Annotated in this window: 34 protein-coding genes (2 of these 34 only partly in view); 20 read left to right on the top strand and 14 right to left on the bottom strand. The window is 53.6% G+C overall.

Annotated elements, in window-relative coordinates:
* From DTL42_RS02695 to DTL42_RS02685, 3 genes are all read right to left on the bottom strand, one after another.
* Positions 1-451: the beginning of a DUF1559 domain-containing protein gene (locus DTL42_RS02695; protein ID WP_114367145.1), read on the bottom strand. 545 nt of this gene lie to the left of the window's left edge; only the first 451 of its 996 coding nucleotides appear in the window; its start codon is at positions 449-451; the stop codon falls past the left edge of the window.
* Between the two features lie 67 nt (positions 452-518).
* Entirely contained in the window at positions 519-1,937 is a 1,419-nt protein-coding gene (locus tag DTL42_RS02690; RefSeq protein WP_114367144.1) for a FecR domain-containing protein, read from the bottom strand.
* On the bottom strand, positions 1,934-2,497 hold the full coding sequence (locus tag DTL42_RS02685) for a sigma-70 family RNA polymerase sigma factor (RefSeq protein ID WP_147274138.1): 564 nt from the start codon (positions 2,495-2,497) through the stop codon (positions 1,934-1,936). The genes DTL42_RS02690 and DTL42_RS02685 overlap by 4 nt, the downstream gene beginning before the upstream one ends.
* Positions 2,498-3,553: 1,056 nt before the next feature.
* Here DTL42_RS02685 and DTL42_RS02680 point away from each other — a divergent pair.
* From DTL42_RS02680 to DTL42_RS02665, 4 genes are all read left to right on the top strand, one after another.
* Positions 3,554-4,963, top strand: coding sequence for an efflux RND transporter periplasmic adaptor subunit (locus DTL42_RS02680; RefSeq protein ID WP_114367142.1), 1,410 nt, complete (start codon positions 3,554-3,556; stop codon positions 4,961-4,963).
* Entirely contained in the window at positions 4,960-8,112 is a 3,153-nt protein-coding gene (locus tag DTL42_RS02675) for an efflux RND transporter permease subunit (protein WP_114367141.1), read from the top strand. The genes DTL42_RS02680 and DTL42_RS02675 overlap by 4 nt, the downstream gene beginning before the upstream one ends.
* A gap of 288 nt (positions 8,113-8,400) precedes the next feature.
* Positions 8,401-9,351 carry a DUF4132 domain-containing protein gene (locus DTL42_RS02670; protein ID WP_114367140.1) on the top strand — a complete coding sequence of 317 codons (951 nt, stop codon included), beginning with the start codon at positions 8,401-8,403 and terminating at the stop codon, positions 9,349-9,351.
* The gene (locus tag DTL42_RS02665; protein WP_114367139.1) at positions 9,348-14,435 is read left to right on the top strand and encodes a hypothetical protein; all 5,088 of its coding nucleotides are present in this window, start codon (positions 9,348-9,350) and stop codon (positions 14,433-14,435) included. Before DTL42_RS02670 ends, DTL42_RS02665 begins: the two co-directional genes overlap by 4 nt.
* Before the next feature lie 7 nt (positions 14,436-14,442).
* Here the strand turns inward: DTL42_RS02665 and DTL42_RS02660 are convergent, their stop codons facing one another.
* From DTL42_RS02660 to DTL42_RS02640, 5 genes are all read right to left on the bottom strand, one after another.
* Positions 14,443-16,215: a hypothetical protein gene (locus tag DTL42_RS02660; RefSeq protein ID WP_114367138.1), complete on the bottom strand. Its 1,773-nt coding sequence runs from the start codon at positions 16,213-16,215 to the stop codon at positions 14,443-14,445.
* Positions 16,212-19,787 (bottom strand): DUF5682 family protein, encoded by a 3,576-nt coding sequence (locus tag DTL42_RS02655; RefSeq protein ID WP_114367137.1) that lies wholly within the window; start codon positions 19,785-19,787, stop codon positions 16,212-16,214. The genes DTL42_RS02660 and DTL42_RS02655 overlap by 4 nt, the downstream gene beginning before the upstream one ends.
* A 2-nt stretch (positions 19,788-19,789) precedes the next feature.
* Positions 19,790-20,998, bottom strand: coding sequence for an ATP-binding protein (locus DTL42_RS02650; RefSeq protein ID WP_114367136.1), 1,209 nt, complete (start codon positions 20,996-20,998; stop codon positions 19,790-19,792).
* Between the two features lie 118 nt (positions 20,999-21,116).
* Positions 21,117-22,454, bottom strand: coding sequence for a DUF1552 domain-containing protein (locus DTL42_RS02645; RefSeq protein ID WP_234824049.1), 1,338 nt, complete (start codon positions 22,452-22,454; stop codon positions 21,117-21,119).
* Positions 22,455-22,468: 14 nt separating this feature from the next.
* Entirely contained in the window at positions 22,469-25,417 is a 2,949-nt protein-coding gene (locus DTL42_RS02640; RefSeq protein WP_114367135.1) for a DUF1592 domain-containing protein, read from the bottom strand.
* Positions 25,418-25,899: 482 nt separating this feature from the next.
* Between DTL42_RS02640 and DTL42_RS02635 the strand changes: the two genes are divergently transcribed.
* From DTL42_RS02635 to DTL42_RS02600, 8 genes are all read left to right on the top strand, one after another.
* Positions 25,900-28,365 carry a M14 family metallopeptidase gene (locus DTL42_RS02635; RefSeq protein ID WP_114367134.1) on the top strand — a complete coding sequence of 822 codons (2,466 nt, stop codon included), beginning with the start codon at positions 25,900-25,902 and terminating at the stop codon, positions 28,363-28,365.
* 311 nt (positions 28,366-28,676) lie between these two features.
* Positions 28,677-29,408, top strand: a complete 732-nt coding sequence (locus DTL42_RS02630; RefSeq protein WP_114367133.1) for a YebC/PmpR family DNA-binding transcriptional regulator — start codon at positions 28,677-28,679, stop codon at positions 29,406-29,408.
* Positions 29,409-29,765: 357 nt separating this feature from the next.
* Complete coding sequence (locus DTL42_RS02625; protein ID WP_114367132.1) at positions 29,766-31,139, top strand: sodium:calcium antiporter; 1,374 nt, start codon at positions 29,766-29,768, stop codon at positions 31,137-31,139.
* A gap of 60 nt (positions 31,140-31,199) precedes the next feature.
* Positions 31,200-32,246 (top strand): NAD-dependent epimerase/dehydratase family protein, encoded by a 1,047-nt coding sequence (locus DTL42_RS02620; RefSeq protein WP_114367131.1) that lies wholly within the window; start codon positions 31,200-31,202, stop codon positions 32,244-32,246.
* Positions 32,233-33,369, top strand: coding sequence for a dihydrodipicolinate synthase family protein (locus DTL42_RS02615; protein WP_234824048.1), 1,137 nt, complete (start codon positions 32,233-32,235; stop codon positions 33,367-33,369). The genes DTL42_RS02620 and DTL42_RS02615 overlap by 14 nt, the downstream gene beginning before the upstream one ends.
* A 205-nt stretch (positions 33,370-33,574) precedes the next feature.
* A complete protein-coding gene (locus DTL42_RS02610; protein WP_114367130.1) occupies positions 33,575-35,239 on the top strand; it encodes a GntP family permease in 1,665 nt (554 codons plus the stop codon).
* Between the two features lie 58 nt (positions 35,240-35,297).
* Positions 35,298-37,028: an L-arabinonate dehydratase gene (araD, locus tag DTL42_RS02605; RefSeq protein ID WP_114367973.1), complete on the top strand. Its 1,731-nt coding sequence runs from the start codon at positions 35,298-35,300 to the stop codon at positions 37,026-37,028.
* Between the two features lie 31 nt (positions 37,029-37,059).
* Complete coding sequence (locus DTL42_RS02600; RefSeq protein WP_234824047.1) at positions 37,060-37,971, top strand: dihydrodipicolinate synthase family protein; 912 nt, start codon at positions 37,060-37,062, stop codon at positions 37,969-37,971.
* A 35-nt stretch (positions 37,972-38,006) separates the two neighbouring features.
* Here the strand turns inward: DTL42_RS02600 and DTL42_RS02595 are convergent, their stop codons facing one another.
* Genes DTL42_RS02595 through coxB form a run of 6 tightly spaced genes read right to left on the bottom strand, consistent with a single transcriptional unit; the run spans position 38,007 to position 44,192 of the window.
* Entirely contained in the window at positions 38,007-39,419 is a 1,413-nt protein-coding gene (locus DTL42_RS02595) for a cytochrome b N-terminal domain-containing protein (RefSeq protein WP_114367129.1), read from the bottom strand.
* Positions 39,419-39,946: a ubiquinol-cytochrome c reductase iron-sulfur subunit gene (locus DTL42_RS02590; protein ID WP_114367128.1), complete on the bottom strand. Its 528-nt coding sequence runs from the start codon at positions 39,944-39,946 to the stop codon at positions 39,419-39,421. The genes DTL42_RS02595 and DTL42_RS02590 overlap by 1 nt, the downstream gene beginning before the upstream one ends.
* 13 nt (positions 39,947-39,959) lie before the next feature.
* A complete protein-coding gene (locus DTL42_RS02585) occupies positions 39,960-40,184 on the bottom strand; it encodes a hypothetical protein (protein WP_114367127.1) in 225 nt (74 codons plus the stop codon).
* Entirely contained in the window at positions 40,181-41,011 is an 831-nt protein-coding gene (locus DTL42_RS02580; RefSeq protein WP_158545201.1) for a cytochrome c oxidase assembly protein, read from the bottom strand. The genes DTL42_RS02585 and DTL42_RS02580 overlap by 4 nt, the downstream gene beginning before the upstream one ends.
* On the bottom strand, positions 41,008-43,233 hold the full coding sequence (gene ctaD, locus DTL42_RS02575) for a cytochrome c oxidase subunit I (RefSeq protein ID WP_114367125.1): 2,226 nt from the start codon (positions 43,231-43,233) through the stop codon (positions 41,008-41,010). The genes DTL42_RS02580 and ctaD overlap by 4 nt, the downstream gene beginning before the upstream one ends.
* A 2-nt stretch (positions 43,234-43,235) precedes the next feature.
* The gene (coxB, locus tag DTL42_RS02570) at positions 43,236-44,192 is read right to left on the bottom strand and encodes a cytochrome c oxidase subunit II (RefSeq protein WP_114367124.1); all 957 of its coding nucleotides are present in this window, start codon (positions 44,190-44,192) and stop codon (positions 43,236-43,238) included.
* 478 nt (positions 44,193-44,670) lie between these two features.
* Here coxB and DTL42_RS02565 point away from each other — a divergent pair, with 478 nt between their 5' ends.
* From DTL42_RS02565 to DTL42_RS02530, 8 genes are all read left to right on the top strand, one after another.
* Positions 44,671-46,056: a tetratricopeptide repeat protein gene (locus DTL42_RS02565; RefSeq protein WP_114367971.1), complete on the top strand. Its 1,386-nt coding sequence runs from the start codon at positions 44,671-44,673 to the stop codon at positions 46,054-46,056.
* Positions 46,056-47,900: a CRTAC1 family protein gene (locus DTL42_RS02560; protein ID WP_114367123.1), complete on the top strand. Its 1,845-nt coding sequence runs from the start codon at positions 46,056-46,058 to the stop codon at positions 47,898-47,900. The genes DTL42_RS02565 and DTL42_RS02560 overlap by 1 nt, the downstream gene beginning before the upstream one ends.
* A gap of 103 nt (positions 47,901-48,003) precedes the next feature.
* Positions 48,004-49,113, top strand: coding sequence for a DUF1559 domain-containing protein (locus DTL42_RS02555; RefSeq protein WP_114367122.1), 1,110 nt, complete (start codon positions 48,004-48,006; stop codon positions 49,111-49,113).
* A 60-nt stretch (positions 49,114-49,173) separates the two neighbouring features.
* Entirely contained in the window at positions 49,174-49,659 is a 486-nt protein-coding gene (locus tag DTL42_RS02550; RefSeq protein WP_114367121.1) for a carboxypeptidase-like regulatory domain-containing protein, read from the top strand.
* Between the two features lie 101 nt (positions 49,660-49,760).
* A complete protein-coding gene (locus tag DTL42_RS02545; protein ID WP_147274137.1) occupies positions 49,761-51,137 on the top strand; it encodes a tetratricopeptide repeat protein in 1,377 nt (458 codons plus the stop codon).
* A 10-nt stretch (positions 51,138-51,147) separates the two neighbouring features.
* The gene (locus tag DTL42_RS02540; protein WP_114367119.1) at positions 51,148-52,956 is read left to right on the top strand and encodes a CRTAC1 family protein; all 1,809 of its coding nucleotides are present in this window, start codon (positions 51,148-51,150) and stop codon (positions 52,954-52,956) included.
* Positions 52,957-52,992: 36 nt separating this feature from the next.
* A complete protein-coding gene (locus tag DTL42_RS02535) occupies positions 52,993-55,872 on the top strand; it encodes a multiheme c-type cytochrome (protein ID WP_114367118.1) in 2,880 nt (959 codons plus the stop codon).
* Positions 55,869-57,671: the 5' portion of a CRTAC1 family protein gene (locus tag DTL42_RS02530; RefSeq protein ID WP_114367117.1), read on the top strand. Its footprint extends 57 nt past the window's final position; only the first 1,803 of its 1,860 coding nucleotides appear in the window; it begins with the start codon at positions 55,869-55,871; its stop codon lies beyond the right edge, outside the window. Before DTL42_RS02535 ends, DTL42_RS02530 begins: the two co-directional genes overlap by 4 nt.

Raw genomic sequence — 57,671 nt, 5'->3', positions numbered from 1 at the left:
CGTTGTTGATCGTTAGATGGGTGTTAAGTGTCGGGCCAGTATCTGAGGGGCAACGCCAAATTGTAATCGGAGTTTGTAGAACGGCCAGCTTCGCAGGTTTGTTGACCGCTTCATGCAACCGATCCGGTTGGCTGGGGGCCAAAATGTCGTAGGCAGCTCCTTGTTCCATTTGAGGCAGAATCAAGGTGCCCCAACTCCAACTGGCATGTTTTCTTTCGTCACCGCCGTTGACTTCATGGTCGTAGCTGATCGCTGGAAAGGCGCCGAAGGTATCGTGATAGTTGTGTAGGGACAAGCCAATTTGTTTCAAGTGGTTGGTACATTGCATGCGTCGAGCGGCTTCACGAGCTTGTTGAACTGCCGGAAGAAGCAGGGCAATTAACACGCCAATAATGGCAATGACTACCAACAATTCGACAAGGGTAAAACCTGCACGTGGTGTTGTTTTCATGAAAGGTAACGAGCCTCTAGCTAAGAGTGGGGTTGATGCAGCAGAACGGGGAACAATTGAAAATGAATTAAATAGGACGTGCGACTAAGCACGGGACCTCCCAGTCGGTCGAGCGGCTCCCAATAGGGCCAATCGTTAGGTCTCCGCCTTCTGGTAAAACCGCTTTCCAGACTCGCAGGATGACATCGATTGATTTACCAGGGCCTTCTTCTTGGGAGAGTTTGTAATTTGCTAGGGAGCGGGAGTCTTGGTGAGAGCCTTTATCCATGCCGACGGAAATGCCCGTGTCACTAAAGTGTTGGGTGAGCCAGCTTGGTGTCGGCAAGCGTTCGTCGACCAACAGATAGGCAACAGTGGGGCGGTTGAAGACAACGGTTAGTTCAAGGTCCGAACGCTTTTGCCATTTCGCGTTGTACTTCCAGTCGCCTACCATTTGGACGTAATCTAAGTCGATCAACGAAGAGGGGAGGCTATCGCTTATTCCGCTCCATTGGTGAACTCGGTCGACATAGGCTAAAGCTCCCTCACGAAATCCGCCGCGAACAATCTGATAAGGCTTTTCGTTGTGGGGACTGTTGCTACGAACTTCGCTGATGACCGAGGGGGGAATCTCGCCAGGTTTCAAGAAAGTGGCAACGTTGTTTGCCGCGATCTTCACGAGCTTTCCACCAATGGGAACCTCGAAAGCATCTCCTTGCACCATCCGTTGGAGCGTGCTACCGGTTCTGAGTTCAACGCTGCCTTGGTAGACGACGACTTCGGTAAAGTTATTGGCGTCGACGGCTACCCCGAACTTTGTGCCTAAGTCGACAACCGAGGCGTTATGCGTGTTGACCGTAAAACCATGGGACGTTGGTGGAACATCGGCGACAACCTTGCCGTAAAATAGTCGCCACGACATCGGCTTATTGATGCGAATCCGGACAGGACCTGCCAATTCTACTTTCACGCCAGAGGAGGTAACTCCCTGGTAGATTCCTTTCGGCAGATTGATTATCTCTTGACCAAAATAGGCACGTGCTTCACTTTCGCCCGGGATGCCTGAAATCAAAACGGCAGGCGGAACAGGTCCGCTGGAAGCGACCGCTGGCCCAGGTGTGGTATAACTTTGATACCACACGGAAATTGCGAGCCCACCAAACAACAGCAACGCAGCCGCCGTAACCAAGCTAACTGCTGCGACGACGCGCCGTACTTGCAGCACGGGCGGAGCAGCGAGGGAAGCCGGTTCTAATAGGTCGTCCTGTTCGATTCGTTTTAGTAGTTCGCGTTCTTGATCGGCGTCGAACTTGCTCACCATGGCCAAGCGAGCGTTGATCAATGCTTGAGCAGCGAAGTATTGTGATACATCCTTGCGCTGCACGATCAAGTCGCTAAGCGTCTGCCATTGCTCCGGGGTTGCTCGGTCGGTGATGCAGAGGTCGACCAGTTTCAGGATCTCAGGATCTTCGATCTGTTTACCTACCACGTCCTGCTGTTCACTCATTGTCCGTCTCCGTAGGCAGCCACCCGAACATCAATGCAGCGATGCAGCATTTCACGAATCTTTCGCAACCGCTTATACACAGCGTTGGCTGATAGCCCGAACATTTCACCGACGTTTTCAATCGAATTCGCTTGGTTGTAGGAAGCCCAAAGAATGGAACGTTGTTGTGCGGGTAGTTTTTTGACACAGTGTTCCAAAGCGGCTAGTCGTTCGTCTAACGCGTTGCCATTTTCGACAATCACGGCATCTAAGGCCTCCATCGCGGAATCGCTAAGCATCTTTAGTTGCCTGCCGCGTTCCGAATGGAATCGCTTCGCTTCAATACGGGCGAAACCAAACGCCCACGGAAGGAACTCGCGTTGCTCGTCAAACTGTTCCCACTTTCGCCAAAGCAGAAGGCTCGTCCTCTGGAACACTTCCTCAGCGTCACTCCAGTTTGCAACCAAGGAGTAGACATACCCTTTGAGCTGCTCTTGATGGGTGATGTAGAACTCGGCGAAACGGGATTGCTTGTCCGTGTCGTTTTCTATTGGGACCATATCTGAAAGGGACCGCGTCACCCTAAAATTTTTCTACCGCGAATCATCTTGTTCGCCTTATAGGCACTCGTGCGATAGGGCCATATTTTGGCCCGAAAAATGACCCGATTTTCAAAAAAACGATCAGATTGTGGAAAAAGCTAGTTCCGTAGTGGGGAGGAAAGCCGTGTAAGCAAGCCTAATTGCTTCTTTTGTGCTAGTTAAGAGAGCATTAAATGAAACGTCAGATTAATGGACGTGATTGTAGCTGAAACGGCGGTTCGAGCGGCACGCGCAGAACGACCGAACTAACACCAACCGTTCATTATGGTTGGCCAGATGGCTTTTCCTATGACTAAGCTACGCACGAAATCTAAACGTGATCCAAGGTTTTGTTCGCGAATACGGAGGCTTTCGTCGGTCGCCCCGATTCAATTGGCGGTACAACCTTCAATCGTCTTAGACGGATTAGCTTAGGAAGACAGCGACAGCGAGCCTATCGATAACCTCGCGAGCAGGGACGAGTATTCTGGCAAACGCTGAGTGTGTCGTTAAATGTCAGCGATACCGAATCGATGAGGAAAAAGCCATTCGTCCGAGGTGGCAATCTCATGTAAAAGGTCGATGTCGCATTTCGAGGGGGATTCCCGAAATACCGTTTATAATCGCGGTCGAAGTGCAAGCCAGGCTGAACCTCTAGGCGACCATCGTGTCTCATCTGGTTGCATGATTCGCTCGGCCAGTTCTCCTTGGTCGGCCTCCATTCTCAGCGCATGCAAATTGTTTTTCACGGTTGCCAGTCGATTCTAAATGGTGGCAAGGCTTCGGTTCTGAGGCCACAGAAATGAGTGATTAGAGGATTGAACAAGGATCTTCGAGGATCGTCCTATCGACGAAAATGATTTGGCAACTAATATTATCTATGTGGACTAGTCCACGGTCTTCGCAAAATCGGGCAGTAATGCCCGATTTTGAATTGCCCCTCATTTGGTGGTGCAACTATCTGCATCACCTATCGCCCGCCTTCGGTTGCGTTTTCTGCAACCCGAAAAAGCAACAGATACAATCGAATAATTCTTTACGTACGTACTAACCGCCATGCCATTGCATCGAGTAACTCTACCGCATTTCGCGGCCATTTTGGGTGGTCTTCTTATTTGCGGGATGTTGGGCTGCGGCCAAACACCCCACAAACAGCCAGCCCCGCCTCCACCTACAATGACAGTCGCTCAGCCTATTCGCAAAGAGATTGTCGAATGGGATGCTTACACAGGGCGCTTGGAACCGATTGAATTTGTCGAAGTACGAGCGAGGGTAAGTGGCTATTTGCAGTCAATTCACTTCGATGAAGGGCAGGTCGTTCACGAAGGTGATCTGCTTTTTATTATCGATCCCCGTCCCTTTGAGGCGACGTTAACCGAGGCCAAAGCACAGCTTCGTCAGGCCCAATCCCAACTGTCCCAAGCAAAAGCGCAGATGTCGGAAGCAATTGCGCAACAAAAACAAGCCAACGCTCAGCTGCAGTTGGCGGAAGTGCGTGTCCAACGAGCGAGACGACTTCGTGAGAGCAATGCGGTTGCCCAGGATGAACTCGACCAGCGGGAAACAGATATCGTACAAAGTCAAGCCGATGTCGCTTCCGCTGAGGCGAGTATCCAACTGGCGGAAGCTGCTGGCGACACCGCCAATGCTGCGATCGAAGCCGCCAATGCTCGGATCGCCTCGGCCCAGCTTGATTTGAATTATACGCGGGTTTACGCACCGGTGTCGGGGCGGATTAGTCGCGAGTATGTCACCGAAGGGAACCTCATCAGCGGAGGGACAGCGACCTCGACGTTGCTGACAACAATTACTTCGGTCGAACCAATCTACTGCGCCTTCGATGTCAACGAACACCAAGCCCTGAAGTACATTCGCTTGGCTCAACAAGGAAAGCGAAAGAGTTCGCGCGATGCGAAGAACCCTGTCTATCTAGGATTGTCCGACGAAAAGAACTTCCCTCATTTGGGTCACATGGAGTTCGTCGATAATCGCTTCGATACCAATACGGCCAGCATGCGAGTTCGTTGTATTTTCCGCAATGAAGATCAAGTGCTTGTCCCCGGGATGTTTGCCCGTGTTCGCCTGCCTGGAAGTGCGGCGTATGAAGCGGTACTTATTCCGGACTCTGCCATTGGGACGGATCAGTCTTCGCAATACGTTTACATTGTGGAAGGCAATAAGATCGAACGTCGCGCTGTGGTTCCCGGCCCTTTGGTCGATGGCCTGCGAGTGATTCGCGAAGGACTCACTGGGACAGAGCAATTAGTCACCGAGGGGCTGCTGTTGGGCCGCCCGGGGATGGAAGTGCAAACCAAATCGGGTGACATTCAAGTGATCGAAGATGGCCTGCCCAACACCTATGTTCCTTTGCCACCGGAGCAATGGATTTCGTCAGGGCTAACTTCAATTCATAACAACAATCAGGATGTGCCGACTTCCGCGAACCGAACGGAAGGTGGCCAATGAAGTTTCCCCATTTCTTTATCGAACGACCGATCTTTGCCTCGGTGTTGTCCTTTCTGATCGTTTTGATTGGGGGCATCGTTTATTACACGCTTCCGGTATCGCAATATCCCGACGTGGTTCCTCCGACGATTGTCGTGCGGGCCAGTTATCCGGGGGCTACTCCTCAGGTGATTGCTGATACGGTTGCCACGCCCATCGAACAAGAGATGAACGGCGTCGACGACATGATGTATATGGAGTCGTCTTCCAGCGCCGACGGCACGATGCAGCTTACGGTCACGTTTAAGCTGGGAACCGACCTAGACGATGCCCAGGTGTTGGTACAAAACCGGGTTGCGATTGCCGAGCCACGCTTACCGGAAGCGGTACGGCAAATTGGTGTGACCACCAGCAAACAAATTCCCGACATGCTGATGGTGGTTCACTTGAACTCTCCTGACCGCAGTCGAGACCAGTTGTACATCAGTAATTTCGCCTTTCTGCGTGTTCGCGATGCCATGATGCGTCTCGATGGCGTGGGGGATGTGCGAATTGCTGGGGGTAACGAATACGCCATGCGGGTCTGGCTCGATATCGAACGCATGACCCATCTCGATCTCATGCCAGAGGACGTGATTGCCGCGATTCGGGGACAGAACGTGCAAGTCGCCGCAGGGGTGATTGGTCAACCTCCGACCGACGAGACCGGCGCCTTTCAGTTGAATGTCACGACGCAAGGCCGTTTAAAGGATACCGAAGAGTTCGGCAAGATCATCATTAAACGTGGCGAAGATGGGCGTGTTACGCGCTTGAGTGACGTCGCCAGAGTAGAGCTTGGCGCGCAAGACTATTCGCGGCTTAGCTACCTGGATGGTAAACCAGCGGTGGCGGTTCTGGTGTATCAACGCCCCGGTACCAACGCCGTCGAGACCGCCAGGCAAATCAAGCAAACGATGGCCGATCTCAGTAAAGACTTTCCTGTGGGAATCGGCTACGAGATTGCCTACAACCCGACCGATTTCGTCGAGGAATCGATCGACGAAGTGTTTGAAACGCTGTATATCACGACCGGCTTCGTGGTCTTTACGGTTTTCATCTTTTTGCACGGCTGGCGTCCTACCATCATTCCGGTGATCGCGATTCCGATCTCGTTGATTGGTACGTTTGCGGTAATGCAGCTGCTAGGCGTCTCGTTGAATACCCTCTCGCTGTTCGGGCTCGTCTTGGCGATTGGTATCGTCGTGGACGATGCGATTGTCGTGGTGGAAAACGTCGAGCGATTAATCGCCGAAGGGCTCGCACCGCGCGAAGCAACGCACAAGGCAATGGACGAAGTGGGATCGGCTTTGATTGCAACCACTTTGGTGTTGATTGCCGTGTTTGTGCCGACCGTCTTCATTCCTAGCATCAGCGGAAAGTTCTATCAACAGTTTGCCATCACCATCGCGATTTCCACGGCGTTTTCCACATTTGTGTCGTTAACGCTAAGCCCTGCTTTGTGTGCGTTGTTGCTAAAGCCGAAAGGGGCCGCCAGAAATCTTAGTGGACGAATCGTCGATAAGTGCTTTGGCTGGTTCTTCCGCTTATTCAACCGCAGCTTCGATGTTACGAGCGATTTCTACGCGTGGGTCATCTCACGAATCGTTCGTGTCTCGGCGGTGGTTTTGTTGCTTTACGTTGGGCTGTTGTATTGCACATGGAGTAGTTTTGGACTGGTACCAACAGGCTTTGTGCCTGCGATGGATCAAGGGTATTTGATTGTCAGTATTCGCCTGCCCGATGGCGCTGCGTTGTCCCGGACTGATGTCGTCACACGAAAGGTCGCCGAGATTGGTGGCAAGATTGATGGCGTTGCACACTCGGTCGGGATTGCTGGGTTATCAGGTTCGACTTTTACCATTAGTCCGAACGCCGCAGTGACGTTCCTCCCTTTAGAGGATGCGAAAGAACGAGCGGCCCGCGGGCGCGATGTCAATGCGATTGTCGCGGACCTTCGCCGGGAAATGGCGGTGGTAAATGAAGCAGAGATTTTTGTCATTCCGCCACCACCGGTACGTGGTATCGGGCGTGGCGGCGGTTATAAAATGTATCTCCAAGACCAAAGCGGGGCTGGGATCGATGCTTTGAACCTGGTTACGCAGCGGATGGTAGCCGAAGCCAACCAACAGCCAGGCTTAGTTCAGGTTTATTCCAATTACCGTTTGAGCGTGCCTCAGGTTTACGCCGAGGTCGATCGTACTAAAGCCGAGATGCTTGATGTCCCGGTCGCGAACATCTTCCAGGCGTTGCAGGTTTATCTTGGTTCGTTGTACGTGAACGATTTCAATTTTCTGGGACGTACCTATCGTGTCACCGCGCAAGCGGAACCAGAATTCCGGGACGAGCCGAGCGATATCTTGCAACTCCGTACACGTAGTGCGCGTGGGGCCAGTGTTTCGCTGGGGTCGCTGGTGGAATTGAAACGCGTGACGGGGCCCGATCGGTTGGTACGTTTCAATCTGTATCCTGCGGCCGATATTAACGGCGACACGGTCCCTGATTATAGCACCGGACAATCGTTAGACACGATGGAGAGTTTAGCTCAGGCCAACCTCCCGCCGGGGTTCGGATATGCCTGGACAGATATCGCCTATCAAGAACGCCAAGCTGGCAATACGATTGTTTACCTCTTTCCGCTGGCGGTGCTGTTCGTCTTTTTGACGTTGGCTGCTCAATACGAAAGTTGGGTCTTACCAATGGCGATCATCTTGATCGTGCCGCTATGCTTGCTTTTCGCGATTGTGGGTATCTGGTTTCGAGGGATGGACAACAACATCCTCACGCAGATTGGCTTTATCGTGTTAGTGGGCTTGGCATGTAAGAATGCCATTCTGATTGTGGAATTTGCCAAGGCGGAAGAAGACAACGGGCGAGACCGATTTGAAGCGGCCGTCGAAGCATGTCGTTTGCGATTGCGGCCCATTTTAATGACCGCGTTCTCGTTTATCTTGGGCGTGATTCCTTTGTTGATCGCCACAGGTGCGGGCTACGAAATGCGTCGTGTGCTCGGGACGGCGGTGTTCGCTGGCATGTTAGGCGTGACCATTTTTGGCCTGTTTTTAACGCCAGTGTTCTATGTTGTCTTGCGACGATTTTCTCGCCAGAAGCCTCCAGCAAAAGCTGAGGAATAAAAGCCTTCAGCAACTTACTGCTGGGCTGTTGGAACAGACCTGTTTTCTGCCGAGCCAACATGAATCAGCCTCCCGGTTTGATGAACCGGGGGGCTTTTTTTATGAACGTACCGACGTGGATGGAGTCAACTTGCTTCATCATTATCGTAAAAAATACGAGATTTTACGAAGTCAGAAGCGATCACCACAGAGGCGAGCAAACGACAGATAAATACTACTGGATTCCTGGATTTCATTCGCCATAATGGGGGCCAATCTCTTATCTAAATAACGCCCAAATGGTGTCCTATGGCGAAAGCGAAGGAAACTCTTCCCAAGAAGAGCCCAAAGAAGGCGGCTTCTGCCGTTGATAACTCGATCCCTTGGTTAGAAGCCGATAAAGGCTACGCGTTAGGAATTCTGGCTGGCAAGCTTGTCGCCCGCAATCCGCAAGGCAAAAAGTTGTCTTCCGTTCCCAAGACGCTGAAAGATACCGAACTAGCCGAACAACTTTTGGCGGCGTGCGAATGGTTGGCCGTCCATCGGACCGAGTGTTTATGGCAGATCGAAACATGGATGTTGCGTTCGCTGCCGGTCCCACGCGAGGTCTTAGAAGCCGTTTGGCCTGATCCCGATTGGAGCGACATGCTGCGGAACTTGGTCGTCGTTGCCGCAGATGCGAAAGGGACGCCCCAAGCCAGTCAAACGGGGCTGTTGCGGGATGTCGACGCGAAGAAGGGAATGGGGGTCGTCGATCGCGATGGCGAAACACAGTGGTTGAAGACACCCCAGATCATGATCCCTCACCCGATTTTGATCGACGGGATCGAAGACCTGCGGGAAATTGCCGCCGACATGGAATTTACCCAAGCGGTCGAGCAACTCTTTCGACCGATATTTTCGGCCACAGCCGAGCAAAACAAGAGCGAACGGATTACGGATTTCCGCCAGGGGAAATTCGACCAATTGAACTTTGTCACCTCGCTCTGCCGACGCCTCGGTTACCAGGTGCGCGGAGGCTATGCGTGTAACAAAGTGTGGGAAAACGGCACGCCCATGGAAGCTCGATTCTGGGTTGGTGAAGGGGCCCCAGAGTATGAAACATACACAGACGATTTAGTCTTCGTAGATGAAGAGCAAAAACCGCAAGCGATTGCTAACGTAGGGCCGGTAACGTTCAGCGAAGGGATGCGAATGGCATCGCAGATTTATGCCAAACGTAAGGTCGAGCAAGAAGAAAAAGAAGGAGACGAGGCATGAGCACAGCACAATTGATCTTGAATGCAGGTGGCCTCGTTCCTGTGAAGGCCAAGGTCGACAAGGGTAGCTCGGAAGAAGTGGTCGCGCGAACGTACCAGCATCCCGCGTTGGGCGATCGTCCGTTGGTACGTATCAGTTCGGCACGCCTAGGCCAGGCCGAAGATCTGGCAATGGAATTTCTCGGATTCGAAGCGCCCCAGATCTCTAAGCCGATCGCCATTGAGCAGCGACGCAGTTTAGGCTTCGCGGCATGGGCCCTCACAAACGACCCAGATAACGCCCAATACGCGCTCGATCTGGTGAAACGAATGAAATCTGCCGATCGAAAGGCGAAATCAAAACCAGGGCATGCCTGGGATATTTACGATGAATTATCGAAGGAACTAGGACGTTCGGTACGGCACTTTTTGCCTCCCTTTTGGGAGGAAGTAGGACGGGCCTACAAAGAACTGGGGAATCAAACGTATGCCGGAAGGGCTTTGAATCGTTCGTTGGAAGCCGAGCGAGTCCATGCGCTTCCGTCGGATCGAAGCCGGCGACGTGATGTCATTCTCGAATTCGTCTTAGCTGGTTGCCTGGCCGGAAAAGCCCTTTCCGATTACACCGACGATTTAAAAAATCAATACCCACCGCAAGAAGCGTATGACATCTTCCGCGACTTGTGTGTGCGGCGAACTCGAGGTGGCATGGCTCCGTGGGCCAGCCTGCCGAAGGATTTTCTCAAGCTTGCTAAAGCGGCCGATTTAGACGCCGATGCCGAATTGGAATCCTGGCTAGAAGAAGTCATCGAGTCGCCTGCGATGGACCGCGCAGCCATGCAATTTTGGAAAGGGTGCGATCATTATTGCCGTCGAATCGTCCAGCGCAATTCGGCGTTTGCAGTTGCTTTGCTGCGGTATACCCAATCTAAGGTTCAGCTTTATGAAGAAAGTAAGCTATGGGATTGGCTCGATTTACTTGAAGCCTGGGGTGTTTTTGAGTTCCTGTGGGAGGACGAACACCTCGGTGCACCACCGCTGGGGGAACCGATTGCGGATTGGTTCGGTCGAATTTCTCGGCACGAGCTACCGATACCTAAACGTGTTTTTTGGATGCTAGAACGGCTGACGCCTCGTTTGAAGAAGGAAGGTGCTCCGCTCCCTCTTAGCACCGGTATTCGCTGGAATACGAAACCAGCGGATATCGACCTGATCGAGACCTGCCTCGATTTAGGGATCGAAGTCCAGCCACTACCGAAGGAAGCGGCTGTCGACTTCAACGGCTGGCTAATGGAACAACCAGACCATAAGTATCGTAATCGAGATCTCTTACTTGCGCCGGCGGATGAACGTTTTGCTGATGCGATCAAGCGTGGATTGGCTAACGCATTGACTTGCAAAGGGAAGTCGCACAGTCGTGGTTATCAGCGAACCGATTGGGAACGCCGCTCATTTCCTGAAGCAGCTGGAGAACGCGAAGGGATTTTAAGGCTCTGGCGAGAGCACGCTTTGGAAGTCGTGGGGCAATTAGAAAACACGGGACTGGCCAGCTTCAGCGAAGCATTTGCTTTGCTGCAAGAAACCTTCTGGCCCGAGACGTTACGCTACTTTCCTGAAGTCGCGGAGAAGCTCGCGGCTATCGAACCGAATACCTCGCTGCAGCTAACACTGCAAAGTGGCATCGTTGATGAATACGGATGGGCCGAGTTTGACCAGCTTGTTGAAGAATCCGAGATTTCTGTTGGGGCCAGCGTTTACTCGATAAAAAATTGTGCTCTGTTGTTTCCGCAGGTAGTGGTGTGGAATAAGACGCACGCGTTTGTGCTCGATCGCTCTGGAAAGATCTCCAAGCGTGAACTTCGCTTACCACCGAAGATCGAACTTCAACGTGTCGTGCCGGTCGGTTCCGATTTAGCGGTGTATTATCGCGATAAAGAGTGGAATAACCATTTCTACTGGCTTAGCGATCCTACGAATCACCACCCAGCTAGCTACAAATTTCTAGATGCAGACGGGATGCGCGAAACCATTTTAGAGGATGGTGGTCTGTTTTATGGCAAGCAAGCGATTCATCCAGGGGATAGCCAGCAGCCCCAATGTGCACGAAGTTACTTTCACGATGGTGAGAGATTCTGGGGGACCGAGTGGGAATATGATGACAATCTTGAATCCCGCACGTTGATGAAGGAGATCGACCCGCACACCGGTAAACTTGGACGAGCCAGCGTGCCAAGTTGGTTGGAATCGGCAGATGGGGATACCATCGATTTCGATTCGAGCTATCTCTTTCCAGTTCCCGAGCAGGCCAAGGACTCGCCACTGGGTTGTAAGAACGGCATGGTTGGCTGGAAGGTTTTCAAACGCCGTGATGGAACCTACGTGGGAGAAGGGATTGATGGCCGCCGCTGGGAGAATCCCTTGGGCGATCTTTTGTTGAAGGATGCGGTCCCCCTTGGCATGTTGCGGCGTATCGGAGCAGACGGTTACTTGTTGTTAGCGCAGACCCATGGACGTGGGAAGGGGGTGTTTGATACAGAACGGCGCACAGCAGTCGCCTTGTGGGAAGGCCACCGTTCTGCTTTCACGTGCGGCCAAGAGATTGTGTTGCCACTGGAATATTGGCACTTGCTGAAACCACGTCATGAAGCAACCTCCAAGAAACTGCGTAAAATCAGCCTGCAAGACTGCGCTTTACTTGTCGATACGGCAGATCAGGCTCGCCAAGGTGAGACTTCAGCAAAGCCATCCGAACAGTCCCCCGTTTTACCTGCAGCTGCCATCCAAGTCTTACGTAGCTTTGTGAGAGACGACGTTAAGGAAAAAATAGAGACGTCCCCATCAACTGCAAAAGTCTTTGAGAAGGTTCAAAACCTATTTCCGAAAATCCCAGATCGATTTGCCTGTGGGATTGCAGGGGTTGTTCAGTTTGCCGCCTCTTGTCGCACTGATTTTTTAGAGACACGCAAACGACTTGTAAACGAAGCACAGAATAAATCGGTATCAACAGTAGTTAACTACACAAAGGTAGACGAAGCGGTACAGACCTGGAAACTGCCATGCGCTTTTGCCAACGACTTCACCATCTCTTTAGCCCAACATCTGAAGTCTGTTACCGTTTTCTTACAGGAAGAACAGCCGGCAGGCCCCTTGCCGAGGGCAAAAAATATGTGGTTTTCCTTGCTGAACAACTTGCCGTGGAAAGTTTGGCAAACCTATTGGCGTGCCCAAGCAGGACGCTGCAGTCTTAAAGCCGATAGAGAACCGCCTTGGCGCGAATTACTTAAATTCATAAGAGAATTGGGAATTGCCCAATTGCCTGGTCGTTTTGATTTGTTAATCGCACAGAAAACGAATACCAATGGAAAGTCGAACAACGACCGTGAACCCACAGGCACGTCGTATGGGCTGGTCAGTGGGGAGGATCGATTTGTTGTTATTGTAATTAATTCCTTCAGGAAAATCGAATATCAAATCCTACGCTATAGCACCGCGAAGATACCAAAAACGCCACCAGGATTCGTGATTAAGAGTGAACAACAACTTTTCCCTCAGGCTGATTCCGAAAACTTCGAAGCTTTTTTCAAGGCGATCGATGCTGCTGAGAAGATGCCAATTCCGACGAAGAAAGAACTTGTCGAGTTGGCTGCTGAGCTTGGTGCCTCGCCTGCGGAAGTGGGATTGATTTGGATTGCCGGTCTGAATTTCGACGGCTACGAAGCGAATTTCCTGCCGTCCGAAATTCGCAATGCCCTCGGTATCAAGATGACCGACGCCAAGGCCGCTCGACAGAGTTTAACGAACCTGAGCGAAAATGTGCGGCAGGCGCTTTTCCATTCGGTCGTCGCGTCAGGACTGGCTGCTCCTTTTGCGGAGGATAAAACCGCAGTGTTCGCGGCCATACGTCAGGCATGGGACCAACACATGCCCAAACGTATCCCTCTCGATGCCGAGTATCAAAAGCTATTGTCTTCCTTGGCTAGGCAAAACAAGTGGGGCTGTATCGATCACGAACATATCTTAGCCGCCGCTACTGATCCCAAGCAGCATGGATTGCTACAGGTCAAAGCCTACAAAATTAAGTACACTCGCAACCACGAGTTACGTATCAAAGGGCAGCTAAATGCTGATCCCGTCACTGCGGCAGCCCTGCAAACGTTAGCGCAATTGGTGGCGATGGTTCATTGTGACACGCCTATTGGCCACGAGGCTCGTAAATCAGTACCCGCCCTCGTTGAGCAGTTGATCAAAGTCATCAAAGACGAAAACTTGTTGTGGGAACTCTGCAGTAAGTACTTCTATTCCAAAGACAAGAAAGAACTTTCGGTCGCTTGGATCAATCAGCATTTGGGTAAATCCAATATTGGTAAAGATAAAATAGCTCGCTTCGATGATGGCTTGCTGGTAGCAGCAGCGCACCAAGATTCCCCCGCCTTATTGATCGGCTACCGAGTAGGTAAAGTTCGTTCCGCCGACGAGGTAAAACGCTTGCAATGGCTGGTTAGTCTCGATGAAGATCCGTTCGGAGGCCAACGGAACCATCTTCCCCTGATTGCTTTGTTGCAAGGCAGCGGCTTCTGCAAGCTTCGTGATGCGATCTTAGGAAACGGTCTGCACCCGGGGGCTTGGCCTCAAAACCCCTTGCATTTGGCACCAGAGATTGTGCCTGCCATCGCTAAGAAGTGGAAGCTGAGCGAGGACGGGGCTGTGCTTTATCTGCAGACGTTGGCGCTGCCTGACCCTACCACGGCGAATGTTCGTAAATGGAACGACTGGACCGCAGCACGCTATAAGAAGGCCGCCACTGAATTGACCGCGCAAGGGCTTCTTCTCGAAGCGAAGCGGGCCAGGGCTGGTCGGAGCCACTTTTTGCCTGGCGAATGGAAAGAGTTGAAAGCCCCTTGGTTGTCGCTGGAAACCTGGAAACTGCCGCTGCTAGTCGAGGTTGAACTCGATGGCGGTTCATCCACACCGTTAGGAGGCCCACTGGTCTTGCGACCGTTCGAGGAATTGTTTGCCGCAGCCTGGCAGCGCGTATGCCAAGGGGACGAACCTCGTTACGAGGAGGTGGGAAAGAAGGTTAAGACCAAAGCCAGCCGCAGAAAATAGGACGGGTTTATGGGTGCAAGGTGGCCCGAGCCCGGGCTAGTTCGTATCGGCAAGCACGCAGGTATAACTGAACCGCCAGAAAGGTCTCGGCGGCTTGGGGGGCCTGGTTCAAAGAGCCTTGCGTAAGGGTATGTAAAAGCCTGGCCGCCGTCGGAAACCCGTTTCGCAAAAGCTGGGCGGTTTCCTGGGAAATACTGTGGATGTTCGCTTGTCGAGGGGCAGCTATCCCGGCCAAGGCGGCCGACAAGGTACGTCGCACCAGCGGAGCCAACGGATCGTCTGGGGCCGATGCAGTTGCGTGAGGGAAGACAACCGGTGCCGCTTGAGCGTAGCGGATGTGCTTCCGTTCGAGCTTGTCGAAGCCCAGCATCACCCGCCCCGAGAGCACGTCTGGTGGCTCTAGCTGCGGTCGCTTGGCATCTTGGGAAGGTTCCTCGGCAGCATCGGCACCGCAAGAGATTGCCAGCGGAAATAGAAGTCTTGGATCGTCCAGCGAGGTTCGACCAATCACTTTGATCGCCATCCCAGCGGCATGGCTTAGCATGGTCAGATTAGTGCGAAACGCTAACGCTTCGTCATTGTTCGCAATTCCTAAGCGTAGTTGTCCCCCGTCGGCAAGCTGGAGCAAAAGCTCGGGGCCACTGGCTCCTTGGATCGTCCCTTTCACAAAAGTAAAATCCCACCCAGCCGGACGGGCATCTACTGGCACGGCAACGTGTTGGTAGATCGCTTGCCATTGATCGCTCAGCGGTTGGGCGAAACGTTTTTCTAGCATCTCGGTTTGCCAAGAGGATGCTCCTTGCGGAGCAATTTTAATCTTCTTGCCCCGTCCGAGGCGGCCATCGGTGGATGCGGTCATCTCGCTGCCGACGTAGAGACTGCGCGACAGTAATCGTCCTGGCTGAACGAGTGGCCCAATTTCGATTCCACCACGATAAGCGTCCCAGGCTAGTTGGGCCTCGCCTGGTCGAACGTCGGAAGCAGAATAGAAGTGACCATCTTCACCTAGGAACCAAGCAATCGCCCCGGCATGCCCACTTCGCGAAACGACCGGTTCGGCCAGCAAGCCGTGTAAGCGTTTTGGACGCACCGAGAACTGTTCGCGGCGCGCCGTTCCGATCCAGAAAGATTCCGGCGCCGGCTGATGGGCGAGCCGGTGAGCCGTTTCTAGCAAGTCGGCCAGGTCGGAGATCAATTGTGGTGGGTCGGCTTGGGGCGAACGGGCCCTTAATTGGGTAACGCCCGTGATCACGCGTATTCCTAGGCTGGCAGCACGGTGCAAACCAACCGCTCGGCACTGATGCACACTTCGCTGCAGACCGGCTTGAATTGTTACACCAGCATTGGCAACGCCAACTTGCAGCACGCGAGCAACTTGTGCTTCCAGCCTTTCAGCTGCTTGACGCTGTTTGGGATTTACGGCATCGCTTGTTGGTTGTTCTTCGGTGGCTTCTGTGGCTTGTTCTTCGAGCGGTGGATCAGCGGCGGAGAGTTCCTCTATCGCGTGCGTCTCCAAGATCGTCAGACAAGCCATGACATGAAAACAATGGGGCGACAGTAAACAGGTGCAGCGAACTTGCTCAAGCTGGTTGATCTGTTGGCTGGTAAGATGAACCGTTTCGCCTCCAGTGTCGATTTGCCACTGGTCGTCTTGTGGTTGCCAATTCCATTTGGTGGCTTCATCCGGGGAACGATCGAGGCGGCGACGCACACGGTCTGGAGCAGCTTCGATGATGGTGGCGACCAACTCGCCTGATACTGTAGGACGAACTACGCTCATGCGTTGGCACCTCGAATCTGATCTCCAACCCATTGGGCCAACCGTTCGGGAGTTACCGCGGCCACCGACATACCAGCGCCGGCTAGGGCTGAGGCATTGCCTGCGTGATAGCGGGGGTTGGCTTCGTCGTCGAGCGCCGCAAGCCCCAATAGCTTGACGCCTGACTCAACAAGCGTCGCAGCTTCCCCCAGCATGCGCCCAATGGAAACTCCTTCCTCAAAATCAGAAACCAGTACCACGATCGTACGTGATGGGTTTTTCACGGCTTCGCTGGCTGCTCGTAGTCCCAAGCCAATGTGCGTTCCGCCACCAACTTGAACCTCCATCAAGAGCGACAAAGGGTCGTCGACTTGATCTGACAGGTCAATTACTTCGGTGCTGAACGCAAAGAAGCGAACATCAATCGCAGGCAAGGCCGAGAAAATTGCTCCCATCAACGCGCTGTAGATAACCGAAGGCTCCATCGACCCAGAGACGTCGACGACGAATATCAAGTGCCAGTCCATTTGCTTGCGACTCGGTGCTCGAAACGACATTCGACGCGGAGCCAAAGCGATGCTGCCATTTTCGCGGCGATAAGCGGTCGCCAGGTTCTCGCGTATCGTGCGAGGAAAGTCGACCTTGCGCTGCTTGCGTCGGGTAGAGCGAGCCGTACTGAGACCATTGAGGGCTGGTCGCAAGCGATTGGCAAGCTGCTGGGCCAAACGCTGGGTGATCTTGCGAGCTAATTGCCGCAGCAGGGCTAACTCTGACTCCGGCAGCGCGCCTTTGAGCGAGAGAACCTGTTCGAGCAACGCCACGGACGGACGAACCTGGTCACCATCTAAATGCTCTAGCAATGCCGGGCGATTGCCTGTGGCTGCCTCGGCGGCGATTTCCTCACACAGGTCTTTGCCAAACAAACCGGATAGTTCGTGCAGCCATTCTCGCGCGGTGGGAGTCGCTTTTTCTGTTCCGCCACGGTTGGAAGGGACTAGGTCGTCGTGGTAACCGCGTCCTGGGCGAACGGCGCCTCCATAGAGTTCATCTAGCGTCGAAGCCACACGTTGACTTTTTTTTCCAGTGGTTCCCTGAACTCCTAATACAAGCCGCCAGCGATCAGCCAGCGATATCTGCCCTGGAGGTTCACTCACCGTGACCGGGCGAGCATAGGCATCGTGCTTGCCTGGTTCGTGCATCACAAAGTCAGGGATTAATCTGCTGATTGCTTCTCGTCCGACGCGATCTGTTGAACTGGCGGCAGCCATCGCCAAAGGATCTTCAAGCAGCATTCGGCGGATGTTGCCTGGGCCGTCTGGTTCCAAGATCTCTAGCCGTTCGGTCAGCAGGCGGGCTCGCTCGTTGGGCGAGACCGAATCGAATCCAGCCCGCAGCGCTGGCAAACGTGTCAGAAATTCGGAATCGTCAGATGCTTCGAGCCGCACTTGAAGCCCGTCGAGCCAACTTGCTTCCGCTTCAATCAGAGGTAACAGGGGAACCAGTAACCCTTGTAAGCGGCTGCGCAGATGTTGGCGACCGTCATAGTGTGAGGCGGCGTCGTACCAGCTGGAAAGGGCTTGCGAAAGCTGCTCGGTATTGGCTTCACCGGTGATCGCCAAGCCACCCCAAGCCGCACCTTGCATGCGAGCAGATCCTTCTTTGCGTAAGCGATAAAGCAGCGAACGTAACGCAGGCCCAAGCGAGACGGCGGCTAGCTGCGGCGAATCGTTTTCGTCGGTCGCATGGATCAGTGCAATCAGTTCGGTGAGGGCGACGACATCGGCCGGGTCATCCGACCCACGCAACCCGTCGGCGCTGCGTATGGCCGTTTCCAGAAAGGGAATACTGTTCAATAGATTGGCGGAAACGGTCAACGGTTGAACATCTGGCGGGGCGGCATCTTCTTCGAGAAGAGGTAGGCCACTAAAATGCCCTGCCGCCAATCGCCCGATAAGCGAGGCGGCTTCGATCAACTGGGGCGTCGAGGCGGCATGTAAAAAGTGTCCGTCTAGCGTTTGGAGGTACTGCTTGGCGGCGGCTGGCAGGCCACACTCTGCGGCGGCAAACAAACGTCTGAGGGTGACCGTGGGATGGAGGCGACCACTGGCGTCGGGCTCTTCTTCGCCCCCGATTTTGCGTAAGGCCGATTCCGCAGCTTGCAGCAACGTGACGCCATAGATCGCGGCGGCTTCTACGGTGGCAGAGGTTCCGTGAGTCCAGCGAACCTGCCAGACTTCGGTCAGGTTTTCGCGGAGGCCGATACCGCTCGTGTCGGTTCGTGTGGCATACGGAATTCCAAGCAAATTCAATCGCCGAAAGAGCACCGCTCGGGCACGATCGAGTTTGGAACGCAGCGGGTCTAGTCGCAGTTCGCGGGCTTCCTCCTCTAAGCAATCAGGGCCAGGTAGTCTCAAGCGTGATATTGTTTCTTCGACGTGTGGAGCGAGCCCGCTGCGCGGTGTCCCTGGGGCCAGCTTGCCCCGCTGCGTTCCTACCAAGACATGCTGAGCGGCGGTAGCGACGGCCCGGCCGCGGCCGAGTAGGTCTCCTTGCACGAGCGTGGTTTGGATCGCTTCCAAAAACTCGCCTCGTCCGGGTGCTGCTTGCCCGCGAAGGCGGCTTAAATCGATCGCTACGCGAACCACTTCCATGGCTTCCGGCGAACCGGCAACGTAGCCGGCGTGACGTAGTTGGCGGCTAAGTCGCACTGCCAAATCCGAGACTAACGCGTTGGCCTCGCTGGCATTGGTCGCTTGGAGCATCGTTTGATGCCAAATAGGATCGTAGACGCCAGCCGGGTATCCACTGCGCGAGTCAAGTTGTGCGAAGGTGTACGGGATGAGTGAGGTTGAAGTTTCTATCGTGGCGCAATACTGTTCTGCTTCTTTCGAGAATGGCTCGGGAGGAGACCAGAGAAGGGGTTCCGGGAGCAACGCGGCCGCATGAAACGCCCCCACAATCGCCACCGAGTGGGACGGCGCTTTGGTAATCGCTGCTCGCATTGCCTGTTCACGATGGGCATCGGCAGCGGAAAGTGAACGGGACGAACGACTGAGCCAACCGAAATAGAGAGCCGCTCGTCGAATGGCTTCGGGAGGGCTGCCCATCGCCGGGGTTTCGACAATCTTATCCCACAACTCGCCAAAGTCACGGGCCTCGTGCCGATCCATGATGACGTCTTGCAGTTGTGTTGTGGCTTCTGATGGATCTTCAGATGCAGGAACAAACCGATCGGCGGTTTGCATTCTGGCGAGGTCAAGATCGCAAGGAATGATCGGCACCGCATGCCGCGCTGCCCAGCGAATCGCAACCAATTCGGGGGAGAAATCCGCGAGCGGGTAGAAGGAAGTAAGCTCGGCTCGATGGCAGGCAGCAAGTGCCACTGGCGCGGTCATTTCTGGGTGACCAAGGTGGGAAATCCAAGCCGCGAAATCTGGCGGCATCTCTAGCAAGATCGCCTCGGGACGAATTGCTTCGAGCAGCGCTGGCATCGCGCGAGCCAAAGCGGCCGAGTGGTGACGAACACCAATCAGGTGCGGCGTTTGGCAGGCGGCGAGATTTTCTAACGGCTGACGTAGATCTTCCCCTGACATGGCTACGGCCCCTCAGAAGATTCTTCAAGCACGTCACGAAGTTCGTACATTCGTTTCCAATGGGCATCGTTCTCGCTACGTCGGCGGATAGGACCATCCCAGTAGGCAAGCAGGCGCTCTCGATCTTCCACGTTATCCTTCAGCACAACTCCTAGAAGATGTCCCGGCAGAAGCGAAATGGGATCGCGCTGGGCGGGAAAGAAAACCCCTTGTCGCGCGATCGCGGCAGCAATCGTAACGGCTTCTGCGGTGCTCATCACCGAAGCGGGACGTTCCACACTCCAGCCCTCTGCCGTGTTGCCATCTCGCAGATCGCGGAACGTGGTGACTAGAAGCTCTAGCAAGCGGGCGTCAAGCTGAGTTGTCAGCCCGGTATCGGCCAAAACCGCGATGGCACGGCTACGGACGAGCTCGATCTCTTGCTGCGGATCGGCAATTGGGTGTACGGTTTCGAAATTGAAACGTCGCTTCAATGCCGCCGACATTTCGGAAACGCCTCGGTCGCGGAGGTTGGCTGTGGCCACAATGTTAAATCCTGGCCGGGCAAACACGCTGCATATTTCTCCTTCGAGTTCCGGAATCATCAAGCGGCGTTCGCTAAGCAAGCTGATGAGCCCGTCTTGAACCTCGGGCAGACAGCGCGTTAGCTCTTCGATCCGCACCAGCTTACCTTCCCGCATCGCGGTGAGGACCGGGGAAGGAACTAATGCCTCGGGGCGCGGGCCTTGGTCCAATAGCATCGAGTAGTTCCAGCCGTAGCGTAAGTGATCTTCGCTGGCCCCGGCTGTGCCTTGCACGGTTAATCCGCTGGAACCACTGATGGCAACGGCCAAAAGCTCGCCCAGCATGCTTTTGGCCGTTCCTGGCTGCCCAACAAGCATTAAGCCTCGTTCGCCTGCTAAGGTCACAACGCAGCGTTCGACCAATGCCCTTGAGCCGACAAACTTCGCCGGTATGACCAGCGATTTCGGCAGACCGGCTGGTAATTTAAGAGCAGCGGGAACACGTAAGGCTTCGCCCCGTGTGCCGCAAATAAAATCGACCACGGCTGCGGGAGATAGCATCCAACCTGGGGGCCGAGGGGCCTGGTCGATGGCGCGTAAGAACGCAAGTTGTTCGGCGTAACGAACCTCGGCAGAGGCAAGTTGAACGTCGGCGTTGGAGGTGGATGTACTGCGCGTGCGCGGTGACGAAGTTTTCTTCTTGGCCATCGGAGAGAAGTTTGCCTAGCGATGGGGAATGCATACGAACGTAACGCTTCCCCATTGTATGGGATGATAGGCCCCCGTTGGCAACCACCGATACACTTTCTTACCGGATAGCGTGGCGTTACAAGCCGGCAAGTTGCGTGTTGGCATCACCGAACTGTTTTTGTGGGACTCCCATCCGGTTCATGAGGCCGAGATACAGACTGCAAAGTTTGCGGTCGGCGTCTTTTTTCTTAGAGTAGTCGAGCGATCGTCCAGTGGGGAGCGTGTCGCCTAGACCGCCGGTTAGCAAAAGGGGAACCTTGCTGGAATCGTGGGCACTGCCTGACCACATGCTGTTGATGAACATGAGACAAGAGTTATCGAGAACGCTCCGTTCACCTTCTTTCATGCTATCGAGCTTTTCAGCCAGGTAGGCGTACTGGCTTACATAATAGTGCGTGATTTTGTGGTAAGAGTCCGAGCGGTCATCGTGCGAGGCACCATGATGCGCGGTCCGCACGCCAAGGAACGGATAGAACATGCCCGAGATGTCGCGGCACATCAGCAACGAGGCAACGCGTGTTTTGTCGGTCTGAAAACCGATGGCGATGATATCGCACATTAGTCGCATGTGTTCGCGAATATCTTCCGGCAGACCGTCGTCGGGGCGTTTCATTGCGACGACAGGTTTGTTCTGGTGTTTGGCCCGTTGGTCTGCTTTTTCTTTATGGTTGCGGGAAGCTTGAATGCGTTTTTCAACTTCTCGAACGCTGGTCAGGTACTCGTCGAGTCGTCCTCGGTCGGCGGCACTTACTTGACCGTTAAGGGAAGTGACTTCTTCGCGAACGCGATCGAGCACGCTTTGATTACGACGATTGCCCTGGTTGTTGAACAGGTTATCGAAGGCCAGGGAAGGGTAGGCTTCCATGGGAACCGGCGAGGTCGCATTTTGCCAGGAAATATGCGAGCTGTAGGCCATCGAGAAATTGGTTTCGTGGTAGCCTGTCACCGGTTGCTCGCACCCGAGCACCATGCTGGGTTGCTCGGTCTGATCGCGAAAATGTTCGGCGATGACTTGGTCCATGCTAATTCCGCCACGAAGTTCAGCCCCTTTCTGGAGCGCCACGCCAGAGAGGATGTTCCCGGTCTGCCCCGGATGGATGCCAACGCCGGTGGCCGATTTATTGAAGAGACCATGAACGACGTTCAATTTGCTCTTCAGCTTGGTCATCGGTTCCAGGCTTGGGCCTAGTTCCATTTGTTCCCCTTCCCCCTTAGCCCACCACTTTTCAGGATTCACACCGCAGCCCATGAACAGCGCCGCAAAACGCTTAGGGGCGGCCGGGGCTTCGTCTGATTGGGCAGGAGCTTCGTTTCCCCAAACAGGGACCGATTCCAACCACGGCAAGGCCATCGCAACGCCGGTGCCGCGAAGAAACATTCGACGAGAGAGATCTGACTTTCCTTTTGCAGACATGGTCGTATGTACCTTTAAGGAGAAGCGGCGGCGCCGCGTTGGTTGAGGAATTGGGGACTGGTTACAATCGTTTCGAGTAGCGCTGAAAAGCGATAGTCATTCGTGGCAAGTTCTGTTTGCATTTCACGCAGCAGCTTTTCATCGGAAAGCTGGAGCGTTCGCCCTAAGGCATAAGCCAATAGCTTGCGATTTAGATTATCGAGAAAGTCTTCTTGGCGGCTTTCGCGAATGTACTGCATTAGCCCTGCCAGGCCGTCTCCTTCGTTGCCATTTGGGAAATCGGCGTTGGTATCGACCGGGCGGCCCCCCAGGTCTTCCGTACGTCGTTCCCCCACAGGACCGTAGCCCTCGAAAACTAAGCCGAGCGAATCGAAACGTTGATGGCAACTCGCGCAGCTGGCGATCTCGCGATGTTTGGCCAAGGCCTCACGCAGCGATAGCTCGCTCTTGGATTCATCGGCGGGAAGTTCGGGAACATCGGCAGGCGGAGCCGGAATATGTTCGCCCAGCACCCGTTTGGCAACCCAGTAGCCACGCTTGACCGGACTCGTCCGTAGGCCAGGAGCATTTTGGGTGAGAAAAACTGACATCGGCAGCAAACCACCCCGTCCGTATTGGCTGGCGTTGTTCACGCGAAACCAACCATCTGGATCAATCTTTGTATGGCTGAGCATTGCAATGCCGTAATGCCGCGCGAGTGCCTGGTTGGCGAAGGTGTAGTCGGCGTACAGAAAATCAAGGACCGATCCATCTCGCCTGGCCAAGTCGGTAAAGAACCGGACCGGCTCTTCAAACATGGCCTGACGCAGGTTGTTGTCGAACGTGGGGAAACGCATACGATCGACGGCGTTGTGTTCTTCAAAACGGCGAAAGTCGAGCCAGTTGCCACCAAACTCGATGGCCAGAGCTTGCACTTTAGGATCCTTCACCATGCGTTTGATCTGGGCAGAGAGAACCTCCTGTTCATGGAGATTGCCTGCGGCAGCGTGCGCCAATAGTTCTTCGTCTGGCAAACTGCTCCACAGAAAATAGCTAAGCCGGTTGGCCAGGGCGTAGTCGTCTAAAGGAACCGGTGTCTCTGAAACTTGGGCTGGCGAACCTAAGTGAAAGAAAAACTTGGGAGACATCAGCACGCTGACCACGCAATCGCGAATTGCCTCTTCATGAGCGAGTTGTTCTTCTTCACGAAGGTAATGGTAGAAGTCTATAAGATTTTCTTTTTCGGCGGTGGTTAGAGGACGACGAAACGCCTTTTCCGCGAAAGACTGCAAGGCGAGCAGGTGGCTCGGATGGGAAGCAACTTCGGCTTGCTCTAACGCACGAAAGGTTCGCTGCATGCTTTGGAAGTAGTCGACGATTGCTTGTTCAGCAGTTTCATCCGCGCCAAGACGCAGCGCCTTTTCCAGGTACAACGCTTGCAGTGCGTTCATCTTGGCATTGCTGATCGAGTCCTTGTCTTCCGAGCGATGCAAATCGAAAACCTCGTCCCGCATAAAGCTTGACTCGGCGCGTTCGTACCACAAAAACGAGCGGTATTGCCGCTGGGGGGCTTCGGCAATTAAGTTGAACTCTTGCCACAGGCGATCGAGTTCCGCCTGGCCTGCTTCATCAAGCACCATTTGGTAAAGGGGATCGTCATCGCGGAAATAGCCTTGCTGGTTATGGAAGCCAGCACTTAACAATCGCCCGCGTGATGCTTCATTTTGAAAGACACGTCCCCGCTCGGAAATATAAAAAGCATCAGGAAATATTGTGCAGAACCGCTCGAACTCGGCCTCATGCTTCTCACGATCGGCGAGCGATTCCGGAACGACCATTGCCTGGACGGCAGGCGAACCTGCGGGCAATTTCCATTGGGATAATTTCCGGGCACTCCAGCGAGCATATTTCGTATGGTTGCTGGCCATCTGTTGGTTCTTCCAGATGACCAACGGCTGCGAGCCGTTCGCGATATGAGGCGATTGCAAGTTATCGACCACCGGTTTCAGTTTGGGCCGCAAGTCGTTTATGAAAGCTTCCATTTGTTGGCAGACTTTCTCGGCGTCTGCCTGGGAAGCGTCGACGGGAATTGTGTTCCATAAAATTTGCAAAGCGGCGATGGGGCCCAGGGGTTCTAATTCGCGATTCAATTCCTCCCAAACCGTTTTCAGGTATTTAGGGCTGAGATTCGCTTCCAGAGCAATTTGTTCCAGAGATTGCTTGGTTTGATCAGACTGCTTGAACTGCCAAGCGGCTAGAAAATAGGGAGCATAATCGGTCGGTTGTCGCTTGTAGAAATCGACGATCCGATTGACGCAAAATTTATCGCGGTCGGTATGGGCAATCACCGGGTGAGGGGCGAAGACGAAACCGCTGGGCGTGAGGGCCAAGTGATCGGCGACTTGCCGCGCGGCATCTAGATATTTTTTAACCAACGCCGGGGATGTGTTCAGAGAGGCAGCCGAATTGTCGAAGCCGGCTTCGTTGGCCGGGTCGATTGGAAAGTCTTTTGTCGGTTGAATATCGACCCCGGTTAGGTCACGAATCGTGTAGTTGTATTCCGCATTGCTCAAACGTCGCACCGGGACGAAGCCAGGGTCGCCAGCCTGTTTTTCGCCTTCATGCGCGCGAAGTGATTTCACCCAGGTGATCACTTTGTTCCGCAGGGGATCGGTGGGTTGTTGTTCATAATCTTCCGGTGGCATGTCGCCGACTGAGAGACGATCGAGCACGAGAGCCCAGCGTTGATGATCCTTCGCCACAGAATCAACGGTCGGAAACTGGCTTAAATCGAGTTCAGCCTCAGGCGAATCTTGGTTGTGGCAATCAAGGCAGTGCGTCTGCAAAAAAGGCTGAACGGTCGATTCGAATGTTTGCTGCAGTTGAACTGCAGAGGCAGGCTCGGCGTAGCTCGCACGCGACACAAATAGCGAGGCCAGGGCAACGCAGACCAGGCAAGAGCGAGAAAGTGACGCAAATTTCATGGAACTCCCATCGTCAGCCGGATGGAGATGAAAATGTAGGGGAGGGAATCTGAGGGGAGGATCGCGGGAATGAACTTACAAGAAGCTGGCGAGCCTACTCGATAGTTCAGGCTGGGGCAAACCAACTCGCTACGTTCTAGCAGCAAGTCAGCTTGATGATGGGGTAGGGCAGGAACACCAACTATACCAAAGTCTAAGAGCTCACGCTAGATAAATACCCCCTCTGTGGAGGTGGCTGCTTGGCGGTAAGTCAATTTTGATTGCCCGCCAAGCGTGAATGGTCTGAGTTGTCATTTTTTGCAAAGCAAGTTCCATGCTTTGCAAAACGATCTGGAGCAGGGGGGCTAGGTGTTAGGATTGCAGAAGCCTTGGTGACTTCTGGCCATGGAAAATCCCAGATCGGCACCCATGGGTGAATTGCCCAAAAAAAATCATTCCCCACAAATCATCCACTCAGATAATCTTCTTTGATTGGCTAGTTAATGTCACAAATTTCGCGATATTCGATTTGGCTAATTCTTCTGCTGATGTGCCCAATTGCCGTTGGGGCCGAGAAGGAAGCAAAACCAGAGGAAGCTCTGTCTCCAGAGGCATTTCTCGGACGTTCGCTCGGTGCTGATTTTTGCCTCGTCGATTGGCAAACGGTTCAGGGTTACTACACCCAACTGTCCGAGGCCAGTCCGACCATGCAACTGCAACGCGTGGGAGAAACGACCGAGGGGCGTGATTTTTTGATTTCGGTGATTTCATCACCAGAGAACCTAAAGAACCTTGAAGCAATCAAAGCGGCTTCCCAAGCAATCGCGGACCCGCGCGGGAAGTCGGTTGAAGAGCTTGATCAGGCCATCGAGAACGGCAAGGTCATATTGTTCGTAACCCCTTCGATGCACTCCACCGAGGTTGCCGCGACCGAGATGGGCATGCAGTTGGCTTGGCTGTTGGCTACTTCCGAAGAAGCCCCTTGGTCGACCATGCGAGACGAAGCGGTGGTTGTCTTGTTGCCGTCACTCAATCCGGATGGGGTCGACCACATGGCAAAGTGGTACGCCCAAAATCTTGGCAAGCCGTACGAAGACGCTGACATGCCCGAGTTGTACCAGAAATATGCTGGGCACGATAACAACCGCGATTTCTTCGCGCTGACCCAAGTGGAAGCGAGAATGCTGTCGAAGCTCATGTATCAACAGTGGTACCCGCAAATTCTCTGGGACGTGCATCAGCAAGGTAAAAATGGAGACCGATTTTTCGTGCCTCCTTATCGAGATCCGCTCAACGAGAACATCGATCCTATGATCGTGGCGGGGATCAACACGATTGGATCGCGGGCCGTGATGGATATGACCGGGGAAGATTGCACCGGGATCGTGACAGGCGTTTCTTACGACAACTGGTGGAACGGCGGGAATCGTTCGGTGCCGGCCCGACAGAATATCATTGGGATTCTCACCGAAGCGGCATCCGCCAATTTTGCTTCCCCTGTTTACTTTGAACGATATCAACTTTCCGATCCCCTAGGGCGGAAAGAGTACCGTCCTTCGAACCAGTTTATCGCGCCTTGGCAAGGTGGTTGGTGGCGACAGGCCGACATCATTCGCTACGAACTATCATTCGCTAAATCTTTGTTCGGAACGATCAGCCGCGAACCGAAGTTGTGGCTGAAGAACAAAATGACTGCCGCCCGAAATGCGACCACGATCGATGCCGATTCCAAACGTAAAGCCTGGCTTATCACGGTCGATAACGAAGACATTGGTGCGGTGGAACGGTTGGTCGATTTGCTACAACACTTGGGCATCGAGGTGCATCAAAGCAAGTCGGCCATTACGGCGGACGAGCGAAGCTATGCCCCGGGAACGCTCGTTGTTTCGTGCGAACAACCGCACTCGAATCTGGTGAACGACCTGTTTGAATACAAGCAGTTTCCCACCGACGAAACCGCCTACGACGTTTCGGGATGGTCGCTATCGGCTTTGTTTGGTTTACGCGTGGTGGAAGTTGTCCGGCAGTTGGATGGCGAACTCGAGCTGCTTGACTCGCCAGAACTCCCAGATGCATTCGCAAGTACCAAATCAACCGACCCCCGTCAGTTTCGCGATAGTCGCCAATGGGTGAGTTTGAATCGTCAACTTGCCAAAGGGGAAGCCTTTCAGACATCCGTTCAGGAGAACGCTGCCACGGAAGAGCCGGTCGCCAGCAACGGGCAACAACCTAACTCACTTCCACGCGTAGGTGTTTACGCCCCTTGGGCGGCCAGCATGGACGAAGGATGGCTGCGCTGGACGTTGGATTATCTTGAGATGCCGTACAAACGAGTTCGCAACTCGATGGTTAAAGCCGGCAAGCTGAAAGACGATTTCGATGTGATCATAATCCCAGACATTTCGGCGTCGCGCGTCGAGAACGGTCGGAGCGAAGGTTCCGTGCAAGGCAATCTTGCAGGCGGGCTCGAGGTGGATGGTGCGATGGCAATTGAAGAGTTCGTTCGCGATGGGGGCAAGCTGATTGTGATGGACAGTGCTTGCCCGTGGGTGATCGATCTGCTGCGGATTCCGTTGGTGGATGTAACTTCGGAAAAGGAAAATAAGGACTTTAGCTGTAGTGGTAGTGTTGTCCGTGGCGAGATTCACGATAACGAGCTGACTGCTGGGCTTCCCGATACCGTTCCTTTCATGTTTGCACACTCGAAGGCCTGGCGAGCGGCTACGGCCAAAGAAAGCGAGCAGCGGAACGATGCTAAGTGTGAAGTCGAAACGCTGCTGACGTATGCTCCGCGACGTGTTTTGCTCTCGGGCACGATGGCACGGCCGGAAGTTATTGAAGGGCAAATTGCCTGGGCCAAAGTCAAACAGGGGGAAGGAACGATCCATTTGTTTGGTTTCCGTCCCTACTACCGAGGCTGGACCCACGCTTCTTTTCATCTATTGATGCGGTCGATCATGTTCGACTAACTCGCGACCGCGATGGCCTGGGGCAGTCTGAGGAATCGACTGCCCCAGACGAAGGTGCGATCCGTTGTAACCTGTTTTGGTGAAATGAGTTGCAGCGTTTGATGGGGTGATTGTCAGGTGGGAATCGTGTGCTGTTTGTATTGCCACCGGGCTTATGCGAGTGACTTTTCGATTCGTGTTTTCTGAGAACGACACGAATCGAAAAGTACGTTGGGGTGGGCTATCGGAATTGCTCTAAATCCAGAACTCGTATATCTTTACTTGTGCACAAAGTCCTTCATCACCCTTGAAACAACCAGTAGATCACTCGCATGGGAAGAAGTTTCGAAAACCGGAAGCATTCGATCGCCAAGACGGCGGCTCAGAAATCTAAGCTCTACTCGAAGTACGGCAAAATGCTGTACGTGGCCGCGAAAAACGGCGTGCCTGATCCGGAGGTAAATCCGGGGCTGAAGAGCATGATGGAAAAAGCCAAGCGAGAACAGGTGCCGGCCCACGTTATCGAAAAAGCGATTGAAAAGGCCAAAGGGACAGGGGGCGAGGACTACTCCGAATCTCGCTATGAAGGCTTCGGCCCTGGTGGAACTTCCGTAATCGTCGATTGCCTGACAGATAATCCCAATCGAACCATTACCGACGTACGCAACTGTTTTAATAAAAGCGGCGCGAAGCTGGGCATGGCCGGCTCGGTTGGTCACCTGTTCGATCACCTGGCGGTTTTCTCGTTCAAGCAAGGCGATCACGACCCAGATCAAATCCTGGAAGCCATGCTTGAAGCAGACGTCAACGTGGACGACGTTGAAGAAGAAGATGGCCAACTGACCGTTTTCGCAGCATCCAGCGACTTTTTCAAAGCCAAACAGGCCCTGCTGGAACTCAATCCAGATACCGAATTCGATGCCCAGGAAATCGCGTTCGTCCCTCAGTCGAACACCGAACTAACTGGTGACGATGCTGAGGCATTCGAGAAGTTTCTCGATATGCTCCACGATTGTGAAGACGTGCAGCACGTTTATCACAACGCTCAACTACCCGATGCGTAGTCGCCTTAGGCACCATGGTGTGCAAAGGCTTTCCATCTCGCCGGCTCCTTCGCAGCCGGCGTTTGTGTTAGGGTCGCTCCTGATGCAAAAGCACGCGGTATCGGTCTTTCGAATCGAGAATATCGAAGACCTGCTTTCAACAAGCGTGGTAAGTTCTTAACTCACTTGCTGGGGCATTTGTCCGCTCCTATACTGTCCTCGCGTTGACCGATGGACTGCTGCAGAGGCAATCCCGTCGGGCGATCCGCGGAGGCCTCGAAATACGTGGCAAATCGACTAGCCGCCATGTTGGTATCCGTGTGCAGACAGCAATAAAACCTGTCGCTTTCTATTTCTATCTCATGAAATGACAACAAAATGGCTGAGAACGTGGTGGTGGAAAAAGGAGACGGCGAAGGAGGGGATTGGTACGGAGTAGCCGTAGCGCTTATCGCGACCGCCTTACTGGTTCTTTTTTGGCTCGTCCACTGGGAACTGCCCTTTTTGCTCTTGGCGGTCGTCGTGATCTCGATTGTCATCTGGCAGGCCTGCGATCCCTTTGCCGACGCCGCTCAGTGGGTCGGTACGACCCTGGGAATCCCCGGCTCGGTCCGTGGAGCCACGCTCGACGCGATAGCCAGCAGCTTGCCGGAATTGTTCAGCGGCATCTTCTTCGTGGTCCTGGCGATTGCCTCGGTCGATATGAGCAACGTCGCCGCCGTGGAAGCAGCTGGCGCGGAAGGATTTGGCGCCACCATTGCCACGTGCGCCGGAAGTGCCGTCTATAACATGATTCTGATTCCGGCGATCGTGACCATGACGATTGCCTACTACCGTAGATCACGGCCTACCATCGATGTCGAAGACGAAGTGTTGGCACGCGACGGAGTATGGTTTTTGATCTGCGAAATGGCGCTGCTCGTGTTCCTGTATCAAAATGTGATGTATTGGTGGATGGGTTTAGTGTTGATTGGCATGTACTTTATTTACATCGGCCAGCTCTACCGAGATACGATGATCTACCGTCGCCGGGTTAAATATCTCGCCCATTATTTCAACTCTCACGGTCTGGAAACTGCGACGGCGACGGTTGTCTCGGACTTATTGAAAGAGGACCACAAGGTTCATCCGTTGCTAGTGGATAAGATCCGCGATGAAATTAAATCGGGGCAAGTCGAAGGAGACGAAGAGGTCGAGGAAGTCCCGGAAGGTGCTGGAGCATTGTTCGGGTTCGTCGAAATCCCTTTGAATGGAATTACAGCGTGCTTGATTCTCGTAACGAGCACCGCCGTTGCCGCCGGAGCTTGTTACTTTCTGGTGGACGTAACCCGTGAGACGGCTCACACGCTGGGTGTGCCAACATTTTTTGTGGCTGTGATTTTGGCGGCGGCTGCTTCAAGTGTGCCGGATACCTTCCTTTCGATCGGATCGGCCATGCGTGGTGATGATTCAGGGGCGGTATCCAATGCGTTTGGCTCGAATATCTTCGACATCTGCATTTGCCTTTCGGTGCCGTTGCTTGTCAATTCGTACTTGGTAGGCTGGGGCCCCGTTATGTTGACCCAAGATGGTGAACCGATTGCCGGGCTGGTTGGGCTACGCATTAGTTTGTTTGTGCTTACCGGCATCACCTTGGCAATCATGTGGCACAATCGCCAATTGACCTTCCGCAAGTCGCTTATCCTGTGTGGGCTGTATGGTCTTTTTATTGCTTACGCCGTGTTGGGTTCACTGGGAATTTTGTTTGCCTGACGTTTCGCCGATTCATCCCTTTTTCAGCCAAGCGTATCTTCTTCAGGGAGTTCTGTTTCGATGTCATCCTTCCCACAGATTCCCCAGACCATTGCCGACGAGCAGCAACTGGACGATTGGCTGACGACGCCTAGCAGCGAACTAATTGAATTTGTTCGTACGCTATCGGGCGATCTTCTCGTTCTCGGGGCAGGGGGAAAGATGGGGCCTTCGTTGGCCGTGCGAGCCAAACGTGCCATCGACGCGGCAGGAAGCCCGGCGTCGGTCATCGCCGTCAGCCGCTTTTCCGACACAACATCGCGGCAGTGGCTTGACGATCGTGGCGTCGTAACACATGCGGCAGACTTGCTTGATCGGAACGCGGTGGAAGCGATTCCCGATGCCGCGAACGTGCTGTATATGGTCGGCACCAAGTTTGGGACCAGCCAAAATCCTGCCTTTACATGGGCAATTAATACCGTTGCCAGCAGCCAGGTGATGCAGCGGTTTGCTGGTTCACGGTTCGTGGCTCTTTCGACTGGCAACGTGTATCCATTTGTCCCGGTCGCCTCCGGCGGAGCAACCGAAGATGGGCCAATCGGTCCTGTCGGCGAGTACGCCAATGCGGCCTTGGGACGCGAGCGGGTGTTTCAATATTTCTCTACCTGCAACGGAACGCCGGTAACCCTGATGCGGCTGAACTATGCGGTCGATTTGCGGTACGGCGTTTTGACCGATATCGGTCTGCGCGTGTTCTCTGGCGAACCGGTTGACTTGCGTAACGGCTACTTGAATTGCATTTGGCAAGGGGATGCGAACGATGCAATTATTCGCGCGCTAGGTACCGCCGAGAGCCCACACTGTTTGCTGAATTTGACCGGTCAGGAAACGCTATCGGTGCGAGCAATCGCCAACGAGTTCGCACGTTTGCTGGAACGTCCGGTTCAGTTCACCGGGGAAGAGACCGAGTCCGCCCTGCTAAGCAATTCAGCTAAGTGCTGTGATCTCCTTGGTGCTCCGCAGATATCGACCGAAACCATGATTCGCTGGACTGCCGATTGGTTGCGCCAAAAGGGTCGCCTATTGAATAAGCCCACCCATTTCGAGGTGCGCGATGGGAAGTTCTAACTCGCCAGAAAGCCAAGCGAATCCACCTGCGACAACCGAGGCGACACCTTGCGATGCCCGCTTCCTTCCTCCGGCTTGGGTTCACCAGACGCTTCGTTCTGGCATCGTGATTCCCGCCCACCCGTTAGCCCTGACCGTCAACCGCAAACTGGACGAACGAAGGCAACGAGCTCTTTCGCGATATTATCTAGCCGCAGGCGCCAAGGGTTTGGCGGTTGGCTCGCATACCTCGCAGTTCGCAATTCGTCGACCGGAACATGGCTTGTTTCAGCCCATGCTTGAGCTGGCCGCGATAACTGCCCAAGAGCATGACGAGCGAACGGCAAGCAAGACGGTTCTCATTTCTGGTCTATGCGGCGAAACGGCTCAGGCGATGGCGGAAGCCAAATTGGCTCGAGATTTGGGGTACCATGTCGGAATGATTTCACTGGCCGCACTACCGCAGGCAAACGATGACCAGTTGATTGCCCATTGTGCAGCCATCGCCGACGTAATACCGATTTTCGGGTTCTATATGCAAACGGCGGTTGGTGGGCGCGAATTGTCGCAGGGGTTCTGGCGACGCCTGGCAGAGATTCCGAATTTGGTCGGTATCAAAATGGCCCCGTTCAACCGCTACCAAACGTTGGATGTGTTGCGCGGGGTTGCCGATTCGGGACGAGCAGACGAAATCGCGCTTTACACCGGCAACGACGACAACATCATTTGCGATCTGCTTACCCCTTTTGAAATCGCCAGCAAAGCGAAGACAATTCCCCTGCGCATCGTGGGAGGGCTACTAGGGCATTGGGCCTGTTGGACCCAAAAAGCGGTCGAGCAACTTCGTCAATGCCACGCTGCGCGAGACAACGCAGCTTTGTATCCCCAACTCTTACAGCTTGCGGCTCAGGTTACGGAGTGCAATGCAGCGTTGTTTGACGTCCGCAATCAGTTTGCTGGCTGCATCGCGGGAATTCATTACGTTCTGAAAGAACAGGGGCTGCTACAGAATTTGATCTTCCTCGACCCTCGCGAACAGCTTTCGCCAGGGCAGCAAGAGGAAATCGATCGTGTACGAGCCACTTATCCTCATTTGAATGACGACCCGTTTGTGGCGGAACATCTCGACCAGTGGCTGGCGTAAAGTGCTTGCCGATTGCTTGTCGTGGTGGCTTCTGCTACCCTTAGAAGGCGATTGCTGAGTCTAGCTCGTCACTATCAGTGTTTGCTTCCTTTTCTGAACGATGGTGACGCGCCCCTTTTCTGAAGGTCGCCAAGACGTTCTCTCGGCAATTTCCCACCTGATTGCTCGCCCCATCCCTCTTTGAACTGAATAGGCCTTCCTCAAGATGATCGCAATTTTATTGGGCATGCTGATCGTCCTGTGCGGTGTCCTTTTTCTCCGCTTGCATGCCTTTCTGGCGCTGTTCTTTGGCGCCTTAGTCGTGGCCGCTGCCACTTTGCCAGAAGCGATTTCGGATAGCACGTTGCAGCACAGTACCGCCTCGGTTGCTGCCGCCGTTGGCGATCGGCTGAGTTTGGCGGAAGTGGGAAAAGACTTGGGAACGAAGCCAGGGGCTTACTTCCTGCTGGATGCGACCGACGCCACCAAGCAGAACTTGGGGCCAATGCTGATTTGGGTGGAACGCTTCGACAAAACCGAGGATGGATCGGTGGCGATACTGGGCGAGTCCTTGCCAAGCGATCTGGATGTTGAAAATTCGTGGCTGGTAGCCCAGACCAAATACGATCAAGCACAGAAGCAAGCCAGCAGCAGTGCGATCAATCGCGTGGCGAGTGCTTTGGGGAAGACGTTCGAGAAGATCGGCATTCTAATCGCCATGGCCTCGATCATTGGCCAATGCCTGCTCGCGAGCGGTTCTGCCGAGCGGATCGTGCTGAGTATTCGTCGGGCAATGGGGGAGCGCTGGACCACGCTGGCGTTTGTGATCAGCAGCTTTGTGCTGGCCATTCCGGTCTTTTTTGACACGGTCTTCTTTTTGATGCTGCCCCTGGCGCAAGCGATGGCCAAGCGAACCGGTCGCGACTATTTGAAATACGTGATGGCGATTATCGTTGGCGGAACGCTGGCCCATTCGCTGGTGCCACCCACCCCAGGTCCGTTGTTTGTTGCCACAGAATTGAACGTTGAAATTGGCCAGATGGTGCTTGGCGGTATTGCGGTTGGCTTTTGGGGTGTCGTCGCTGGCTATTTTTATATGTTGTGGGCGAACCGCACCTGGACGATTCCCTTGCGTGTATCCAGCCTAGCCGAGGGAACACCCAGTGAATGGTCGGACCAAGACAAACTCCCCAGCTTTGTTATTTCGATATTACCGGTCTTCGTACCGATTGTCCTGCTGGCGATGAAAACGGTTTATGAGGCCGTCACCCAGGGAAATGCAGGGGGTGAAATTGGGATTGTGGACATGGTAATCTCATTTCTGGGAGACAAGAATATCGCCCTTTCCTTAGGGGCCGTCCTTGCCATGCTCACGTTGGTGGGCAAGCCAGGCATGACTTGGGTTGGGCTAGGGAAGTCGGTGCAGAAAGCGTTGGCTGACGGAGGGGTTGTCGTACTGATCACTTGTGCTGGCGGGGCCTTTGGCGAGATGATTCGCCAGACAAATATCGGCACGACCATCGCGCATGCTTTGCCTGCCTCTGCCGGTGGAATCGGCCTATTGGTGACGGCGTTCTTGATCACCATGATCATTCGTGTGATTCAGGGATCGGCCACGGTGGCCATGATTACCGCGATCGGAATTGTTGTTCCGGTAGCCAATCAGATCGGCCTCCCATTTCATCCGGTTTATCTGGCATTGGCGATCGGTTGTGGGTCGAAACCGCTGCCATGGATGAACGATAGCGGGTTTTGGGTGATTAGCCGCATGAGTGGTTTTACGGAACGAGAGACATTGCAGACGTTTTCGGTATTGCTGACCATCATGGGCTTTGTGTCGTTCCTGGCTACCGTAGTTTTTGCTATGTTTCTTCCCATGGTTTCATCATGATGATCGATGAGCCATGGTCCTTCCTGCTTGCCTTCCCCCCCCATCCTTCTGGTTGCTCATGACTTCTGAACCGTCACAGAATCCCGAATTACCAAGTAGCCGCTGGTTCGATCCCGATAGCCTGCGCGGTTTTGGGCATCGCTCGCGGTTGAAAGGAATGGGGTACGACGATCAAGATTTTCGTGGTAAGCCTGTCATCGCGATCTTAAATACGTGGAGCGACCTGAACACCTGCCATTCGCACTTTCCTGAGCGTGTGAAAGAGGTTAAGCGGGGTATCTGGCAGATGGGCGGTTTTCCGGTTGAGATCCCGGTGATGTCGCTCGGCGAGATGATGATGAAGCCTACGACGATGCTCTATCGCAATTTACTGGCGATGGAGACGGAGGAGGTTTTACGCTGTCACCCGATCGACGCCGCTGTGTTGATGGGGGGCTGCGATAAGACGGTCCCGGCGATGATCATGGGAGCGATCTCGGCCAATCGTCCTGCTATCTTTCTACCTGCCGGCCCGATGTTGAAGGCGCGGTGGAAAGATCAAACACTAGGAAGTGGCAGCGATGCCTGGAAATATTGGGACGAACGCCGCGCCGGTAACCTGTGCGATGAATCTTGGGGCGAGATCGAGAATTGCATCGCCCGCTCGGCAGGTACCTGCATGACGATGGGAACGGCATCGACCATGGCAGCAATTGCCGAGTCGATGGGAATGACCTTGCCAGGGGCATCTTCAGTACCAGCGGTTATCTCCGAACATGCCCGCTTGGCCGTGGCATCCGGCCGACGAGCCGTTGAGATGGCGAAAGAGAACTTACGCCCTGCCGACATCTTAACCGAAGCTTCTTTCGACAACGCAATTGTCACCAGCATGGCAATCGGAGGCTCGACGAATGCGATTGTGCATATTATCGCTATGGCACGAAGAGCCGGAATTCCTTTGACGCTGGAACGGTTCGACGAATTATCGAGAACGACCCCAGTCTTGGCCAACGTGCGTCCAGCCGGGAAGTTTTTGATGGAAGACTTCTTCGATGCAGGCGGCTTGAGGGCACTGTTGGAACAGTTAGGCACGCACATCGATCGATCGTGCCGCACGGTCAACGGCTGTACGATTGGCGACAACATCGCCGGAGCTGAAGTGATTGATACGGACATTATCCGCTCGGTCGACAATCCGATTTCTGAAAGTGGCGGCACGTTTGTTTTGCGTGGCAATCTGGCTCCGGCAGGATGTGTCGTAAAGCCAACCGCAGCCTCACCTCGGCTGTTGAATCATACCGGCCCTGCGGTCGTGTTTGACAACTACGGCGATCTTAAAGCGAAACTCAACGACCCGGACGCAGGAATCACCGCCGATAGCGTGTTGATCTTGCGGAACGCAGGCCCCCAAGGTGGACCTGGCTTTCCTGAGTGGGGGATGTTGCCCATTCCTGATCATTTGCTCAAACAAGGGGTACGCGACCTGGTCCGAATTTCGGATGCTCGTATGAGCGGTACCAGCTACGGAACATGCATCTTGCACGTGGCTCCTGAAGCGGCAGTCGGCGGGCCGTTGGCCTTGGTGCAAACTGGCGACTTAATCGAACTGAACGTCGAGCAGCGCAGCTTGCGTTTGCTAGTCGACGAAAACGAACTGGCTCAGCGAAAAGCGGCTTGGACACCTCCTCCGGCGCGCTATCAGCGTGGCTATGGTGCGATGTTCCTTAAGCATGTCACCCAGGCCGACGCCGGTTGTGACTTTGACTTTCTCCATCATGGCGCACAGACGCCAGACCCTGATATTTACTGAGATTGCTTTCACCAAGGGACCTTCATTGGCTATGGATACGGAACCATTATCGGCGGCAACCATTTCTCGTTCTGTGTGGGCGGTGCCTTCGCTGGCACGCGCTGCGGACGGTTCACTCGATAAAGCAGAGAATGCGAAGCTTATTCGTCACATCGAGCAGGGAGGCATCTCGACACTTCTCTATGGTGGCAACGCAATCTTTTATCATCTGACGCTGGCCGAATATCGTACGGCGTTGGAGATGATCAGCGAACTCGCGGCAGACACCTCGTTGGTGATTCCGGCAATTGGTCCGGCTTATGGAACGATGCTCGATCAAGCCGAGATTTTAAAAGACTTCGCGTTTCCAACCGCGATGGTTTTGCCCCAACGCGACATTGTCACCTCGGCAGGTTTTTGCACTGGGGTACGAAACCTGGTCAAGCGACTTGGCAAGCCGGTTGTGCTGTATTTGAAGTTTGGCGGCGTGGTAACCGTGGACGATGCCACCGCGCTGGTCAACGATGGAATGATCTCGGCAATTAAGTATGCCGTTGTGCGTGAAGATTACATGCAGGACGACTACCTCAAAGCGCTGACCGAGAAGATCGACCCGAGCCTGATTTTGAGCGGGCTAGGCGATCAACCGGCAATCGTACACATGCGGCATTTTGGCCTGGGTGGTTTCACGACCGGCTGTGGCTGCGTGTTCCCTCAGCTTTCCACCGATTTGCTACAAGCGATTCAGGCCGGTAACTGGGACCAGGCAGAAGCGATTCGGGAACGGTTTATTCCGCTAGAGCGCTTACGCGACAACTTGGGACCGATAAGCATTCTACACCGCGCCACCCAACTGGCTGGCATTGCCCAAACCGGTCCGATTTCGCCGCTGCTTTCCGAACCGGACGCAGCCATCCAAGAGCAAATCGCCGCTGCTCTGCAGCAGATCAAGCAATCTGCATAGGTGGTGGTTGTCTGCGTTTGATGTTGCCAGCCCTGTTACTTCGCATCGACCGGTTTCGGTTCGGTGCGAGTAAGCAGGAAGTCGACGATCTCCTGCATCTCTTCCGCCGATAACGATGCGGCGAAGGAGGGCATGTTGTAGCCACCGTTGGTGATCCGGATGACCAGTTCTCCTCGATCCAAACGGTCGCCTATATAGGTCAACACTGGGCCACGAAATCCTCCGTGGCCATCAATGTTGTGGCAATACAAGCAGCCCTTATCATGCACCAACTGCGCACCTTTCTGGATGTGCGGATCGTTGCTGTTGACCAAGTTCGCCGGTAAAGGTTTCACCGCAAAGTCTGGCGACCAGGGTTTGCGATACCCATAGATCGTCAGCACCACGAACGCAGTGGCTCCGAAGATGACCGTGCCCACCGCCCAAGGACGTTTCGAGGGAACACGGTGTCCGCGATTGGATAACAGCGGCAAGATAAACAGAATCACCAAGCCCAACACTGGCATTCCCAGAATCACATAGGTTTCTAGTTCTGGGGGCAACATCGAAAGCACGGCAAAGTACCACCAGAAGTACCAGTCCGGCATCGGGTTGGCATGGATATAAGCCGGGTCAGGCGGAGGCCCCAGCGTTGGTGGGCCAAGAAAGAGCGAGCAAAACAAGATTACGGCCACCATCGCCGCCGAGAAAAGCACATCTCGCCACATGGCAACCGGCCAGAAGGGAACGCCTGTCTTTTCGAGGCGGGCTTCGTACTTCTCTTTGTAAGTTTCCGGATCGACCGGTTGATCGACCTTGGGCATTTCTGAAATACCATGCCGCAAGATCAGCCACATGTGGAGACCAATCCCCGCGAAGATCAAGCCTGGCAGAATGAAGACGTGAATCGCAAAGAAACGGCTCAGCGTCGAACCTCCGACCGTCTCTCCGCCAAGCAGGAAATGCGCGATATACGCCCCAATAAAAGGAACACGACCAGCCATTTCCGAGGCGACCATCACGGACCAAACCCCGTTGGCATCCCAGCGTAAAAGCTGCCCAGTAAAAGCCATCCCAAGGACGACAAAAAGCAGTACCACCCCGCTCATCCAGTTCATTTCGCGCGGGTACTTATACGACGCATGCAAAAAGACCTGGGTCATGTGGATTACGGCCAGCATGACCATGGCCGTAGCGCCATAGTAGTGCATGCCCCGCACCATGTAGCCCATCGTCGCGTCGTTGGTGATGTACTTCAGGCTTTCGTAAGCCGCGTCGCCGCCAGGCACATAGACCATGGCCAGGGCAATACCACTGAGAACCTGCACGATGAACGCGCACAAGGTTGCACTGCCAAAGACATACCACCAGCGAGCATCGCTCGGGACGATATGTTCTAGCATCGGTTTGACCACGTCGGAGTATCCGCTCCGATCGTCGATCCATTTCCAGATCTGAGCGATCATCATTAAACCTGATCGTTGGTGGTCAAAGGAACAGGAGAAGTCTCGATCTCGACGAAGCCTTTGCGGACCCGTACTTGGTAGCGAGCCAACGGTTCGGGAGGGGGGCCAGCGGCGACGTCGCCATCGGAATAGTAGACACCGCCATGACAAGGACACATAAACAGCGATGCGTCTTCGATCCAATTGACCGGGCAACCAAGATGGCGGCAGTTGATCGAGAAAGCGATAAATTCTTCTTGGGAAACACGTCGCAGCCAAGCGCCGGTTAACGCCGTAACGCCTGCCCACTCGCGGACCGAGGCGTTCTTGAACTCGACGCTGACCGTTTTGCCGACGTCGTACGAATCGACCTTGCCCAGCCGTTGCCACTTACCTGGTTCACGCTTGAAAACCGGAGCCAGTACGAAGCCGATGCCAGGTAGGGTAATCGCAGCTCCGATTACCGACGAAACGATCACGCTCAGACGGGCGAGAAAACTACGGCGATTATCTTCGGCACTCGCTTCCGGCGAGTCTGCACTTTCACTCACGAATGCTTCCCTTTCAACTTTCTAACCGGATCTCGTTCATCCAGGTCCACAGCGACCAGATCATCACTCCCAGACCTGCGATCGACATGATCCACATGGTAGTCACGCCCCACAGCAGCATCATGATACCCAGGGCCATCCCGGCAGGGGCATAGGTTGGGCGGGGCGGTGCTGCTTCCTCGACCGTGGTTGCCGGCGTTTCGTTGTCGGCGGTTACTTGTTTTTCGCTGTCGTTCATGCGGTTGCCTTCGGTAACTCACTAGTGGGCGAAGGTTGATGATCGGAGGAGGTTTCCGCATGGGTATACCAGCGACACATGACGCTGATAATCACCAAAATATAAAGCGAACAAGGAGGAACCCACATCAGCAGCCCGCCTAACTGCTGATCGATACTTGGCGTAAAGCCGGCCTTGTAAAGCGCGGTCAGAATTCCAACCCGATCTGCGGGATTCGCAAACGCTGGGCAAACCGTCACCGGCGTGAAGGTAATGTAAATTCCCAGCAGCGTGCAGCCAAGGCAGGCCGAAAACAAGTAAACAATGCCCATCAACGGATCAAGTCGATATCGCTGCAAGGGGGAATAGATCGGCCACCAAAACGCGATGCCTGCGACTAGGAAGCTGATATTGCGAATCAGCCCTACCAAACTATTTTCGGTGGCGGCACTGCACAGCGACGGCACATGCCAAAACCACATCGCCCCGAGGCCACAGCACCAACCCAGCATCGGAATCGCCAACAGGTGTTCGATGGTCTTCATGCCGGGCCGTTGAAAAACAGCCGCCGTTGCCTCTTGAGGCAGGCTAAGCAAGAGAAACAGCGGAATGACCAGCAGCAGAAGCAAGTGCTGCACCATGTGGGCACTAAACAAATAACCATTGGCCAACACACCAATGGGCGAGACAAACGCCAACAGCAAAATCGATAGTGCGATCAACCGAAACCCCGTCCGCAAAGCGGTGCCCGGTCGCCACCAAAGCGTCGCCAAGAGAGCTGGTAATACCACTAGCCAAACCAGTGAGGACCAGTGCCAGAGCGATTCGTGAAAGACGAATGACGTCACTGTAGATACCCCAGGTAGACGATTGAAAATACGATAATCCAGACCACGTCAACAAAGTGCCAATAAACGCCTACGGCTCGCAAAACATTGGTGCGATCTTGGGTAAAGACATTCTTGTACGCGAGGGTCAATACGATCGAAAGCGTAATCAAACCAGCGATTACGTGCATTCCATGAAAACCGGTCACGGTAAAGAATGTGGCGGCGAATAGATTCACGTCGATGGTAATATCGCTGCGCAAAAGCCCAATATATTCCCAAGCCTGACCAGCGATAAAAACGAAACCCAGGGCAATCGTCAACGTTAGCCAGCGACGGAAGTGGGCCTGCTTACCTGCTTTCAAGGCGAGTTCCGCAAACCAAAACGTAACGCTGCTCGCCAACAGGCAAAACGTGAACGCCCCGGTCCGGGTTACGTCGAGCGCGCTGGACGAGGTAGGCCCTTCGCCTGCCCGAGCGTTGAAAACCACATACGAGACTAACAGCAACAGAAAGAACACACCTTCCGAGGCGATGAATGCCCACGCACAGGAGGTCATCTTATCGGGGCGTCGGCCAGAGTCACGTGGCGATTTCTCGACCTTCCAATCAGCATGCTCTGGCTGATCCATATCCCAAACCGGGCGTCGGCTTTTGACTTCTGGGATGGTTTCAAAGTTTTCGACTGGCGGAGGCGACGTGGTGGCCCATTCCAAGGTGAAGGCATTCCAAGGGTTGTTGCCCGCAACTTCCCCATTCCGCAGGCTGATCCAAATGTTCCATAACAAAATCAAGGTGCCGCCAGCCATCAGCACAGCCCCTAAGGTGGCGATGATGTTCAACGCCATCCAGCCGGGATTCGCGTCATAGGTGTACACGCGTCGCGTCATGCCCATGACGCCGAGCAAGTGCTGAGACATGAAGGTGGCATTTAAACCGCACACCCAAAGCCAGAACTGCCACTTGCCAAGCTTTTCGCTGAGCATCCGCCCGGTCATTTTGGGGAACCAATAAAAGGTCGCCGCAAAAACGCCGAAGACTGTGCCGCCAATCAGCACATAATGAAAGTGAGCAACCACGAAGTAACTGTCGGTCAACTGCCAGTCGATCGGCACGGCTGCGAACATCACGCCTGAAAGCCCACCGATGACGAATTCCAGGAGGAAGGCGACCGCAAACAGCATCGCCGTGGTAAGGCGAATGGAACCACCCCACATCGTGGCAGTCCAGTTAAAGATCTTCACGCCGGTTGGCAAGGCAATTAGCAGCGACCCAATGGCAAAGAAAATATCAGCCCCCATACCCAGCCCTACGGCGAACATATGATGGGCCCAAACGCCGTAACTCAACAGCACGATCACCGCACTCGAGACGGCCACAAAGGAGTAACCGTAAATCGGTTTCCGCGAGAAAACAGGGATCACTTCCGAAATCATGCCGAACGCTGGCAAGATCAAGATATACACTTCGGGATGCCCAAACACCCAAAAGAAGTGTTGCCAAAGAACGGCCGAACCACCGCGAGCCGGTTCGAAAAAGGCCGCACCCAGCCAGCGATCAATCAATAACATGGCCAGGGCCGCATTGAGCGCCGGCAGCGCCAAAATCGTAAGGATTGCCATCATGAAGCTCATCCAAACGAAAAGCGGTACCCGCTGCAGACTCATCCCCGGGGCACGGAGGCTTAGCACGGTGACAAAGATATTGATCGAACTCGCAACCGAACCCACGCCCAAGCAAAGCAGCCCAATAATCCAATAGTCTTGGGCAACCATCAAGTTGTACGGCTTGGTCGACAAAGGGGCATAGCTGAACCAGCCAGCGTCGGGGGCTTTGCCGGTAAAGAAGCTGAAGTAAAGCAGAATGCCCCCCATCGGCAACATCCAATAGCTCATCGCATTGAGCCGTGGAAAAGCGACATCGCGGGCACCGATCATCAAGGGGACAAAATAGTTGGCAAACCCAACCAGCACCGGCATTCCCACCAGAAAAACCATGGTGGTGCCGTGCATGGTAAACATCTGGTTGAAGAAATCGGGCGAAATGAAATCGTTTCGCGGCAGCAATAGCTGAAAACGCATCAGCATCGCTTCCAACCCACCCACCGCCAGAAAAAACGTGGCTGTGCAGATATAGAGAATGCCGATCCGCTTGTGATCGACCGTACTCACCCACGAGAGTAAGGTCTCGTAGGCCGGCGTCGCTTCATCGGGAGCGGTTTCAGAGGTTTTCACCAACGGCATACTCAACGCAAGGTCTCCAGGTAGGCGACAAGCTGATCGAGATGCTCGTCACTAAGTTTGAAGTTGGGCATCTTGCAGCCAGGTTTGATCGCCTGCGGGTTGGCCAGCCAAGTGCGAAGATTTTCGGGGGAATAAGCGATCGCCCCAGCGGCAAGTTCCCGCCGACTGGCCAGATGGGTTAGGTTCGGGGCAAAGTCTTCCTTCGCATCCGTTCCTTCAATCGCATGGCATTGCGAACAGGTCAGCTTCATAAACAGTTCGGCCCCAGCTGCAGCTTGCCCGGTGGTAGGTGTTGGGGCAACCTTTTGTTCTTTCTGTTGCCAACTGGCGAAGTCGGCGGGGTCGTGGGCAATGACTTGAAAGTTCATCCAAGCATGCTGTGTGCCGCAGTATTCTGCACAACGGCCCTGATAAACGCCCGGCGAATTAGCTTCGAGCCAGATGTAGTTGGAGTGGCCTGGAATGGCATCCATCTTGCGGGAAAGTTGTGGCACCCAAAAAGAATGAATCACGTCATGCGACTGCAATTTAACGCGTAGTTTCTTCCCTGTGGGAATGTGGATTTCGTTGGCCGAAACGATCCCAGAATCAGCGTAATCAACTTCCCACCACCATTGATGACCAGTGATGAAGATGTCGACATCGTTGTCGGAGGCTGATTCGCCTTTGGCGTACTGAGGGGGCAGGGCATTGACCGTCAGAACCAGTTTGATGCTGATCGCGGCAATCCAAATCACCACAATTACGGGGCCTAAGATCCAAGCGATCTCTTTTTTGTGGCTGCCGAAGTCCTGGGCAGGCAATGTCTCGCTCTCACGAAACTTTACCAATGCAATACAGATTAAGCCTGAAACGATCGCGAAGATGGCCGCACTTATGAAGAGTACCTGAACAAACAGATCTCGTATCGACTCCGCCTGAGGAGATGCAGGGTCAAATACGGGAAACGTCGACGGCATCGTGCTGTGGCTCCATGTTGCAGTGCTAGAGTTCCATCCAAGTTTCGCCGATTGTACGTTGGACCCTGCCTGCCGTAAAACCTTTCAAACACTTTTCTGGCCCAAAAAATTAGAGATGTTGCCAGCGAGAAATAAAACTGGGTAAGCCTGGTTGATTGTTCATGAAGGGGCGTTAGCAGAAACCGTCGATAGTCCTCCTGTCCTTCGTGTATTCTCTATTTTTCCATCCCTTGGCTTTCACTAATACATCTACTTCTCTCATGGTGTCACTTTTAACCAAAGGAAGGGTTGATATCGCGCAATGAAAAAACAATAATAATTTCATCTTACGATCCTTGAGGCCTGTCCTCGGTCGTAACTTATCTCAATATCTCATCACAAGTTTTCTTCGCGGTCTGGAATACTTGCAGTGGATGACGCTAGCGGTGCGCAAAAACGGGACGACTTGCCCAGAACGAGGGCTGCGCAACCGTCTGCGATGGTTCAGCTGCTGAAATGGGCGTTTCTCTTTTTACTGTGCATCGCATCCGCGATAGGGATTTCTTATCTCATTGCGGTTCCTCAGCCGCCTGAAGAGACAGCCGAAACCGTAGCTGTCGAAGATTCGCTTGATGACAAAGCGATTGCTGAGATGGTCAAGCAAACGCTCCCCCCGCAGCCAAGCATCACCTTGCCGACCAGAGCAATGCCGGCCAACAAAGATCAACTGCGGGCGGAAGCCGAATTTGTTGCCAACCGCTTACGGCAAAACTACCCCGATCGGGCAGAAGCTTTGCATGTTGCAGCAATGATGTCGGCTCAGTTTAGCCAATCGGCGGAGGCGGAAGAGCTTTGGAAACAGTGCATCGCTTTGGATCCTCTAGATCCGCGTTATTACATTAATTTTGCCGCTGTGGCGATGGATCGTGGAGATAGCGAATTGGCGGCTGAAACGCTGCGAAAAGCCTACAAAGCGGGAGTTACTTCGCCTGACTTAATGCATCACTTAGGGGTCGCGTTAAATAAGACGGGCAAAGCAGATGAAGCCGAAAAAGTGATTAAACAGGCTATCGAGAAGACTCCCAATCTGGCGGCGCTCTGGATGGTTTTGGGGCAGGCTCAATTACGTCAACGTAAACTGCCAGAAGCAGAAGCGAGCCTCAAGAAATCGCTTGAGATGGGGCACGAGTCGGCAGCTGCGTATACCTCGTTAGCCAATGCGTTGGCACAGCAGGGGAAAGAAGAAGATGCCCAAAAATATCGAGCCTTGGTAAGCGACAAGAACGGAGGAGATGATATCGACGCTCGGCAGCGTTTTCAGACGCTCTCTTTAGCCGAAGCACACCAAGCGGCGCTCAATACGTTGATCGAAGCGGCCTCGGTTCAAATCCGGATGGGAAATTCCCTCGCCGCAGAACAGCTTTTATTACGGGCATTGGCTCTCGATCCCGCTAATTTCGTTGGCTGCCAGGTGCTGGCCGAACTTTATCACGACGCAGGCTTAGCGGCAGAAGAACGTGTGGTTCGACAACGAATAGTTGACCTAGCCCCATTCGATTTGGCCAATCATTTGAAACTAGCCGCCGCAGCGCAGAGTTGTGGCGACCGCCCTTCGGCAGAGGCAGCGTTGAAATTCACCGTCTCGATCAGTCCTAATACTCCAGAGCCTTACTTGGCATTGGCCCAATTTCACTTAGAAGGAAGCGATCTTAATCGTGCCCGCTGGTACACCCAAGAAGCCTTATTGCGTCAACCGACCGCAAGTGGTTTTCGCTTGCTGGCTACGATTTGTCAGCAGATGGGAGACGAATCGAACGCGATTGCCGCACTAGAGGAAGCGCAGAAAATCGAGCGTCAACAAGTTTCTTCGGAAAGTCCGCAGTGATGCGTAGGACGAAACATGTTTGGGCTATTGCCATCCTGACGGTTGTCAGCGGCTGTGAACAGAAAGCCGAGCCTCCGATGTCCGTAGGTGGGCCCGCAGTTCCTTTGCCAAGTGCGGATCAGCAATTGGCAAGACTCGACCAGGATGTGGGCCTGCAAAATCAGTGGAACACGCCAGTTATTCCAGAAAAGGAAGATGCCCCAGACCGTGATCGTGTCCCGTTTATTGCGACCAACAATAAAGTTCAAAATGTCGAGCACGGAATTCAACTGACAGACGTGACCGAATCGACGGGAATTACGTTTGTTCACAACGATGGAGGAAGTGGCCAAGGCTATATTGTTGAGGCTTCGACCGGAGGAGTGGCCCTTTTCGACTACGACTTAGATGGGTTCATTGATATTTATTTTCTCAACGGTGGTGCGTTGAAGGGAACCAATCTAGAAACCCCACCGAAGAATGCGTTGTATCGAAATAACGGAGACTGGACATTCACCGACGTCACGGAAACCGCCGGGGTAGGGGACACCGGACATGGAATGGGTGTTGCCGCTGCCGATTACGACAACGACGGCGACGAAGACCTCTATATCAACAACTTTGGACCGAACGTCTTTTACCGGAATAACGGTGACGGAACTTTCACCAACGTCACGCAAGAGACCGGCACAGGGAACGCCGATCGATTCGGAGCTGGGGTTTGCTTCTTTGATATGGACCGAGATGGTGACCTTGATCTTTACGTGGGCAATTACGTCGATTTCACGTACGAGAATCACGTTCCGATTGAAATCGAAGGGCACTTTTTTCAGGCCGGGCCTCAGTATTATCAAGCGGTTGCCGACACGCTTTATCGGAACAACGGAGATGGAACCTTCTCGGACGTGACAGAAGAATCAGGCATCGCGACCGCTCGCGGGCCGTCGATGGCGATCATGGCAACCGACTACGACGAAGATGGTGACCTGGATGTTTTCGTCTGCAACGATAACACCCCGAATTATTTGTGGCAGAACGATGGCACGGGGAAATTCAAGGAGGTGGCAATTCTGACCGGTGTTGCCTACGATTTCGATGGCAAGAAGAACGCCAGTATGGGGGTCGATTGTGGCGACTACGACAACGACGGGCATATCGACATTTTTTTGACCGACTGGCAATCGGAAATGCCGGTACTCTACCGTAATCTCGGCAACGGTTTGTTTGAGGATGCAACCAGCACAGCTCAGATTACCAACGAGCTCTTTCCTCACGTTCACTGGGGAACCGGCCTGGTCGACTTTGACAACGATGGCGATCTGGACCTTTTTGTGGCGTGCGGTCACTTTGACGAGATCGAACGGATTGACGATCGAACCGCCAAGCGGGTACGTAACTATCTGTTAATGAACAATGGTGACGGAACGTTCACAGACATATCAGAAACCGCAGGAAATGGCTTGGCGGTTGTCGAAAGTAGCCGGGGGGCAGCATTCGACGATTTGGACAATGATGGGGATGTGGATGCTGTCATCCTGAATTCGACGACTTCTCCCACCATCTTGCGAAACGATTCCAAGAGGTCCAACACCTCAATCCAAATCCAGCTACACGACACGCTCGGAAATCACTTTGGAGTTGGGAGCCGGGTGAGCGTCGTCTCTGGCGATCTCAAACAGGTTGCTGAGATCTATAGCGGACGAAGCTTTCAAGGAGACCACGGCCGACGTCTTACGTTCGGGCTAGGGACTCGTGAGAAAATTGATCAAATCGAGGTGCGCTGGCCGGATGGTAAAAAGGAGGTTTTTCAGCAGAAATTGGACAGGGAAAATAAAAAAATAACCCTAGAAAGGGGCAAGGGGTAATTAACAACTTTTGTTACAATATTACGCGTGGTATTGCCACCTTATGGTGTTGTGTGTAATATAAAAAAATAATTGTCTTTTCTTGTTTGCCTTTGTTTGCCTCATGCAAAGGTACTTTTCAGGTCCACCTTTTCTCTCAGGGAGAAGTGAAATGGTAAGACGGCGATCTAGTCGTGGGTTTACCTTAGTTGAATTGCTGGTAGTCATTGCCATTATTGGAGTTTTGATTGCATTACTCCTACCCGCAGTTCAGCAAGCTCGTGAAGCAGCACGTCGCATGGAGTGTACAAACAATCTCAAACAGCTTGGTTTGACGATGCACACCCGACACGACACATTCGGTAAATTGCCCCCTTTGGGAAATCAAGCAGTCGATGGGAACTGGGGTGGAAATCGTATCTATGCATGGACGATCTACGTCTTGCCCTACCTCGAGCAAAACGCACTGTATGACAACATGCAAGTTCGTGCAAAAAGCTCAAGCCTGCCATCACCGTGGAGTACATCCCAAACCGACACTTGGGAGAAGCAAAACTGGCAAGTCGACATCAATGGCTTTACTTGTCCATCCGATAGCCCTCCGCCGAATCGCGCCGAGAGTCCCGCTCTGTTGAACTACAAGGCTTGCGTTGGAGACGACTATCACCAGAATCATTTTGTTCCTACGAATCAAAACCGAGACAATCGGGGCATTTTTCAGATCGATCGTAAGTTGGGATTGGCCAGCATTACCGATGGTCTTTCGAACACGGTGATGTTGGGTGAAATTGCTGGATCTGGCGGGGCGCGTTCTTTACGCGGTGGGGTGGCTCTGAACATGCGGAGTTGGAACCCACAAGCATGCTCGGCTCGCTACGATGTGACCACCAAGCAATTGACCGGTGATGTGCGTGCCGAGTTCCGTCCTCATACTGGGCGTGCTTGGGATGGTCGACCCTACTTCGTTGGTTTTGCCACGATGGTTGGCCCTAATGGTCCTAGTTGTCAATGGGGCGGCGTGGATGGTAACGAGCACATGGGAACTCTGTCCAGCTGGCATCCTGGCGGCGGTAACGTCTGTATGGCAGACGGATCGGTCCAGTTCATCACCGAGAACATCAATACGGGCAATCAAGCCGCCGACAGCGTTGCTACGCCTAGTGGCCAATCCGATTATGGTGTTTGGGGTGCTCTCGGTAGTCGTAACGGTGGTGAAGCCGTTTCGGTGCCATAGTCCTCGTTTCCCCGTCATACCACTGCAGATCTTCTCTGCCGTGCAGGAGCGTAGTCAATAATGAGTTTACGTATACAGCATTTCTCTTTCGCGTTTCTACTCGGCTTGGCGATGATCGTTGGCTGTGGCGAGAGTGGCCCTTCCCTGGGTAAAGTCACGGGGAAGGTCACCTTGGACGGCAAGCCGTTACCGAATGCGATTGTTTCTTTTGTACCCGAGGATGGTCGACGATCATCCTCGGCAATGACCAACGAAGAAGGTGTCTACAACTTGGCCTATATCGACCAAGCTGGCGCCGTCATTGGCAAGCATAAGGTGTCGATTACCTCGACCCCCGAAGTTCAAACGCAAACGATGGAGGACATCCCCTCGGATGATCCCCGTTACGCCGAGGTGATGCAATCTCGTCAGGCGGACTATAACAATGCCAAGACGAACGAGAAACTCCCAGCGGTCTACAACTCCAAGACCGAATTGGTCTATGAAGTTACCAGCGGGAGCAACACGATTGATTTGCCGCTGACATCAGATGGCAAAATGCCCTAACCTAACGTTTAGACGGGCAACTAGCGAGTTTCCTGACAGACTGCGGTCAACGATCGCAGTCTGTTTTTCTTCGCCTCTTTCCTTTTCTCAGGCTTATCGTTTTGGCCCAACGTCGCAATAAATCCACGACGCCAGGACTCGCATCACAGACCAGCTATGTGGTTTACGGTGTGATCATTGTCGTCACTGTGTTTGTCGTCTTGGCGGTGGCTCGATATTACCCCACCTCGTCGTCCAATTTGCCTGCGGATACGAGTGTCGTTACGGCCGCGCAGATTGAGCTGCCAGAAGAAGCGGTCTCGATTTCCGTAGAGGATATGCGTCAAGAAATTCAGGATTTCAACAACCAGTTCATTGCGAACTATCCCAATGCGGCTGCACCTCATAAAATTGCGGCCGAGTTCGCTCAACAAACCTATCGCTATGAAGAAGCCCAATCGCACTGGCAAACGGCTCTTCAGCTAGACCCTCAATCGATTGATGCGCAAACGGGACTGGCAAGCGTTGCCATTGAGGAAGGTCGTCCCCAAGACGCCGTCGATCGACTTGAGAAATTGTTACCAAGTCATCCTGCCAATTTGCAGCTATCGATCGAACTTGCTCGTGGGCTTCAGCAGACGGGCAAACTCGATCAAGCCGCGCAAGTGTCGCTCGAAGCCCTCAAGTGGTTTCCGTACGATGGACGTTTATTGCAAACGGCAGCAGAAATCGAACTTCAACGAGGCGAGTTGTCGTCGGCCAAAGCTTTATGCGAAAGAGGAATCGAACAACACCCAGCGAATGGATCGCTGCACTTTATCCTCTCGAACGTTGATCGCCGCCTGGGTAATGTAGAACTTGCCGATCAGCACTTAAAGATTTCCAAAGACCTGCGGCCAGAAGGGAAGCCGGGGGCCAGCGAATTTGAAGCAAATTACGAACGTTCGCTGCGTAAACTTGTCGCTTTAACACTCGCACAGGCAGCCGAGTTCACTTTAGACCAAGGCGATGCAAAGCAAGCAACCAAGATCGCTCTGCGAGCGGCAGAAATAAATCCCACTAGTGGCATTGTTTATAGCACTTTGTCCAAAGTTCTCTATCGGCAAGAGCGTTTTGCCGATGCGTATCAGGCTCAACGCCGATTGATCGAGATTGAACCTGATAATCCTTTGAATTTTATCAATCTATCCAAACTTGCATTTCTGGCCGGAGATGCCCCAGGCGGAAAAAAGGCTTTACTGATCGCTTACCAACGAATGCCGAATTCACCAATTGTGGTGACGGCGTTGGCTGCATTTTTTCTAGAAGAGGGGAACTTTGAGAAGGCGCGACAACTCGCAGAAAAGAGCATTGAATTGAAGCCAACCGTGCAGGCATACGAAATCCTGTCGGTGGTGTATGCCAACTTGGGAGACCCTCGCCGCCAAGCCGAGGCAGACCGGCAGATCGAACAACTGATGAAGTCCTCTCCCTTAGGGGATGAGCCTGCGTTGAAATAGATCGGAAATCATGCGACAGATCCTGCTTTTGTTCTTGTTGGCAATGGTAATCAGTGGCTGCCATGCGCGCTACGATGCCACTCCTGCAGAAGCAAACGTCGATCAGCAATCTGAGCCAGCACTTTCCAATTCGGAAACGGCTTCTTTGGCTGGTGATGATTATTCCCCGGTTAACATCACGCCCACGCCTACTGGCAAGGCAGAGTTCGTCGATGTGACCGAAGCGAGTGGGATCGACTTCATCCATACTGACGGCAAAGGGGGGAGCCGTTATATCGTGCAGACGGTGGTGGCTGGGCTGGCTACGTTTGACTTTGATGGCGATGGCTTGGTTGACATCTATTTCCTCAACAGTGCGCCTAACCCTGGCTCCCGCTTTGATTCGCCTCCTAGAAATGCCCTTTACCGTAACAACGGTGACTGGACATTCACGGACGTCACCGATAGTGCCGGGGTAGGTGACACGGGGTACGGGTTAGGCGTAGTCACCGGCGACTACGATAACGACGGCGACCAAGATATCTATATCAACAACTTCGGGCCCAATGTTTTCTACCGCAACAACGGCGATGGGACATTCACGGATGTTACGGCAGAAACTGGCACGCAGTGCAACAAAGTAGGAGCCGGTGTCGCTATGCTGGATATTGAAGGAGATGGCGACCTCGATTTGTATGTCGGCAACTATGTCGATTTCACCTACGAAAACAATATTGTCGATAAGATCGGCGATTTAGAGTTCTCTACCGGGCCAAAATCTTATAATCCCGTGCCTGACGTTTTGTTCCGCAACAATGGGGATGGGACGTTCACCGATATCAGCCGTGAATCGGGGATCGGCTTAGTCGCCGGCCCGAGCATGGGAATTGTAGCCAGCGATTACGATGACGATGGAGACGTCGACGTCTTTGTCTGCGGCGATTACGCAGCGAACTTCTTGTTTCAGAATGATGGTTCAGGCCATTTCAAAGAAGTCGCTCTTCTGGCTGGTACCGCATACGACAGCAGCGGAAATGCAAACGGAAGCATGGGAGTCGACGTGGGGGATTTTAATCGAGATGGCAAATTCGATTTCTACATGACCACCTTCAGCGGCGAAATGTCGACGTTGTATCAAAATATGGGGGACGGCATGTTCCAGGATATGTCGAAACCTAGCGGAAGTGGATCTAGTACGTTGCCCCATGTAAAATGGGGAACAACGTTTGCCGATTTCGATAACGATACAGACGAAGACATTTTTGTGGCGTGCGGCCACTTTTGGGTGAATGCCCGGAATGTGGATGACCGGACAGCCGTTCGCGTCCCGAACGCTTACCTTGAAAACAATGGTTCGGGAAGATTTACCGACGTCTCTTCTCGCAGTGGCTCAGCCATGGCCATTCTGGAATCGAGTAAAGGTGCCGCCTTCGACGACTTGGACAACGATGGCGATATTGATGCCGTGATCCTCAACGCGAATGCCGCGCCCACGCTTATTCGGAACGAGCTCAAGTCACCCGCTAACAGCGTGCAGATCGCATTACTCGGTCGAGAATCAAATCGCGATGGTGTCGGGGCAAAGATCGTACTAGAGACCTCCGCAGGCGAGCAGCAAGCGGAAATGCGCCGTGGACGCGGTTATCAATCGAGCTACGGCAATCGAGTCCATTTTGGCTTAGGTGACGCCACGCTGCAGCGTATTCGTGTGCGATGGCCAAGTGGCAAAGAAGATGTCATCGAAGACCCTCCCGCCGCAAAGTTTTTACTAATTCGCGAAGGGGGAGAGTGTCTCGCGTTGAAGCAGGGGTTGGCTCCACCAGCCGATCCGAAAGATTAAAGACAACAACACGCCCCATCGTTGGATTTACATCCTATGGAAGTCAAACAAGACCTCTTAGCGAAAGCCGCGAACAAACCAAAGGTTGCTCGCGCCGTGAGTCCACGTTTGCGCATCTTGCTAAATGTCGTGTTGGCGATCGTCGCAGTTCTTTTTGCGAATTCGGCGTACTTGTCTGCGATCACGGCAATGGAATGGTTTTCGGGGCACTCGTACCAGAACTACTTCTATCAGTACATGTTTCTGGGACATCTCGTTCTTGGTTTCTTGTTGATTGTGCCTTTTCTGGTGTTTGGTGGAGTCCATTGGTATGCGACGAGAAACCGCAAGAAGATACGTGCGATTCGTATTGGTTATGCGTTGTTGGCGGCAGGGATCGTAGTGCTGGTAACAGGGATTTTGTTGACCCGAGTCAGCGGATTCGATCTCCGGCAGCCTGCTTTACGAAGTGTTGTCTACTGGCTGCACGTGATCGTTCCTTTGGTGGCCATTTGGCTGTATTGGCTGCATCGCCTGGTCGGTCCCAAAATCAAATGGCGAATTGGTTTGGGGTATCTTGGCGTGGTTGCGGTCATGTTGCTGCTGATGACGGTGCTGCATCGCGAAGACCCGCGTCGTTGGAATGCGGTAGGGCCGGAGTCCGGACTGCAGTATTTCTCTCCTTCCCTTGCGCGAACCAATTCCGGAGATTTTATTCCGGCCCGCGCCATGATGAACGATCAATATTGCAAGCGGTGCCACGAGGACGCTCATAACGGCTGGAAGGATAGCGCGCATCGCTTCAGTTCGTTTAATAATCCAGCCTACTTGGCCAGTGTCAACGAAACCCGCCAAGTATCGTTTGAGCGAGATGGTTCGGTTCACGCCTCGCGTTGGTGTGCCGGTTGTCACGATCCCGTACCGTTTTTCAGCGGCAAGTTCGACGACCCTAACTTCGACATGCTACACGATCCAAGCGGCCAAGCGGGGATTACGTGCACGGTTTGTCACGCAATTACAAACGTTAACAGCAATCGAGGCAACGCCGATTACACCATTGAAGAACCGTTGCAATATCCATTCGCATACAGCGATAATCCCGCGCTGCAATGGATCAACAATCAGTTGGTTAAAGCGAAGCCTGCCTTCCATAAACAAACTTTTCTCAAACCGTTCCATAAAACGGCCGAGTTTTGTTCGACGTGTCACAAGGTGCATCTGCCAGCTGAAGTGACACACTATAAAGACTTTCTGCGCGGACAAAACCACTACGATTCGTATTTGATCAGTGGTGTCTCAGGACATGGTAGCCGTAGCTTTTACTACCCGGAAACAGCCCAGGTAAATTGCAACGGCTGCCACATGCCGCTTGAGCCGTCCCACGATTTCGGGGCACAAGACTTCGATGGTTCCGGCATATTAAAAATCCACGATCATTTGTTCCCTTCGGCAAACACGGGCATTTCATGGCTGCTAGACAAACCAGAGACCACGGCAGCTCATCAGAAGTTTTTAGAGGATGTGACCCGAGTTGATATCTTTGGGCTTCGTCCTGGCGGCGAAATCGATTCGCCGCTCATCGCGCCGCTCCGCCCGGAAGCCCCGGTACTGGTGCCAGGCCAGAAGTATCTTTTGGACGTAGTGATTCGTACTTTGAAACTCGGGCATCACTTTTCGCAAGGTACGGTCGACTCGAACGAAATCTGGCTAGAGGTCGTCGTTAAATCTGGCGATCGAATCGTTGGTCACAGTGGAGGTATTGATTCGCAGCATGGGAACGAGGTCGATCCCTGGGCACATCGTGTGAACGTGTTCATGTTGGACAAGCATGGCAATCGAATCAACCGTCGCAACGCCCAAGATATTTTCACACCGTTGTACAACAATCAGATTCCACCTGGGGCGGCGGATACGGTTCACTACGAATTCACGTTGCCTGAGGACGTTGAAGGCCCGATTACGGTGGAAGCGAAACTCAAGTATCGCAAGTTCGATCAAGAGTACATGGACTTTGTTGCTAAGGCCAACAAGCAGTTGGGAAACAAGATCCGCGGGACCGAAGTAGATGGAACCTATATCAACGATTTGCCGGTTACCATCTTAGCGACCGATACCATGAAATTCGCCGTCGCAGGCTCTGATATCAAAGTCGATAATCCCATTCCGAAATTCGACTTGTGGAAACGCTGGAACGACTATGGGATTGGACTATTAATCTCTGGGAAGAAACAACTGCGCCAAGCTGGTGAAGCCTTTGCTGAAGTCGAGAAATTGAAGCGGTGGGATGGGCCCATGAATTTGGCTCGCACCTATGCCGCAGAGGGGCGTTTAGACGAAGCGGTGGCAGCATTGCAGCGAGCAAAGCAATTCTCTGGCGAGAAAAACTATCCAGAATGGACATGGGCTTGGCTCAGCGGCATGGTCAATCGCGAACAAGGCAATCTGCCCGAAGCGATTAATAACCTGAAAAGTGTGGTCGATGGTCGGACGCCTGAGATGGTCCGGCGTGGGTTTGATTTCAGCAAAGACTATGTCGTGCTGAACTTGCTGGGACAAACCCTGTTCGACTTAGGAACGCAGCGACGCCGACAAGGAAAAGAGCTAGAAGCGATCGCTTATTGGCACGAATCGGCAGAGTACTTTCACCGTACGCTAGAGATCGATTCTGAGAACCTGACCGCCCATTACAATCTGCAGCGAGTCTATTCGGCTCTGGATGAACCAGATAAAGCTCAGCACCATGCCGAACTGCACGAACGCTATAAATTGGATGACACGGCTAAGGGGAACGCCGTTCGACTGGCGCGTGAGAAGTACCCAGCGGCCAACCATGCTTCAGAAGAAGTGACGAAGTATTCCCTACAACGCCGCAAAGACCAAACCCCAGAGCAAGCAAACGAGAAGCCTGCGAAGGACGAGGAAGAGAAATCGGAATGAGTGACAAGACGCAAGCCAACCTGACAGCCGAAGACCCGGAGTTGGATCACGACGACCAGGTCATCGGGCAAGCTTTGCGGTGGTCGCTGGTAATCATCGCGGTTGTGGCTGGCCTAGGTATGGGCGTGGTCTATTTCCTACTGCCAGATAAAACACCGCCGCCGCCCGTCGAGGCAAAGCTGAGCAATGTTGAAACTCGCCAGGCAACTGAGATAGAGATTCCTGCCGTAACGTTTACCGATATTACGAAGCAAGCAGGCATCGATTTTGTGCAACAGAATGGCGCTTCCGACGAAAAACTGCTACCAGAAACCATGGGAGGGGGCTGCGCGTTTTTCGACTTCGATAACGACGGTGATCAAGATCTCCTGTTAACCAATAGCTGCGTGTGGCCCTGGAATCGTGGAGAAAACCATCAGCCGAGCCTGCAGGCTTTGTACGAGAATGATGGTACCGGCAAGTTTACAAACGTGATTGCCGGATCCGGACTCGATATCGAGTGCTACGGCATGGGGGTGGCTGTGGGTGATTACGATGGTGATTCGTTGGTCGATGTTTACCTGACCGCAGTTGGCAGAAACTATCTGTTTCGGAACTTAGGTCACGGCAAGTTTCAGGAAGTTGCCAGCCAGGCAGGCGTCGCCGGTGGCGAGGACGTGTGGGGTACCAGCTGCGGTTGGTTCGACTACGACAAGGATGGGGACCTCGATCTGTTCGTTTGTAATTACCTCGATTGGAAACGACCGTACGATACCAGCCAGAATTTTCAGCTAACCGGTGGAGAACGCGCGTACGGTCGTCCGCAGAATTTTGGCGGCACGTTTCCTTATCTGTTTCAAAACCAAGGGGACGGCACCTTTACAGACGTGACCCAAGAAGCTGGGCTGCAAATACGAGACCCCGTGAATAACGTTCCGCTCGGTAAATCGCTGGGCGTCGTTATGACCGATCTCGATCACGATGGTTGGATCGATCTGATTGTCTCTAATGACACCGTCCAGAATTTTCTATTTCACAACCAGGGAGACGGCACCTTCCAAGAGCAGGGGAGCTTGTCAGGGATCGCGTTTGACGACAACGGCAACGCGCGGGGGGCAATGGGAATTGATATTGGTACCTTCCGTAATACTAATGATGCCGGGGTTGTGATCGGAAACTTTTCGAATGAAATGACCGCCCTCTACGTGGCCGACGAGAGTGGCATGCTGTTTGTCGATGAAGCGGTCGCAACTGGGCTTGGTCCTCAAACTCGCTTGCAACTAACCTTCGGTGTTTTCTTTTTTGATTACGATAGCGATGGCAAGCTCGATTTGCTGGCAGCTAACGGGCATCTCGAGCGGGATATCCATCGTGTTCAAGAAAGCCAGCATTACGAACAGCCTCCTCAGTTGTTCAAGAACTGTGGACCGGAACAAGCGACTGAGTTTATTCCCGTGCCAGAAGATAAGTGCGGAAGCGACTTGGTGAAGCCGATGGTTGGGCGTGGATCCTCTTTCGCCGATATCGACAACGATGGCGATTTAGATGTCGTGATCGCAGGCCTGGGAGGTCCCCCTCGGCTACTACGCAACGATGCCAACTTGCCTGCGAACTGGGTGCGTCTTAAGCTGGACGGTGGTGACGGCAATACCGGAGCCCTGGGGGCAGTGGTTGAATTGACCGCTGGCGGGCAAACGCTGCGTCGGCAGGTCATGCCCACGCGTAGTTATTTAAGTCAAGTGGAATTACCGCTGACATTCGGCCTGGGTACTATCGATAAGATTGACTCGATCAAAATCCTTTGGCCGGACGGTACGATT

The sequence above is a fragment of the Bremerella cremea genome, assembly GCF_003335505.1.
GTDB classification, from domain to species: domain Bacteria; phylum Planctomycetota; class Planctomycetia; order Pirellulales; family Pirellulaceae; genus Bremerella; species Bremerella cremea_A.
Note: the sequence above shows the minus strand (reverse complement) of the source record. Positions and strands in the feature narration are given on the sequence as shown.

Coding starts and splice junctions, on each gene's coding strand:
- DTL42_RS02690 (WP_114367144.1), bottom strand. CDS start 1,937: ATGAGTGAACAGCAGGACGTGGTAGGTAAACAGATCGAAGATCCTGAG.
- DTL42_RS02680 (WP_114367142.1), top strand. CDS start 3,554: ATGCCATTGCATCGAGTAACTCTACCGCATTTCGCGGCCATTTTGGGT.
- DTL42_RS02675 (WP_114367141.1), top strand. CDS start 4,960: ATGAAGTTTCCCCATTTCTTTATCGAACGACCGATCTTTGCCTCGGTG.
- DTL42_RS02670 (WP_114367140.1), top strand. CDS start 8,401: ATGGCGAAAGCGAAGGAAACTCTTCCCAAGAAGAGCCCAAAGAAGGCG.
- DTL42_RS02665 (WP_114367139.1), top strand. CDS start 9,348: ATGAGCACAGCACAATTGATCTTGAATGCAGGTGGCCTCGTTCCTGTG.
- DTL42_RS02660 (WP_114367138.1), bottom strand. CDS start 16,215: ATGAGCGTAGTTCGTCCTACAGTATCAGGCGAGTTGGTCGCCACCATC.
- DTL42_RS02655 (WP_114367137.1), bottom strand. CDS start 19,787: ATGTCAGGGGAAGATCTACGTCAGCCGTTAGAAAATCTCGCCGCCTGC.
- DTL42_RS02650 (WP_114367136.1), bottom strand. CDS start 20,998: ATGGCCAAGAAGAAAACTTCGTCACCGCGCACGCGCAGTACATCCACC.
- DTL42_RS02645 (WP_234824049.1), bottom strand. CDS start 22,454: ATGTCTGCAAAAGGAAAGTCAGATCTCTCTCGTCGAATGTTTCTTCGC.
- DTL42_RS02640 (WP_114367135.1), bottom strand. CDS start 25,417: ATGAAATTTGCGTCACTTTCTCGCTCTTGCCTGGTCTGCGTTGCCCTG.
- DTL42_RS02635 (WP_114367134.1), top strand. CDS start 25,900: ATGTCACAAATTTCGCGATATTCGATTTGGCTAATTCTTCTGCTGATG.
- DTL42_RS02630 (WP_114367133.1), top strand. CDS start 28,677: ATGGGAAGAAGTTTCGAAAACCGGAAGCATTCGATCGCCAAGACGGCG.
- DTL42_RS02625 (WP_114367132.1), top strand. CDS start 29,766: ATGGCTGAGAACGTGGTGGTGGAAAAAGGAGACGGCGAAGGAGGGGAT.
- DTL42_RS02620 (WP_114367131.1), top strand. CDS start 31,200: ATGTCATCCTTCCCACAGATTCCCCAGACCATTGCCGACGAGCAGCAA.
- DTL42_RS02615 (WP_234824048.1), top strand. CDS start 32,233: ATGGGAAGTTCTAACTCGCCAGAAAGCCAAGCGAATCCACCTGCGACA.
- DTL42_RS02610 (WP_114367130.1), top strand. CDS start 33,575: ATGATCGCAATTTTATTGGGCATGCTGATCGTCCTGTGCGGTGTCCTT.
- araD (WP_114367973.1), top strand. CDS start 35,298: ATGACTTCTGAACCGTCACAGAATCCCGAATTACCAAGTAGCCGCTGG.
- DTL42_RS02600 (WP_234824047.1), top strand. CDS start 37,060: ATGGATACGGAACCATTATCGGCGGCAACCATTTCTCGTTCTGTGTGG.
- DTL42_RS02595 (WP_114367129.1), bottom strand. CDS start 39,419: ATGATGATCGCTCAGATCTGGAAATGGATCGACGATCGGAGCGGATAC.
- DTL42_RS02585 (WP_114367127.1), bottom strand. CDS start 40,184: ATGAACGACAGCGAAAAACAAGTAACCGCCGACAACGAAACGCCGGCA.
- ctaD (WP_114367125.1), bottom strand. CDS start 43,233: ATGCCGTTGGTGAAAACCTCTGAAACCGCTCCCGATGAAGCGACGCCG.
- coxB (WP_114367124.1), bottom strand. CDS start 44,192: ATGCCGTCGACGTTTCCCGTATTTGACCCTGCATCTCCTCAGGCGGAG.
- DTL42_RS02565 (WP_114367971.1), top strand. CDS start 44,671: ATGGTTCAGCTGCTGAAATGGGCGTTTCTCTTTTTACTGTGCATCGCA.
- DTL42_RS02560 (WP_114367123.1), top strand. CDS start 46,056: ATGCGTAGGACGAAACATGTTTGGGCTATTGCCATCCTGACGGTTGTC.
- DTL42_RS02555 (WP_114367122.1), top strand. CDS start 48,004: ATGCAAAGGTACTTTTCAGGTCCACCTTTTCTCTCAGGGAGAAGTGAA.
- DTL42_RS02550 (WP_114367121.1), top strand. CDS start 49,174: ATGAGTTTACGTATACAGCATTTCTCTTTCGCGTTTCTACTCGGCTTG.
- DTL42_RS02540 (WP_114367119.1), top strand. CDS start 51,148: ATGCGACAGATCCTGCTTTTGTTCTTGTTGGCAATGGTAATCAGTGGC.
- DTL42_RS02535 (WP_114367118.1), top strand. CDS start 52,993: ATGGAAGTCAAACAAGACCTCTTAGCGAAAGCCGCGAACAAACCAAAG.